Genomic DNA, 57671 nt, shown 5'->3' on the forward strand with positions numbered 1-57671 from the left:
TACTGAAGAAGCAATGACAGAGTTCTTTGACAAAGTTATAGAAGCAGCGGAGAGGGGGTTTTCTGAGGAGTATACTTTTGAAGCATTGCTTGAGGAGAGAACGGGCCTTGACGTTGAGGATTATGATTTCCAGGTAGCGGGTTGCGGTGTAGGGAATGACATCCGTTTAGAAAACTACAAAGCTGTCAATGGAGAACAAATTGTTTTAGTGGCTGTTGATAATCGAGCAAGAGCAGAGTTACGAATTAACCGCTTCAAAATTTTCGCGAGTAACGACGATTACAATGAATTTCTAGATGAGTGTAGGAATTTAAATGGTCAACGATTGCAATGGAATGATGGGAATTATGCTCTAAACATTTACCAACACATGGATAAACCAAATAATGATTGGTAATTTTCTAAAAGAGCATGTTTAGAAGTATATAATTAGTTACTATCAGTGCTAGTAATAAAGCAAAAGTCATTCACTATATCAATTGAATCAAACCAGGATTCATATACTGCTAAAAGCTAGCACCTAATCTTCGGTAAATCGACCCACCGTGTCGTATATTGCGGCGTTAACATCTGACGCCGCATTGACCACTTCTGAGATATCCCTTGTACCGCTAAAAATACAGTCTCACTCCCAAATCGATTGTTTAATGTGTCATACACATTCATAAGCTTAGGATTATTCGGAGTCAGGTTAAACAGATCGGGCTGCTCATTCTGCCCGTCAACTTAGTCAATCAGCCCAACACCAATTTTATAAAACCTCACCTCCTGTTGAAATAACTGCTCAGCCAGTCGAGAGGCTGCTTGTGTTAGCTGGTTCACATCAGCAGTAGGGTAGGCGAATCGGTGAACCGCTCTACGTGACACAGGAAGCGAGTCAAACGGAGAGCTGTTAGCGAAACAAAGCATTACTCGACACAAGGACTTTTGCTTTCGAGCCTTAAAGAAAGCAATATTTGCATGCTTGCACAACGCTTGCTGCAACGACTCAAAGTCAGTAATTCTCTGTCCTGCACTTGTAGTGGCTTGTTTTCCGTCAATTTAAAGTGAAGATAATTGTTGTTCGAGAAAGGCTTGAAGTTCCGCCTCAAACGCCTGAGCAAACAACAGTTGATCTCCCATTTTTCAAAGTTCATTCAACGGGTTCACTGGTTTATGAAGCTATGTAACGTTATTATGCTTGTCTATACAGTGCAACATGTTTATTTGTCTGGCGAGATCAATCAACAGGCTACACTACATTCCTTTCGATATACTAGAAATCACTTTAGCTCCTTTCCCCTTTGGAGGTTTATGAAAGATAGAAGTAAGTGCCGATATAAGTTTATCGAGATCGTTACGCAGAGGGATCTATGTTGATGGATGATTTAAGCTCTAATGAATCTTATATTGCCCATCCAGATATCGAGCATGGGCACCACCAAAGCGTTTATGTTCACTTAAAAGCGGTTAGCGAATTAGCTGGCAGGCTTGCTGCAAAAATAGGTTTTGCCGAGCAAGGGAAACTGATTGGCTTAATGCATGACTTTGGTAAATACAGTAATGCATTCCAAGATTACATGCGTCTGATTATTGCAGAGCAAACAGGCTATAACCCAGATAATGACGAGGGTAGCTCTGAAAGTTCAACGAGCAGAAGCTTAAAAGGTAAAATTGACCACTCGAGTGCAGGCGCACAGTGGATTTTCAACTCACTTTTCCCTCATTACTTGAAGTTAAAACAACAAGACCAAGCACTTGCCCCTTACGGTTTAGCAATTACTCAAGCTCTAAGCATGTGTATTGCCTCGCATCATAGTGGATTGATTGACAGTTTGTCAGAAAATGAAAATGTTTTTGCAAACAGGATTAAAAAGCATGATGAACTAACCCATCAAAAAGAATGCACTAAAAACGCTGATCCTGATTTATTTTCACAAGCGCAGTCACTCGCAAGTTTTCAGTTTATCTCAGAAAGTAGTCAAAACCTGAAAAGTATGTTCGATAGGGTTGTCCTTTCAGCCATTGAACATGATTACTACCTTGGCATGTTTACTAAAATGCTGTTCAGTTGTTTGATAGATGCCGACCGAATTGACAGCGCCGACTTTGAGCAGCCAAGTAACAAACCTGAGCGTTTTAAGCAACCTGATTGGGCTTTTGCTTGCGATAAAATTGAAAGCTTCATCTCACGATTTGAGCAAGTCAATCCCATCGACCATATTCGCGCTGAAATATCAGACAACTGTTTTAATCGCGCACAAGGCGAAACGGGCATTTACAGTTTGACTGTCCCAACGGGTGGCGGAAAAACTTACGCTAGTCTCCGTTTTGCGCTGCATCACGCTAAAAAACATAACCTTGATAGGATCATCTATATCATTCCGTTTACCTCAATCATTGAGCAAAATGCCAATGCCATTCGTGAAGTTTTGGAGCAAATAAACACAGATGATTGGGTATTAGAGCATCATTCAAGCTTAGAGCCAGAGCAACAAACGTGGCGTTCAAAACTGGCATGCGGAAATTGGGATAAGCCCATCGTGCTCACAACTATGGTACAGTTTCTTGAAAGTATGTTTGCAAGTGGCACGCGTGGATCAAGGCGTTTACATCAACTCAGCAATGCGATACTGGTGTTTGATGAAATCCAAACGCTCCCTATTCGTTGTGTCCATTTATTCAATAACACCGTCAACTATTTAGCGCGGTTGTGTAACACCACGGCGGTAATGTGTACCGCGACTCAGCCTTTACTCAATCAGTTACCCGAACAAATAAAGCAGTTTGGCGAATTGCAATTACCACTAGAAAATGAACTAACCCCAAATATTGAAAAGCTTTATCAACAGCTAGAACGAGTGAGAATAAAGAACGTTACCAAAAAAGAGGGTTGGAATGAGGCTGAAATCACTGAACTAGTACAACAGCAATTATCAGCAGTACAAAGTTGTTTAGTGATTGTAAATACTAAATCGTGGGCAAAAAACTTATTCCAAGCGTTACAAAGCCAAGTTACTGATGAGACTAAGATCTTTCATTTAAGTATCGGTATGTGTTCGGCGCATCGTAAACAAATTCTAGATGAAGTTAGAGCACGGTTATCAGGCGGGCTGGCCACTTTATGTATCAGTACTCAGCTTATTGAAGCAGGTGTTGATGTTGATTTTGGCTGCGTTATACGTTTTGTAGCTGGCCTTGACTCAATCGCCCAAGCGGCAGGGCGTTGTAACCGAAATGGTAAGCAACATAAAGGCCATGTGTTTGTGCTTAACCCTGCCGAAGAAAATGTCGGCATGCTACACGATATTAAAACAGGCATTGCTGCTTCAAACCGAATCTTCACCGAGTTTGCTGAAGAAGATTTGCTTAAACCGCAAGCAATGAGCCAGTATTTTCAATACTACTTTTATGATCGCCATAAAGAGATGACTTATCCCGCTAAGCAAGATCAAAGCTTGCTTAACTTGCTAAGTAGTAATCAAAGAAATATCAATAAAACACCGTTTGCATTGAGACAGTCTTTCATGACCGCCGCGAAACAGTTTAAAGCCATTGATGCCCCTGTTCATTCCGTGATCGTGCCATTTAATGAAGAAGCGCAAAGAATAATCACGCAGTTATGTGCGCTTGATAAGCGCTTTGATGCTGCAAGTTACCGCGGCTTATTAAAAGCTGCACAAAAGTACAGTGTGAATATTTTCCCGAATGTATGGCAAAAACTCACCGATCAGCAGGCGGTGTACCCAATAGCGCAAGACGAAGCTGTGTTTTATTTAAGTGAAGAATTTTACAGCCAAGATTTTGGCTTGAGCTTAGAAGTAACAAATGCTCAGCAAGATTTAATTTTTTAAATGCAACCATGTTTTTAACAAGGAGAGCCATGTGAAAAACAGTATTAGTTTTAGATTATGGGGCAGGTATGCGTTATTTACCGACCCCATAACGAAAGTGGGAGGTGAAAAGTGTACTTATCACATTCCTACTTACGAGGCGATTAAAGGGATTTTAAAATCCATCTACTGGAAACCAACGCTTGTTTGGCATGTTGATAGAGTCAGGGTAATGAAACCACTGCGTACCCAAACGAAGGGAACAAAGCCGTTGAACTGGGGTGGTGGTAATACTTTGGCGTATTACACCTTTTTGCATGACGTTGAGTACCAAATCGAAGCCCATTTTGAGTGGAATGAACATCGACCTGAATTAGCGAAAGACCGTGTTGACGGTAAGCATTTTGCCATTGCTAAACGCATTTTGGAAAAAGGCGGACGACAAGACATCTTTCTAGGTACCCGCGATTGCCAAGGTTATGTTGAACCTTGTCTCTTTGGGGAGGGCGAAGGGGCTTACGATGATATTGATGAGCTAGGTTTTGGCTTAATGTTCCATAGTTTTGGTTACCCTGATGAAACAGGTAACAACGAACTGATTAGCCGATTCTGGCATGGGGTAATGAAAAACGGTGTTATTGAATATCCTCATATAACAGCATGCCCAGTAACGCGTCACGTGAGAAAAATGGACGCAAAAAGCTTTGAACTTGAACAAAATCTGCAGGGTGTTGAGCAAACGGAGAGTGTCTTATGACTTGGCTAACGACGCTCTATAAAACCTACGATGAGCTTGAAAAGCTCAATGATATGCTGCCATTTGAACAACAAGTGATGCCAATTTGTCATACCATTCAAAATGCCCACATACATATTGTGATAAACAATCAAGGTGAGTTTGTTCGTGCTGAAGTTCTCGAAAAGGCGCAAGTGGTCTTACCTGCAACGGAACAATCCGCAGGACGCAGCAGCGGCTTATGTGCACATGCATTGGCAGATAAAATCCAATACGTTGCGAAAGATTACGCTGATTTCGGTGGTATTAAAAAGTCTGGGTTTGAGTTGTATCAAGCGCAATTAAAAGCTTGGTGTGACTCAGTGCATAGCCACCCAGCAGTGCATGCTGTCTACCAATACATAGAGAAAGGCACTGTGGTTGCAGACTTGGTCGCCGAAAATGTGCTACATGAACAAGATGGCTACCTGCTGACTAAGTGGCAAGATGAAGGTGAAGCTCCTGCGTTATTAAAAATCCTGCCGAAAGAAAAAGGGATGTTTGACCAAGGTTCAGCTTTAGTTTGTTGGAGTGTAGAAACACCTGGTGAACCACAATCAAAAACTTGGCTTGACCCAAGTATCCAGCAAAGCTGGATTGCTTTTGATAGCCAAAATGGTGATAGCACAGCCATGTGTTACGCCACTGGTGAAGACAAACTTGTTGCGACTAACCACCCAGCCAAAATACGGCACAGTGGTGATAAAGCCAAGTTAATCTCTGCCAACGATAAAAGTGGTTATACCTTCCGAGGTCGTTTTTTATCCAATGAAGAAGCTTGCAACATTAGCTTTGAAGTGACACAAAAAGCGCACAATGCACTGCGTTGTTTGTTAACTAAGCAAAGTGTTTTTAGAAATGGCGATCAAGTTTATTTAGCTTGGGCAGTATCAGGCAAAGAGGTCCCTAAACCTACCGAACTGGACTTAACTGACTTAGCCAGTTTCTTAGCGGAGGCCGACAGTGTTGATCACACACAGGACCTAGGTCGAGCATACGCCAATCAGTTAAAGCGTTACTTTAATGGTATAAAAACGAGAAACCAGTTGGCTGACAACGAACAAATTGCACTGCTAGGGCTAGATTCCGCGACGCCTGGGCGAATGGGTATTTTGTATTACCGTGAAACCATCGCGAAAGAGTTTTTAGCGCGATTAGAGCAGTGGCAACTCGAGCTTGGTTGGCAGCAGAGAGTCAAAATAAACGAACAGTGGCAATGGGTTTATAGTGCCCCGAGCTTATTCCGAGTGCTTGATGGTGTATACGGTGATGTACTTAAATCTGCTGACACCTTAAAGAAAAACCTTATTACCCGTTTATATCCCTGCATCGTTGAAGGGAAACCGATTCCGCAAGACATCATGCAAAGTGCGTTTCACCGTGCAATTAACCGTGTTGCCTATAAATCCGATCAAACTTGGCTTTGGTTACAAAATTTAGGCATTGCCTGCTCACTGATCAGAGGGTTTTACACTCGGACAACACATTCAACTATTCAAAAGGAATACCCAATGGCATTACAACAAGATAATGCCAGTCGCGACTATTTGTTTGGTCGTTTACTGGCGGTGGCAAACAAGGTTGAAAAAGTTGCACTCTCAAGCAGCGAAGCAAATCGTTTAACCACGGCAGAGCGTTTCATGACGCAATTTGTTAATAGACCTGCATCAACGTGGCTAAACATCAGTAATGCCTTAGTACCTTATCAGCAAAGGCTGTTTAATAACTACCAAGGGTATGACAACGCAACTAAAGCACTGTTTAGTCAAATACACGATATGTTTAATCCTGCTGACTTTACCTCAAACCAAAAACTCACCCCTGAATTTTTGCTTGGCTTTCACAACCAAATGATGTGGCTAGAAACCCATAAAGTAGAGAAAGGTCAATGGGTTAAGAAAGTGAATGACGAACAAGTCCAAGAAAACTTAGAAGAAACAGTTTAAGAAAAGGAACATCACTATGACTTTACAAAATAAAATCGACTTTGCATTAATTTTTAACGTATTAAACGCTAACCCAAATGGTGATCCACTCAATGGTAATCGCCCACGCACCGATTATGATGGTTTTGGTGAAATTACCGATGTTTGTTTAAAGCGTAAAATTCGTGACCGTCTACAAGAGGCGGGAGAAAGCATTTTTGTTCAATCGGATGAAAAGAAAACCGATGGTATGACAAGCTTGCGCAACCGAGCTGAATCTGACGAGGTTGGTTTAGGAAAAGAGGCATTCAACAGTAAAAAAACAGCGCCAGATCAAGCCGCAAAATTGTGCTGTCAAAAATGGCTAGATGTGCGTGCATTTGGTCAAGTGTTTGCGTTTAAAGGGACAGGCTCAGATGGTGTATCTATTCCAATCCGTGGGCCTGTAACGATTCAAAGCGCATTTAGTATTGAGCCAGTGAGTATTACTAGTACACAAATTACCAAGAGTGTGAGTGGTGAAGGTGATGGTACCAAAAAGTCATCAGATACCATGGGTATGAAGCACCGTGTAGACAAAGCCACCTATGTTGCTTTTGGTGCAATGACACCTCAATTGGCAGAGAAAACAGGCTTCAGTGACGAAGATGCAGAAAAAATTAAAGCTGTATTAGTAAAGTTGTTTGAGGGTGATGCATCATCAGCGCGTCCTGAAGGTTCTATGAGTATTTCACACCTCGTATGGTGGAAACATGACTCTAAGTCTGGTCAGTATTCTTCAGCTAAAGTGCATCAAACGTTGAGAGCGCACATTGAACAAGGCTTACCACTTGAAACTACGGCGTTGAAAGATTCACTGGTAACCGCTTTACAAGGACTAGAACCAGAAGTGATCGAGGGTTTCTAATCTAATGATTGACGTTCGCCTAATCAACATCTCCGCTCTACAGCACTTTGCTTTTTGTCAGCGCCAATGTGCGCTGATCCACCTAGAGCAAGTGTGGCAAGAAAATTACCTAACGACACACGGGCGGCAGTTACATGATCGAGTTGATAACGGCGAGCCAGAAACCCGTAAAGGGGTGCGTTTTGAACGTGGCGTAGTGGTGACTGCGCCACAATTAGGCATAACAGGCAAATTAGACTTATTAGAGCACCATAGATTAAGCAACCAATTCGTCCCCGTTGAATATAAACGAGGTAAACCAAAAGCCAGCGATATCGACAAAGTACAGCTTTGTGCTCAAGCGTTATGTATTGAAGAAATGTTATCCGTTGAAGTCGCAAATGGCGCACTTTGGTATTGGCAAACGCGCAAACGCATTGAGGTCAAATTCGATAACCAACTGAGAACGCAAACAAAAGCTTTAATAACGCAAGTACAACAGCTGTTTGTAAACGCAAAAACGCCTCCGCCAACGAAAGGTAAACACTGTAAGGCATGTTCTCTGATTGAAATATGTCAGCCAGATTTAACCAATAATGATGGTTCAAGCGGTTATGTAGCGGCATTGTTTAAAACGGAGGCGGAATGAAAAAACTTCAAAACTCACTTTATATCACTAAAGATGGAGTCTATTTGCATAAGCAACGCGAAACCTTACTAATTGAACAAAAAGTGGATGGCGAAAAGCAAAAACTGATGCAGCTTCCCATACATTCGATTGGCAGTATATTTTGTTTTGGCAATATTATGGTTTCGCCGCAGTTACTTGGCTTTTGTGGTGAAAACGGTACTCATCTTGCCTTCTTTGATATGCATGGTCGTTTTCTAGCCAATGTTGTTGGTAAACAAACGGGCAATGTATTGCTGCGTAGGCAGCAGTTTAGTGTTAGTGAGCAGGCTGCAAACGAACTTGCCAAGTATATTGTCGCCGCAAAAATACGATCATCTCGTATGTTGCTTTTACGTTTTAGACGTAATCACAACAGCACACCACAGTTAGAAAAAGCCATTGAGCGTTTAAAGCAAATTATTGAGCAACTGAAAGGCGTGACCGCCTACGACACAGTTTTAGGGTTAGAGGGAGAGGCCGCATCGCATTATTTCTCCGCGTTTGCTGACATGTTTAAAGGCAACGAAAGCAAACTGCTGTTTGATAAGCGCACTCGAAGGCCGCCTAAAGATCCAGTTAATGCGGTTATTTCATTACTGTACTCTGTGTTAGGCCAAGAGATCAGTGGCGCATTACAAGGTGTAGGGTTAGATCCACAAGTCGGTTTTTTACACAAAGAAAGGCCTGGTAGAAATAGCCTCGCCCTCGATCTTTTAGAAGAGTTTAGAGCTTACATTGTCGATAGCATCGCCTTAAAGCTCTTTAACAATAACACTCTCACCACGAAGGACTTTGAGACAGATTGTCTCGGTGGTGTAACCATAAAAGACGACGCGCGTAAGCTAGTTTTTCATGCTTATCAAGTTAAAAAACAAGAAGAAGTGATACACCCTTTTTTGCAAGAAAAGGTGCAAATCGGTTTATTACCGCATGTTCAAGCCATGCTGTTAGCACGTCATTTACGTGGTGATTTAGCCCATTATCCGCCATTTGTGATCAAAAAATAAGGAGAGTGAGCAATGATGGTATTGGTCACATACGATGTATCCTTTGCCAGTGAAGATGGTCAAAAACGCCTCAGGCAATTAGCAAAAGTGTGTTTAGATTATGGTGTAAGAGTGCAATATTCTGTATTTGAATGCGAAATAGATGCAGCGCAATGGCTGCGCTTTAAAAATGAGCTGTTGTCAATTTACGACCCTGAAGTAGACAGTTTGCGTTTTTATAAGCTCGGCAAAAACTGGCAAAACAAAGTAGAGCACCATGGTGCTAAAGTCGCCATAGATATATTCAGAGATACCCTTATTTTATAGTCGCTAGGCTCAAGTTCTCAGTAAAATACTGGGGATCTAGCGATTGCATAAGTTCTTTAAAAATATAGGAAATACTTATTTGTATAAATGCACACAATACAGTTTTGTACTACCGCGCAAAGTTAGCGGTAAATAATGGAGTGTGTTAGTTTATACGTGCCTTTAACAATAGGCAGTCGCGCCTCCCGCAGGCGCGTGGATTGAAACTGATCCATGGTCTTTCCTCTTTGCTATCAATTTTGTCGCGCCTCCCGCAGGCGCGTGGATTGAAACCCACACCCCGACTTGGGCGCTTTCCGCCTCCTCGTCGCGCCTCCCGCAGGCGCGTGGATTGAAACAAGCAGCAAGAGCAAGCGCTTTACTTTATTTGTGAGTCGCGCCTCCCGCAGGCGCGTGGATTGAAACAATGAACCGACGTTCGACAAGCGTGGCGATTAAGTCGCGCCTCCCGCAGGCGCGTGGATTGAAACCTAAAAAACAAATCAAACCACCCCAATTGAGCAGTCGCGCCTCCCGCAGGCGCGTGGATTGAAACTTGCCAATCCCGACAATGAGCTTAGTGACATTGGTCGCGCCTCCCGCAGGCGCGTGGATTGAAACGAAACACGTCAAAAGTGTTTTCTCGTGCTGGTGAGTCGCGCCTCCCGCAGGCGCGTGGATTGAAACAGGGAAGGTTTTATAGAGCTCAATAGCCACGGGGTCGCGCCTCCCGCAGGCGCGTGGATTGAAACTAGTAGAGGTGTAACCAATGAAGTATTGGACTAGTCGCGCCTCCCGCAGGCGCGTGGATTGAAACAGGGAATCCAGCGCGCGCACGTCGCTGATCCCCTGTCGCGCCTCCCGCAGGCGCGTGGATTGAAACGGTTACGCAACGCTGGAATGAACATTGAAGTTAAGGTCGCGCCTCCCGCAGGCGCGTGGATTGAAACTTTGTTAAACATAAAACACCTCTCTGTGATTTGGTCGCGCCTCCCGCAGGCGCGTGGATTGAAACATTCCAGCGTTGCGCAACCGAAGAATCAGCATGGTCGCGCCTCCCGCAGGCGCGTGGATTGAAACACGACCAAAGAAGCATCAATACAACCCTTTGCGAGTCGCGCCTCCCGCAGGCGCGTGGATTGAAACGCGGTTAAGTCAGAACCGCCGACAACACTGGCAGTCGCGCCTCCCGCAGGCGCGTGGATTGAAACCTCTCTGTTTGTGAGCGTTTATTGTACTACTCAGTCGCGCCTCCCGCAGGCGCGTGGATTGAAACTAATGAGCGGAAAGCGGCAGGTGGACATTCTAACGTCGCGCCTCCCGCAGGCGCGTGGATTGAAACTTATTAACGAAGTTGTAACTGGCACGGCCCCTGGTCGCGCCTCCCGCAGGCGCGTGGATTGAAACAGTCTCATAATGGCTTTCTGAGTGGCATCCTGAGTCGCGCCTCCCGCAGGCGCGTGGATTGAAACTAGCGCTTTTATGTTGATGAACTTAAAACCCATGTCGCGCCTCCCGCAGGCGCGTGGATTGAAACCAACACCGCAAGCCCCTTGTTATATAAGGCTTGGTCGCGCCTCCCGCAGGCGCGTGGATTGAAACAATATGAACGGGCTGGTTTTGATTTGATGTTGGGTCGCGCCTCCCGCAGGCGCGTGGATTGAAACTTCAACTCATGGACTCATGCGAAGATGGTCAAGAGTCGCGCCTCCCGCAGGCGCGTGGATTGAAACTAGCTATTAGCTCAAACCTGCCATCAGCAGAGAAGTCGCGCCTCCCGCAGGCGCGTGGATTGAAACTCTAACGTGGTTGGTGACCCAACGACGGATACTGGTCGCGCCTCCCGCAGGCGCGTGGATTGAAACAGCTTGGACTTGTTAGCTATTACTTCTATCTCGGTCGCGCCTCCCGCAGGCGCGTGGATTGAAACTTTAACATCTCAACGCGCTTAGGTTCTGTAATAGTCGCGCCTCCCGCAGGCGCGTGGATTGAAACTTAACTTTGCACTTGCCGATCTTAAACATTCTGCGTCGCGCCTCCCGCAGGCGCGTGGATTGAAACACTCAAAGACTCTGCTTGCCCTTGTGCTTTAGCTGTCGCGCCTCCTGCTTCATTTTGCACGAGTTATGCTATATCTCTTAGCATAATCATAGTGACAGATTTTGGCGATTACTCACCAGCGTAATGCCAAATTGGAAAGAAGTGAAAAGCCGTTTAGACGGCATGGCGGAGTTGTATTTGAGTGATTAAAAAAGCCAGTGCGGATGCACTGGCAAAATCGATGGGGTAGAGGAAGTGCATTATTATAATGATGAACTTTGGTTTAAGCGGCAAAGCCACTCTTGTAATGAAAAACAATTTAAAATAATACTTTCATCGACAGATAAATCATCATTGAGATAAATCTTTAACTGATTATCTTCGTAATGTGTTTTCATGAAGTTCGATTTATTCATTGTAAACATGACATCAAGAATGTCATCAAAACTCTCAACTTGATGAAGAAAGCGATTTGATAAACTCCCAAATAAAAGACGTCTATCTTCTGAGTACTTATGTGATAAACATACAAATTTATGGGCTTGGGCGAAGACAACAAATAAATCGATTGGGTCTTGAAACAGAACTGTTCGATATTGATGTTTTAATGTACTGAAGTTTAAAATAACAAGAGCGCTAGTTTCAGCAGAGTTAAGCTGTGATGGCTGATTCTTAGATATAGTAAAACTCATAAATTACTCCATAATAAACTAAACCTCCCCAGACAAGATTTAATGATTCATTTATTATAGATTAATTTAAATGCGTAAAATTGGGGTTTAAATTACACAATTACAAAGCTAATCCCTTAATCAGTGATTGTCAAATGTTTTTCAATCGAATGTATGAAGTCTACTTTTTAGCAATTTAATCTTCATCGTATAGTTCTTCGTAATCGATAAGGTGCATGTTCCGATCAATCCATTTTAAATCTTCAAAAGCAAAAAATTTCTTAGCTAGGCGAATGGTGTAATAAGGTTCGGTCGTATTGGCAAGTATTATCTCATGACAATGAGGAATATGGACAAACTCAATGCTACCAAACCTAGTCTTATAAAGCCCCGATTTTCCTGTTGTACCAAGAATTAAAACCATTGGAATTTGAGAGATAACGCTCCACCGTGAGAGGGCATCTTCGAAAGAGATGTAACACAGTTCGTCTTCTCGTAGTGACAAAGCTAGTTTGTCAAAGAAATCAGGCGGCAATGTCGAACGCAAGTAGACAAATCGCTCAAAATCAATGCTGACGATGTAGTCGTGTTTTGCGATGATCTGCTCAATATCATCATTTTTAAAGATTGAGCAGATCTCTTCCTGTTTATAGATGAACTTCTGAGTACGGCGGTACTGCATTTCGAAAATCATTTTCATGAATAAGATGTTTAAATTTTCTTAAAACAAAGTTCATGATTACATAAGAGTATGTTCTTGATCAAGTGAAGTTTCATAATAATCATGTCGTTTGAGTATAGATGGATATGCATTTGAATTTAACGATATTATATATTTTCTATATTTTCCGTTGGTTTTAGAGTCAGCTTCAGTGTCAAAGCCAAGTTTAGAAAGAAAGTTGTTTATTGCTCTAGTGTAATAACCGTCAGAATGAAAATCTGAAGTAATTGGTTTCAACATTGTTTTCATAGCATTCAGTTCTTTACATAGTTTATGATTACTTTTTAATATGTTATTAATCATTTCATAAGCATCATAATAACTAGACTTTGGAATCGAATAGCTCTTATCAAGATGCTCAATAGAAATACCTAAGCATTTAAAAAGAACATCCATCAAATTGTAAAGAGGCTTGTCTGTTGTTTTAGCTTGGCTCCACTCTGTGTATTTTTGTAAATGTTCCAATAACGAAGCTTTGTTTCTAGAAAATGAGATTGCATCGTAACTTAAGTACTCAATTTGAATATTCAATCTTTCTGAAATAAGTCTCTTTTCTGAAGCGCTCAGTTGCATATTGTTTGCTTGGCCTGATTGAATGACTTCATTAGCTTCATCCAGATCAGTGATATGTTCAGGCGCGTTATAAATAGATTCGTTAACTGAGATTTTATAAACTTCATCAAGCTGTTTTTGTAGCAGAGATTCATTGTAGCGTTGTTTCTCATAGTATGCTTCAGCGTTAACTTGAAAGCCTAATGCTTTCGCGGTGTACTGTAATGATACAGGCATATTATGACGCGTATGTGTCGAGAGATGATGGATAACATGCTGCATGTGTTCAAAAGTAAATGAACAATTGATTGGTTTACCAGAAGAATGTATGTTTTTGTACACATATGGGATAACGTTGTCGGCATCAATGCCAAAACAAATTTCCTTTGCTTGCCGAAATCTTCTCCCCATCTGGATTAGATCCTTGGGAGTGAGTATGCTATGTGAGATAACCAAAACCTTATCTGTGTAATTGGTTTCGAAGCTCACTGCTGAATCGATGTAAGGCGAATATAAAATTTTCTTGTACAAGAAACATGAAACGTTTGGGTTTCCTAGAAATTTACGCACAGCATCAAAATTACAAGTATCACGAGTAACTACGAGGTAGCCAGCTTCGAGTGCTTTTTCAGGGCAGCCTTTGCCTGATGATTTAAGGCCTAAAGAAAACAAATATTGATATAAAGCTTCTTTCTTATCGAAAGCAATCACCTGATATGTGTTATCTTGGTTTCTGATAGTATTTAGTATGGTATCTCTATTGGCGAGCGTGATATTGATGTCGGAGTACTTTCCACCTGCGACTTTATAGAACTGATAGTCTTGAATTCCTGTAGACTTAACAATTTCAGCAGTGATGCAGTTAGTGCAGTCAGCATCCATCATGATAACTTGCTTAGCGTAGGTGATGACCGTCTTTACGGCGTTAAATGATTTTGCTTTTAGTAGATCATTTTCATAATGATTACCGTCAAGTGATACAACCCCTTTTTCACACTCATCGAAGATGACTAAATCGCAGCCGAGTACAGACTGGAGCATGTAGGGAAGTGAGTTTGTGGTTGAAACGATGATTTGTGCTTCTTCAAGCGTTCTTAAAGTCCTGGTCTTATGACTTGCCTGTTTCGCATTGGGTAACAGCATTGAGATTTTATAATTAATCGTATTATTGATTTCATTTTTATGAGAAATGATGGCTACTTTTAAATTCGGATCCTTTTTCAGAAGATCGCGAAGATAATTATCAATGACATGCTTTGTTTTACCAATACCAGTTTCAGCAGAGACCACAGTAACTCGGTTTAACGATAAGTCGATGTGGTTTAAATAGGAAACCGTCTTTGCTTCTGAAAAGTTCATGGACAGAGTGATTGCTTCACTCTCTTTCAGCCTGACAGAGCGTAAACGCTGATTGATATCATCGTCCCTGAGTTCAAAAAATTTTGAAGCAAAAGACTTCACAAAATCAATAGATGCGGAAGAAATTTGCACCGCCTGTCTGAGCAGCTTGAATGCATGTTCTATTAACTCATCACTGTTGATGTCTAGCTTACACGCCTGAGACGTTAAGTAGACTTCTTGAAATATAGGGGGCATATCGATCAAAGCTATAGGGTGGCCTGAGATGATTAATTCCTTTTTAAATCGGATAGCTGTGGTTATGGCATCGATGATTTCGTGTAAATCAGTCGATGCGTAAATACAGATTGAACTCACACAACGGTTATAGACATGGTTATTTTTGAGTACATCACTCGGAGATCGCATCGCTAAGTCATCACGTGCTTCGGTGTTTTTTATAACATCCTTTTCATTCTTAGTAATGTGAAGTTTAATGTTGTTGTTTTTTAAAGATGTAGCCGTGCTGATATTTTTATAAAAATATTCCATGATTTTATTCTCGGTTAATTAGTTTTTTAAAATTCTAATTAATAAATGTAAATAAGATCAATCAATTTTTTAATTTTTTTATGATGTGTATTTATGCATTATATTTCAATGATTTAATTATTGTTGGTTTTCTATTTTAATTTAAATATTCAGTGATATTAAAATTAAAATAGAAAGGTGAAATGAGTTTTTATCCAGTTAATGATATTTTTTAGATAATATTAGCCTCTTGTATAGAGAACTATTCACGTTTTAACTGAGAGTGTTGAAATTTAAAAGTATGACTTGCTTTATCATATGATCGCATAACAATGTGTCCATATCTGTATTGTATATATAATAAATTAATGTAGATATGGACACGTAACCTCTATTACTAAGCATAAGCACCGCATTAATAAAACATTGATTTATGCATGCGCCAGCATGCTAACCTGATTAGGTGGTTCATTTTGAATGAAAATTAACCTTTGAATGGGGATCTACCGTTGTGTCCAGTTCTCAATTGTATATATAATCATATGTGGAGAAGTGGACACTCAAAATTAAGTATAAAATCTAAATGCTAACTGAGAGACTCGCTCTTTGAGCGAGAGCGTCAATATGTGGTTATATGAGCATATCATCAAATAAATGAATCGAGATATTTTCAGAAGAGTTTATAATTGAAAGTGCCTTGATAAGGAGCCTGTAATTTAAATTGTGATTTATACACTATACCCGTGATCATTGAAGATGCTTGATTTTCGATAGAATCAGGATCATGCTACGAACCATGAAAATTACACTGACTCCTCAACAGAAACTGCAACTCGAACAAATGCACGACATTGAACGTGATAGTCGAGTTTGCGACCGTATTAAGGCTGTTTTGCTGGCTTCTGAAGGCTGGAGTCAGACTATGATTTCACAAGCTCTTCGTATTCATGAATCGACCGTTGCTCGTCACCTCAGCGACTACGTTCTTTCTGAAAAACTTAAGCCTGAAAATGGCGGAAGCCAAAGCAAGCTTTCTGCTACTCAAACCATGCACCTAATCGAGCATTTGACTGAGAAAACCTATTCTCATACGCATCAAATTGTCACTTACGTTAAAGAGACATTTGGACTGGATTACACGGTTTCTGGTATGAATAAATGGCTTCACCACAATGGTTTTAGCTACAAGCAACCGAAAGGCGTACCACACAAGTTTGATGAAGCACAACAGCAAGCATTTATAGAGGCTTATGAAGCGTTAAAGGCAAGCTGTGGCAAGGATGAATCGATAGTCTTTATCGACGCAGTTCACCCAACACTATCAACAAAAATATCTCATGACTGGATACGAACTGGTCAGGATAAAGTGATTGAAACAACGGGTAATCGTAGCCGATTGAACATTATTGGCGCACTGAACTTGTCGGATATTGGAGCAACCATTGTTCACGACTATGAGAGCATTAACAGTGAATCGATTGTTCGCTTTTTCTGTGAGTTAAGAAAGAGTTATCCCTTAGCCCATAAGCTTCATATCATCTTGGATGGTGCGGGATATCACCGCAGTGACTTAGTCAAAGATGCGGCGTTTGTCCTGAATATTGAACTGCATTATCTTCCACCTTACAGTCCAAACCTCAACCCAATCGAGCGGCTATGGAAAGTAATGAATGAGAAGTCGAGGAACAACGTTTACTTCAAAAGAAAACGGGACTTCAAGGCGGCAATAGACCAATTTTTTGCAGTGACTCTTCCAGAGATCGCAGGCTCTTTGACATCTCGAATTAATGATAATTTTCAGGTTCTCAAGCCAGCATCTTCAAGTTGATTCGGTATACATTATTGAAGTTTCAGCTTTGTTAATTAATTCAGTTTACCTTAATCACATAAGCTGACCATGTGATTAAGGAGTGATTTACTTTAACTTTCTGCCAGCTTGCAACGGTAATATTAGTATTAAATTAGGTCGCCAACAACGTCATCAATTTTAAAGTCTTTCTTTGATAAACTAGTTCCGTGTTCCTTATTATAGTTTTGTATTGCTGCCGCCAATTCACGAGATGGTTTTCCTTGTGATCTTTCTTCAAAAACTTGATCGCCTATTTGAAATCTAGCAGATGGTGCTTTTTTGCGTTGAGTAGCCAAGTTTGGCTTTGAGCCACTTAATGCCTTTTTTTTATTTGCTAATTCGTCTGGAATTTCAACATTAACAAGACGTAAAGCTTGTATCGCTGCTTCTACATTCTTCAACTCTTGCTCATTGCTAAGTTCTTCAATAATGTAGCTTATTCTATCTCGGAGCGTCTCTAGCTCACTTAGAGTTAGATCTAAGCTTCTGATATTATTGCGACTATTAAATATTTCTATTGCTGCTTGTTGCTTTTCTGTAAGTGTCATTGTTTTGTTCTCATAGGTTGTTACGTTCATAGAATGTCAATTTTAAAACAGTTTTAAAAAGTGCGAAAGCAATTAATAATTAAATATTATAAACTTTGTTTATATTTCATTTTATATATTTACAATCTCATTTTAATGTGGTTTAGTAATGTCAATCTAAACAACAATGCAGGAATTTAAATGCTTTTAACTAATCGCCGTAAGTACGTATATGAAAATCCCAATTTAAATGTTTCGAGCAAACAGTATAAAAAAGATTTAAAAAGTTTTGATAACTATGAGATCTCAGACGAGGAAGCTAAGCTAAAAGCAAATAAATTGACCGTCGAAGAACAGAATAGCACACTCAAACTTAGAAGATCTCATTTTGATAAAAGATTTAATGAACATTGTTATACTAGAAAAGATCGTTCAGAGAGCAAAGCTTCTACAATTGATTTTACAAGCGTAGTTAAGAAGGAAAATCGAGTTCCTGGGCTGTATGGTTGTAATCGTTGGAAACCGAAAGAAATCGCACATGTGAAAGAAACTGAATCTTTTTGCTTTTTTTAAAAATGGGGAAGCCTAATGGCAAAGCAGCATCACTGTGAAAATCTTCCATCAGACGTTCAAGTGTACTACACAGATCACTACACGACGAACAAGCAATGGTTTTTGTTTATTTCTGAATCTGCATCAGAAATGGATTTGGAACTGAGTCATGAACTTAATGAAGTCGGGGAGTTGCTTTGGCAAACTGCCTTTAACATCATTCATTGCCCGTATTGTGGTATCAAATTAGAAAACGTAGATAATGGCAGCCCCCACTTTCATAAAGCCATTAATTATAAACTTATCTAGAAGCGTTACATTTGTATTTGTCATGCTGCAAGGCATGACTAAATTTTGGCTGATTATGTTACATCTCTATTTAAAACTAATCGACAAAGGTGCAATGTTGAGAGCTGAGTACAAAGACTAGTCAACAACATTAAGCTTATCGAGGAGAGGCAATTATTGGGAAAATGTGCCGACGGATAGCTTCTTTAGAAGCTTGGAAGCGGAATGGGTGCCAACAGTACGCTCGTAGCTTTACAGAGGCTCAATATGAGACCATCCGCTACTTATAGCCAGCTCAGGCCGCATCAGTATAACGCTGGACTGTCACCCAATGAGTCAGACCGATTGTATTGGAAAAACTCTAAAACCGTGGCCAATTTTAGTTGACCACTACACTTCGTTACATTGTCAGACTCGCTACTTTATTCAGAGTCCTAGGTTCATCTGGTGATACAGATGGTTCACTCGTTGAGCGGTGAACAGCGCTTCATACGACTTCACGTCGCACACCCCATAACGTGTCAGACAAGTCGTTCAGCTCCCTAGAGGTTCAGAGGCAGTTGACCAAATTTTAGTAATGAGAGAAAGTAGTATTTACGTGTACTTTGCTTCTACATGTCGTAAATTTCGATGCAAATTAACAAAGGTGATCTCGATGGTTAAGCTATTGGCTTATTGCGGAACTATGGCTTTAGGAGAGGGTGCTAAAAAATGTTGTCAGTTTTGAAGATTATAAAAGTAAATGAAGTTATATTGATCTATTAGATGTTACTAGCTAAATGTAAGTGGTATTTTTAACCTGTTGAAATTAAAAAGCTTTGACGCATTTATTAATTGGCATTGGATGTGCGCTCAATAAAGTAGAAATTAGAAAGAGTAATATGTTTTGGATAATAAAGAATTAATTATTTCAGTCAAAAGCGTCTTAGCACGCCTTCAGTCTTTTGGTGTTAGCAGAGAAGATTTACGCAATTTATTAGTGCTTCTATTTCTTTTGAGATGGTTGCGTGATGAGATGAGTAGTTTTGCGGATTACAATAGTGAAAGAAATAGTTTAGATTTTACCTATAGGTTGAATGAATTATTTTCTTCAAACATTAAATCTCATGAAATTGAGCAACATGTTCATGAAAGCCTAAATCTGCTTAGATATTCTGTAAAATTTGAAGGGTTAAGTGAACTCGATTTTTCGTCAAAGAATCATTTATTCAAAGACAAAAGAGTTGTTATGGAGGCCCTCTATTGGTTTAGCCAATGGGGAGGACTTCGTTTAGACCGTAGAAAAGATATTTCACAATTGTTTGAGGTGATTTTACAAGAAACTAGAACACCTCAAACAACACAATTTTCCTCAAGTAAGTTACTTTCGCAACTGATAGTGGCTATCGCTGCCCCTAAAAGCGGGGAAACCATTTTAGATCCATGCGTGGGTGAAGGAAGCTTTTTAATAGCGGCTCATAACGCAATTGAAGCCTCAGATACAGACTTTTTGTCAAAAACATCATTTACTGGATATGACTTATCAGAAGATGCCATTCTCATTGCGATGGTGCGATTCTTTTTGTCAGGAACGTTTAACTTTCATTTGACCAAAAGAAGTGCTTTGTATGATAACTATAAACGAGATCAGCATCTTAAATACGATGTTGTATTAGCTCAGCCACCAGTGGGTATTAAGAGAGAAGATTACCGTCAATTATCTTATGAGAAGCAGTTTCCTGTTATCACTAACGACGTTGTTGGAATGTTTATTCAGCAGGCTGTATTTTCATTGAAGCCCAGTGGTAGGGCTATAATTGCAATACCTGAAGGATTGCTATTCGGTAAAAGTAGATCGCAAATAGAATTAAGAAGATATTTGATTGAAAACGGATATATAGAAGCTGTTGTCAGAATACCACCAAAGACATTAATTGAAGACTCTGGAATCCGTGGAGCTTTACTGTTCCTAAGTAATAGTAAGAAGCGAATTCGAAAAATAAGGTTTGCTGATCTGGCTACGTACTTTCAGTATGTAAATAGTAAACCATCTCAATTGTTACCTAAAGTTCTACTGCATGAAATTTTAGAAAGATTGTTCTGCGAAGAATTACCTGAGGAAATTCCTTTGCTATCGGGAGTTATAGAAGGAACTCGGGGAACAGGAGCACCAACATGTGCTTTTTGGGATATATCTGTCGAAGAAATTACAAGTAACAATTGGGATTTAACCCCAGTTCGTAAGCAAGATGATGCTTTGACTCATTTATTAAATGACTTTAGAACTTTGATTGGTAATGAGGTTAAAGTAGAAAACTTATCTAAAGTCGCACAAATAAGTACTGGCAAAACGGTAAGAAGCAGTGAACAAATTGATTTAAAAAATCAATATGGCTATATCCGTATTCGAGATATTGACGATTTTAAAATTCAAAAAATCACAACTTGGGTACAAGAGGATTTTGCTCGTGCGTACGCTGACAATCAATTATACAAAGGTAATATTTTAATATCTAAAACTGGCACCATTGGAAAACTTGCGCTAGTTGATGATAAAATCGAGGGATCTTTTGCAGGAAGTAATTTTTACGTTTTACGAATAAACTCAGCAAAAGTTTCATCTGAATACTTGCTTTATTATTTGTCCACTTCATTTTGTCAAGATTGGCTTGATAGCCGAACAAGAGGGACTGTTCAGCAACATATAAACACAGATGTAATAAAAACATTACCAATTCTGCTACCATCAATGGAAATGCAAAAGCGTGCTGTAGCGCAGTATAAACAGCATGGCACAGATGTAATTACATTTTTAAAAGAGAACAGTCAGCAGTCAGATGATAAGGCTATTGAAAATCTAATCGAAGTAATGGAAGGGGAAGTCCCTAAGTTAATTGGCAATGATGCTAGCATTGAGAAATCTACCTACCTGTTAAGTGAGTTCTCGTCAAAAGCGTTGAGCATTGAAGGTGTAATTGATGAACTGAATTCACGAAAAAAAGACTGGTTTTCAAGTGTCTTAAATATATTGCGCATTTTAAAGGACATTAACAAAATCCCTCCTGGTCCTGTCTTGTTAAATATATTTCAAGATCTCGATGACCAAATTATTAAATTACTCGAGACAACGGCTGGTAATTACAATCAGGAAGAAAGGTTACTTCGAATATTTGGTAATATAGGTGGTCGAGTGCGCAGGTGCATCGACAAGATATTAGCCAATATCAGCATTATTGTCTCTTCATCATTGGGTGAGTTGGAAAAGAATTCCAATGTTGAATTTTCTATTTCATTAGACAACCAAAGCTTTCTGCCTTTGAAGAATATAGAGGTAGAGACATCCCCTAACTTGGGCTGTGGTAAAACTTATTATCTAGCCGACCATACTTCGATGGACGTTTCACTCTCATTTAAAACCCCTGATGCTGATACGGTTAACTTTACCGTAATGTGGCGAGCTGAAACGCTTGCAGGAAAACAGGTAAGTGGAAGCTCTGAGCTTGCCATAAAATTGATGCAACTTACTGAAGAATTTAAGAGTTTTGATACTGCTAGTAATCCATATGTAACTGGTAGCCCGCTTGAGCCTGAGAATGGCGCATTAGTCTTTTACGGTAGAGAAACATTTATTCAACAGGTGGTCCGTCAAATTGAAGGTAATGGAAACGTTATTTTATTAGAGGGCAATCGAAGATCTGGTAAGACGTCAATTTTAAAACATTTAGAGGGTAGTAAAACTATACCAAATTGGTTGGTTGTATATTCAAGTCTACAGGGAGCAGAAGGTGCATCAGATAAAGTTGGTGTTCCTACTGTAGAAGTTTTTCGAGAAATGGCGCGGTCAATCGCTTTCGCTATTACAAAAACGGGCATTGATGTTCCGTTGCCAGATGGAAAAATAATCTTAGCAGGAAAGCCCGCACTCGGAATTGCAAGATCATGTAAAGCTGGTATCAGTGAAGATTCCCCATTTATTGATTTCAGAGATTATTTAGAAGTTTTACTTTCTGTGTTAGAAGAAAAGCAGCTTGGTATTGTTTTAATGCTGGATGAGTTCGATAAGCTTCAAGAAGGCATCGATAATGGAGTTACTTCTCCTCAACTCCCTGAAAATATTAGGTATCTAATTCAAAACTACTCAAGATTCTCGGCGATTCTAACTGGTTCACGAAGATTGAAGAGACTTAGGGAAGAGTATTGGTCAGCATTATATGGTCTTGGCACGAACCTAACAGTAAGGGCTTTGGATAAGTCTAGCGCTGAAAAAGTTGTAGTGGAGCCAGTCAAAGAATACGTTGCTTACTCTGGTGAAGCGGTAGAATTGATTTTGGGTTTAACCGCGAGACAACCTTATTTAATTCAAAAAATATGCAATCGTATTTTTGATTATGCTGTTAGGAATGCTGCACACTCAATTAAAACATATGATGTAAACCTTATTACAGATGAGCTAATTGTAGCAGATGAACACTTTGCTAGTTTGTGGGATTACGCACGTCTTGGGCCAGCTAACGGTAGATATAGAAGGCAAGCTTTGTTATGTGTATTATCTAGTAATTTTGATAACAAACCATTGTGCACGTTTGGGATGCTACAAGAATATTTATTACAAAACGGCATTAATGTAAAAGACGATGAGTTAGAAGCTGATATTGCTTACTTAAGAGAATTAGAACTAGTTAATTTTTGTGGAGAAGATGGAACTGGTTATTACACGATTGAAGTGCCGTTAATGGCTAAATGGATTAGTTATCACCAAGATAGCGAAGTAGTATTAAAAAGTTCGCTTAATGAAGAGGGATATTATAATGATAAATAGAAAATTTCCAGTCACAGGTAATGAATCTACATTGATTGGTCGTTTAAATATTCTTGATGAAATATTAACGGCAATTAATAAACCAGTACCAGATCACATTCAAGTTGTTGGTCCTAGATATTCAGGAAAAACAGTTATATTGGAAAGGCTAAAGGAAATTGTTATATCTGAAGGTAAGAGGGAGTATTCGTGTGTGCTCCTATGGGATCTTGGTCATAGTACACCAAAAAACGATTCCGAGTTCTTGAGTCAATTTGCTGCCAACTTATCTGATGCTATTAAGGATAAATATTCTGAGTATTCTGAGTACTTAAATGAATCGATTGATACTTTTAAGCAAGACATAGCTGAGGTATTACGGGAATTAAATGATAAGACAAAAATCCTAGTTATTTTTGATGGTTTTGATAAAGCACTATCTAGTGACAAATTAACAAGGAATTTGTGGGATCAATTACGTGAATTAGCACAGAATAGGTCATTGACTTTAATAACGGCTAGTCGAAAAACACTTAGAGAGTTGATCAGGAACCCAGATGCCCAAACGAGTGATTTTTGGAATATATTCTTATCGACACCAATACGTGTTAATTGCTTTGATGAGAATGAGATATCAGACATATTAATCAATTACTGTCAAGTTGAGTTTGATAAGGGGGCGTTAACTGAATTACATAATGCTACAAATGGGACCCCAGTTGTATTGTTAGAGGTATTGAATTATTTGTTACATGGACATGATGGAAAAAAGATTACTAATGCATCGGTTCAAGAAGCTGTATCAGGTTCATTTGAATCAATTCAAAACTTTATAGATGATCTTTGGCATGATTGTTCACCAGCTACACAAGACACTATTAGGTTATTAGCCGAAGAGTCGGAGATTCAAGGTGTTTGTCAATCCGATAAAACGAGCATTGTGGAGAAAGGTTTTGCAAGAGCTAGTGGTAATAAATTGAATAAGCCAAGTCGTATATTACAGACTTATTTAGGTGGCTTAGCAAATGAAAAAGGAGCGATAGACCGTCTTTTCAGTAATGAAGTAGCATTTTCACAGAATTTTAATCATGTTTTATTTAAGCGATTTTCACAAATATCTATCATTGATCATGACTTAAATAGGTATTTACAAAGATGTATGGAAGATTTACCGAACCACCCAAGTGTTTGTTTAAGTGGTATTAGGGGTATTTTAGATAAATGCTTTGACATAATCTGGAATGCTGAATTTGGAGGAAAGGTCGTCCCTGATGGTCATTTCGATACTTGGAATTACCATAAAGAACATGAAAGTTTAAATGAGTTTAAAACTAGTTTTCCACAAGGAGCTAAGCGACTAAAACTATTAAGAGCTTTAACTACGCCTGAGCGTTCAAACCCTCTTGCAAAAGTAGTTTCCAAATCAACCTATGTAGCAATAAATGCTCTCTATCCATTTGGTGACTTCGGACAACATCAAGAAGGTGAAAATATAAGCCTTCAAATGGTGTATTCTTCTATTTTTTTGGCGGTTGAACTAGTCGCGTCTTTGCAAAATGATTTAGCCAATAGCAAAGATGGATTTTAGTTTTCGGATGATCAGAATGGTATATCGCTGTTACTTTAACAGCGGCTGCTGGATTGCTTCAACATCAATATGTTCATAATAGCGTTTGTCATGAGCTAAATAAGTATCATCGTTAAGTGAATATCCATTTTTGATAGTTTTATCTGGTGTTACTAATGTAAAACATATACCAAAGAATGTGGTTGCAATGTTTGGGGTTGCAACCCAGAAAAAGAGAGTTGCCGCTATTGTTTCTAACAAAGCCAAGTACTTGGAGAAATTACTCGCTGCGTTTCTAATTTTCCGTTTCAGGCGGCGTTAACCCGTACAAATTTTAATCCGAAACTGACGAGTTAGAGCAAATGGCCTATCACATTCTGTCCATAGGTGTGCCAGCGCCGATCACGGCAAACAAACCTTTGCCCTAAACCTTGTTGTCGATTGGTTTACAGCGTTTTGCTGGTAAATCATTATGCTATACATTATCTAATGCCATCATGTGTTGAGAAGAGAAGAATGAGCAAAATACGACTATCAGAAAAAGAACTTATTGAGGGAATGACTTCTTCAACCGTACACGCTGATGAACTTGCAAATGTAACACCAGTAGAATTAAGCCTAGAGCAAAGTGATTCTCTTACAGAAGAAGAGAAAATGAAGCTAGTTTGCTATCGGTTTTTGGATATCAAAGAAGATGACTTGATGGAAGGCGATGAGTTTTTCACGGAGTTAGATTCGGGCAAGTATGATGAAGCTTAGCTTGCAGATATCATAATGTCTGAAATCTAACTACCTTTGAGCAAATTGGTTTAATTTTTTCACGCCATTGTCCTAACACCTCTAGCTGACGTGTTTTTGCCCCCAAGTGAGTTTGTGAAGCGCTCTTTTTAACATAGAGCGCTCCTGTTAATTTTTGGGATTATGTCTGCTTTAAAATTTCCAAACGTGATCGTATGCGAGACGAGCAAGCTCTGTTGTTCGCTGATCTATAAGCTGAGCTGTCCAATCATCAGTGTCTAAGTTGTCTTGAGAAAAACTCTTTGTAAGATCAAAATTACTCTGTTGATATAACGCAATTTTGTCACTAAATGGCTTAGTGTCTGCCTTATTGTTTAATGCTGAGCCTAGTGGTAAAAGGTTTCCTATTTTACCAACCTTAACGTGATTCGTTTTTTGAGACATGATGTGTTCAAGTGTCATATCCAAAGGTACAACTTCAACGCTACCTCGTTCATGGCGCTCTAACATAAAGAAAATGTATTGAATTAGTTTTTTATCAGCGACACTTGTTTTTGTGAATTTGAGTTCAGTGAATTTTCTAATGAATAAGTCTCTACTAGGTACTTTTGCTCTTAGCTTAGTCTTTAACTCTTCAAGTACAGTTGAAGCCGCTCCTCGAGTATCTGCATTCAAAACTTGGCGAGCATAAGAGGAGTAAATATTCTCTACACCTGAGGGCCTTTGTGAGCAAATAGCGTTAAATGAGAAGTGAAAGAACTCAAGAACTTGTAACATTTCGATGAGCTTAGATTGACGAATTTTTCTCTTTGCAAAAGCTTCAAACATGGACAGAATTAGTGGTCTACAAATCGAAACATTAAAAATCTTCAGTGAATTTAATGAATAAAAAATATGTTTAGAAGTGTTTTCTCGCCAATCATCAAAGCGAGGGTCGAGTATTTTGGCATAGATGCCAACACTCCCTTGTAAGTTTTCTAGGAAATCTTCTGCGGTAAAGTCGCCAGAAATTAATTTATCTTTAAAGTTTTTGTACAGCGAACTTTCACTGGAAACAGGGTAATGAGCATTCCACCAATGCCTCACATAATTCACCATTTTAAAGTTCTTATTTCTATCGGAAATTTCACTGTTAATGCTGTTCCAACCTGTTTGTGCAAAATCTATTGGATGATTCTTACGTAGTTCACTAAACAGTTTATTCTTGATTAAGTCTGCTGCATCTAAATCCATACCACGGGCATTTAGAATTTCAAAAATGATATATGCATCATCTTTATTGGCAACCACAACTTTGATAACCTTAATGTGACGAGTCAACTGAACTGCTATTGCTTTCAAGCAGCGGATGGCATCCGCTCGTTCAGCACTTGCAGTGCCAAGCAAATCTTTCGTTAATTTGTCCGCTTTTAGTTTGTCATCAAAAAAACTCCATGCATCTGCTAGCAAGTTATCTTCACGGTTACTTGCTTCACATTGGTGTTTTTCAAAGTTTTGAATTGCGAGTTTGTAAAAGTTGCTTTCAGACTTACGTTCAAGTTTGAAATACTTAGGAGCCTCGGTCTCTTCTAAAGTTGGGTCTTCTTCTTCACTAATCAGAGCACCTTCGATGTAGTTATCAAAGACACCTTTAGCATATGCGATATCATCAAGTTTCTTAAGAGCTTCACAAATAGCGCAGATTAGAGTGGTGATAACGGTAATACGTTGCTGCCCATCAACTATTTGTTGCTCAAACCCGTCCTCATCACCTGCTAGAACGATAGCTCCAATGAAATATTCACTAAACTCAAAACGAGAAGACGCTACATTGAAGGTGATATTGGAGACAAGGTCGTACCAAAACTCTTCAAGAAGTTCTTCTTGCCAAGAAAATTCCCTCTGATTTCTAGGAACTATATACTGCTTACGTAAAGAGAATAGATTATCTACCGTTACAGGAGTGGCTCTAAAGTCCATGCTAACCTCATTATTATCAATTTATTACATACTACTTCGAAATGAAACTGTATGCACCAGACTCTCATCAGGTTTTTGATATATAGAACAAAAGTAATTGATCTGAACCAGCAGAACTGGACACTTCACTGAGCGACTTCCCGATAGCAAAAGTTATCCGAGTTTTTCTATTTTACGTAATTACTCTAAGAAGGTTTTGTCCATCTTCGAGCTAGCTGGTTGTAGCTAGATCAGATTTGTCCATCTAGACTCATTTTTTCAAAGACCGCTATCCCCTGATTGGCTAGAGCTTTATTTTGACAAGCATCCGAAGAGCGTTGCTGACAATGGAATCTATGATATGAGCAGGAAAGTCGTTGGGTAGCTGGTTAACTACTTGGTCAATAGCATTCGGAAAGGAGTCAATAAATTCGTGAAGTATCTCTTGCATTCGAATTGTGCAGAAACCAACGGTTTCTGCTGTTGCAATAAAGTGACGCGGATAGATTTTTTCTAAATGCCACTTATTGCCACTTGAAGTGGATTTGAGAGACATTGCTAATTTTAATTTACGTGTGTTAATACCTCTACCACTTGATGAGGGGAAGGCAGACATAATGTCGTAGAATGGTGTTAATCGATACGTACTGTCCGCTTCGATAAAAATCGAAAAGTTCTTTGCATGCCCGTCGGTTGCACCGATCAACCATTGAAATACTTGAAAGCGCATAAAATTGTCGCAGTCCTTGTCTGCGCATCTAGAACCACTCAGTAGTTGCATGATTTCTTTAATACCAACGCCACCATCACTCTGATATTTCAATCGTGAGGGCAGCGAGAATACTTGGCACATGTCTTCTTGAGCCAATCGAATAAGTGTGTTTTCATCTTGCGACCAGTGTCTATCGAAACGTTCAATAATTAGAGCTTTCATTCCTTCAACTTCTAAGATCTCAATCTTTGGAACTTGGAAGCCCATTGCTTCTGCAAGTTTTATACAGAAATACTCATTTTCAACGCTCCTCGTCATATCAAGTGTTGCCGCTGGCTGCTGAATAAAGCCGATCGGAAATTTGAGAATGTAAGTGCTTGGGTAATCCAAACTGGGTAAAAACCAATCATTTTTGATTTTAACTAGTGCAGTTTTCTCTTGCGCCCCAGATATTGTGATGCGGAAGTCGTGTTTATTGGACATGCCAAGAGGGAACTGATACTCATGAGCCGTAACTATATTGTGTAAATTACGAACTGAAAGTGGTTCCAGTTGCGTTGAAGAAAGACCATTATGCACTTCATTTTTTGGCAGTAATGAAAGTGAGCCAACGCAATCGAGCCCGATTACATGTAATAAGTCAAACACGTCAGTTGAGTCGGTGTTATAGCGATGTTGTATATTCTTACGCGCCGAAGAAAGGTCAGGTAGTAGATTGTCAAAGTAGTTTAATACAGGAGTACCGATGTACGGCTGACTTTGAAGTGGGAGAGATAGCGAAATTGGGTAGGCGTTCTGCTGTTCTAACCATTTCTCATCGTAGCAAAATTGCAGTTTGCCATCAGTAAGCTTGGTTAAATGGGCAACTTTGGTGCTGTTGATGTATGCAAGTAACGTAGTCATCTGTTTCTTCTGAAGGAAAAAGGAGATGGAGAGGTGTTACCTAAATCATACAATTAGTTGACAAAAAAGCTAGAGCCAATGTTACAACACAGTGAAACTGACTATTGAAGGAGAGGGTTAGCTATACAGTAGCCAGCAATATTATTACTGGCTATCAATTTTGTTAACAGTAATTACATCTTTGCGTGGCAGTAAGTACGATACCCACCAATCAAATTACGTGCTTTAAAACCTTTGTTGACTAGTTGACGATAAGCGACGTTACCGCGTAACCCAACTTGGCAGTAAATAACAATTTCTTTATCTTTTGGTAGTTCGTTCATACGATGACGTAATTGATCGACAGGAATATTGATTGCACCTTCAAGGTATCCTACCGACTCAAGTTCACCTTGATTACGTACATCAAGAAGGACTTGATCTTCAGATAAATTATCAATTTCATCATAATGAATCACAGTTGCGTCACCTTTGATGATGTTGTTTGCGACAAACGCAGCTTGGTTGATCACATCTTTTGCACTGCCGTAAGGTGGCGCGTAAGTCAATTCTAAGTGTTGGAGTTGCTCTACCGTCATACCTGCGCGTTGAGCAACCGCCATCACGTCGATGCGTTTATCAATACCGTCTTTACCGACTGCTTGAGCACCGTAAATTTTGCCAGACTTAGGATCGAACAACATTTTGAATGAAACAATTTCAGCGCCAGGGTAGTAACTCGCGTGGCTTGCGGTGTGGACGTAAACTTTTTCGTATTCAATGCCTGCGCGTTTAAGCTGTTTCTCATTTTTACCAGTGGAAGCCACAGCAAGATCGAAGATCTTACAAATCGCCGTACCTTGTGTACCTTGATAAGTCTCGTTCCGACCTAACATGTTATCGGCCGCCATACGACCTTGACGGTTTGCAGGGCCAGCAAGAGGTACTAAGGTTCGGCCACCAGTCACAAAATCTTTTTCTTCAACAGCGTCACCCACTGCGTAGATGCTTGGATCGCTCGTTTGCATGTATTCATTAGTATAGATACCACCAAGTGCCCCAATGTCTAATTCTGCTTCTTTTGCTAATTTAATTTCTGGGCGAACACCAATAGCCATGATTAAGATATCAGTGGTTAATGTTTCACCGTTGTTGAGGGTAAGATTCAGTTCACCCTCAATATGTTGTTTATTTTCATTCTCACCAGAACTAAAGCTCGCGATATGTTCATTCGGTACATACTCAATAGCTTGAAGGGCAACTCCCAATTTTAGGTCAATGCCTTTTTGACGAATTTCAGCATGAGCAAAGCCCGCCATTTCTTTATCAACAGGTGTCATCACTTGATCTGCCATCTCGATGAGAGTGGTTTTAATGCCAAGCTGGTGGAAGGCTTCCATCATTTCTAGACCAATGAATCCACCACCAACAACAGTCGCGTGTTCGGGCTTGTTCATCTGAATCGTTTGAATGATACGATCCATGTCTGGAATGTTACGCAATGAATGAGTAAGTGGGTTATCAATGCCTTTGATTGGCGGAACAATTGGGCCTGCACCTGGGCTAAGTAACAGGAAGTCATAGTTTTCTTCATACTCACTACTATCAATCAGGTTCTTAACAGTAACGAGTTTGTTGTGGCGGTCGATAGATATGACTTCATTCATTACACGAACGTCAACATTAAATCGAGCTAAAAAGCTTTCTGGTGTTTGTAGTAATAATTTACTGCGATCTTTGATATCGCCGCCTATGTGATAGGGCAATCCGCAGTTTGCGAACGAGACGAAGCTTCCTCGCTCAAACATTATGATTTGGGCATCTTCACTAAGCCTTCTGGCTCTTGCTGCTGCTGAAGCTCCGCCAGCGACACCACCGACGATTAAAATTTTAGTCATATCTTAATATTCTCTACTCTGTAAATTATTACTAAAGTGAATTTAGGTTGGAAAACCGTTAGTTGCTAGCTGTGACCACAACTATCAAATTACAAAATGTCGTCAATCATACAGTTGACTAACGAAACGAAAGGGCCTCTTTCAAACATAATGATTTGTGCATCTTCACTAAGACGTCTTGCACGAGCTGCTGCTGATGCGCCACCTGCAACACCGCCAATAATTACGATTTTGGTCATGCTGATCTCCATAAAATCAATGATATAGATAAATTAAAAAGGAAAAATCAAAAAATGTAGTCAATTATCTATTTCACTAAGGATGCATAAGGGCCGTGCTCGAACATGATGATTTCAGCATCTTGACTTAGACGACGGGCACGGGCAGTTGCTGATGCGCCACCAGCAACACCACCAGTAATCACAATTTTAGTCATAACTCACTCCAAAAAAATTAATCAAAAGCTTGGCTTAGGGATATATCCCCTTAACTTAGGCCAAGCTTCTTCAAGAAAAATACAGCAGGACAAATCCCTGTAAAAGCGCTTTGGATAAGGTTTACACCGACAAATACGGTTAACCAAACAAAGTTGGGATGTACAAACATCGTGAGAATTACCGAAAGCAATATCATACTGCCCGCCAATACTCGTACGCCATTTTCAATAGTCATATTGTTACCCTCCGTTGGAAATTGAAATCACTATAATCCTGTAAATTAGAAAAGTCTAATGTTAATTTGTCTAAATTCACATTAACTAAATAAGCATTGACTAAATTACATTTATTAGTATTATCTAATTTAAATGTATCGCGGAGGAATAATGATGGATGCTACATCGATCAATATTGAGCAAATGAAAACCAATGCTATCGAAGTGTCTGAGCTGCTAAAAACGTTAGCTCACCCAGAACGTTTGATGGTGCTTTGCCAGTTAATAAATGGTGAGGTAGGGGTTGGGCTGCTGCAACAAAGTTCAGCGTTGAGCCAGTCGGCGTTTTCTCAGCATCTAACCGTAATGCGTAAGCACGGCATTATTCAAGCAAGAAAAGAGTCACAACAGGTGTTCTATTCGTTGTCTGATTCGCGCATTGCTCAGCTTATCCAAAGCTTACAAACCGTATTTTGTAATTAGTGAGAATAGAGGAAAAATAATGGCTTTTAGCATTCCTTGGGAATCGTTGTTTGGTGGTGTTTTACTAGGGATATCAGCCACATTAATGTTGCTATTTAATGGCAAGATAGCAGGAATTAGTGGTGTTTTAACTGGGTTGATGACGCCCAAAACGCGTGACTTTGCATGGCGTTTATTGTTTGCGCTTGGCATGGTTTCAGGTGGTGTGTTGGGTGTGCTTTTCTTCAGTGCAGAAGTACCTCAAACCTTTACGATTGGTAGTGGCATGCTGGTATTGGCAGGGTTACTGGTTGGTATTGGTACACGCTTAGGGAACGGTTGCACAAGTGGGCACGGGATTTGTGGTATCGGCCGCTTATCTCCTCGTTCTATTGTTGCTACTTGTGTTTTCATGGTGGTTGCAGCCATGACTGTGTTTGTGCGTCTTCATCTTAGTTAAGTGAGTGTAAAAATGAACAATCTGTTGTTTCGATTAACGTCTTTAGTGGCGGGCCTGTTATTTGGTTTAGGTATGGTGTTATCTGGCATGGCAGACCCAGCAAAAGTCGTCGGTTTTCTAGATATCACTGGCGCATGGGATCCAAGTTTAATGTTTGTTATGGGCGGAGCGCTTGCAGTTTTTATGCCAATGTACTTATTGGTCATTAAACCAAGACAGAAACCAGTCAATGCTGAACAATTCTGTTTATCGAATAACCGTAATATCGATGCAAAGTTAGTATCTGGCGCGGCAATCTTTGGTATTGGTTGGGGATTGGCTGGTATTTGTCCGGGACCAGCGCTGTCAAGTTTAGCATTAGGAAATAGTGGCGTTTGGATTTTCTTCGCTTCGATGATGGTTGGACTAGGCGCTACTAATTTATTGATCTGTATTAACAATAGTAAAAAACGTCAAACACAAACTGCCTAGTGTATCTAAACTGGTATAGGCAGATGAAATCGTAATGATAAGTGAGGGGGAAAGATGAAAAGGCTATCTTGGAGTGTATTAATTGCCTTAGTCAGTAGTAGTTACGGGATCAGCGCCTATGCTAGTGCGTTATACACAGTAAAAAGTGAACGACTACCGCAACGAGTTGAACTTGACGGTGTTGTTCAGCCTGTGAATAAGGGCACAGTGGCAGCGCAAACGTCTGGCCGTGTTGTTGGTCTATATGTTGACGTAAACGACTATGTTAAAAGCGGTGAGGTTCTGCTTGAAATCAGTGCGGTTCAGCAATCGGCATCTTTAGATGCATCTCAAGCTCAGTTAGCCAGCGCTGAAGCACAAAACCGAGAAGCCCAAGCTCAGGTTAAACGTTATCGTTTACTCTTTCCTAAAGGCGCGATCTCTCAAGACCAAATGGATGGTGCTGAAGCGAAAGCGCGCAGCAGCGCTGCCGCTGTGAAAGCGGCAAAAGCTGCCGTATCACAAGCGAAAGAATCACTAGGCTACACCAATATTACGGCACCTTATGACGGTGTTGTGACTCAACGCCATGTTGAGTTAGGTGAAACGGTTTCGCCAGGAATGGCACTGATTAGCGGTTTTTCATTGGATAAATTGCGAGTAGAAACCGAGATCCCACAACGTTATCAACCTAATGTGACGACCATTGACCAATTTCAAGTCATCGCGCCTAGTGGCGAAAAAATCACACCAACAGAATTTAGCCTGTTTAGCTACGCAGATCCTCAATCTCACACCTTCAAAATTCGCTTAGATTTACCACAAACAGGGCAATTCAACTCTGCAGAAACTCTTATGCCAGGAATGTGGGTCAAAACTGAATTTAACTACGGTCAACGTGATGTCATGCTTGTGCCGAATTCGGCAGTTTTGCGCCGAGCTGAACTTAGCGCGGTGTATCGCATGGTGGATGAACAACGTATTTTGAACCCTGTACGTTTAGGACAAACCTATGGTGAATATGTCGAAGTGTTGTCTGGCTTGGAACAAGGTGACACGGTTGTAAGTCGTGCGTTTACACAAGTGGGTGAGTGATATGGATAATCGTTTAGGCATTTCAGGTCGAATAGCAAAAGCATTCCAGAATTCAGCAATGACCCCTTTGTTAGCTTTGGTTGGGTTGTTGATGGGTGTATTCGCTGTGATGGTGACCCCTAAAGAGGAAGAGCCGCAAATAGATGTCACCTTTGCCGATGTTTATATCCCTTTCCCCGGCGCTTCACCTGCGGAAGTTGAAAGTTTAGTCACCAATCCTGCTGAACAGATCATTTCTGAAATTCAAGGAATTGATAAGATCTATTCTTTTTCTCAACCTGATGGCGCAATGATTGTGGCCATCTTTGAGGTTGGAGTACCACGCAACGAAGCTGTAGTGCGTATTTATAATAAGCTCTATTCAAATAAAGATTGGATGCCAGCCGGTGTCGGCGTCGGTGAACCAATCATTAAACCCAAAGGCATTGAAGATGTGCCGATTGTCAGCATCACCTTATCAGACAAGTCAGGGCTTTATGATAGTCAACAACTAACGCAAGTAGCTCATGGTTTAGAAACGGAGCTTAAGCGGATTGATGGCACACGTGATATCTACACTGTTGGACGCCAACCTACGATTGTCGATGTTCGATTAGATCCCGTCAAAATGAATAGCTTTGGTATCACGTTAGATCAACTTAATCAGCATTTACCTGCGGCGAATGCCAGTTCAACTATGCTGAAGTTGACACATGACAATCAGCAGTTTCCGATTCAGGTAGGTCAGTTTTTAACTCGAGTAGAAGAAGTAAAACAACTGGTTGTTGGGCTACATAACAATACGCCATTCTATTTATCTGATGTCGCTACAGTAAACTTAGGCGTTGATACCCCAACACAACATGTTTGGACCAGTGATAAGCAAGGCATTTATCCTGCGGTCACACTAGCCATTGCTAAAAAAGGGGGCGAAAATGCGGTGCGAGTCGCTCAAGTTGTTGAGGCGCGTGTTGCTGAATTAGAGAATCAATTGATACCTAAAGGTATCAATGTCGAAATTACCCGTGATTATGGCCAGACAGCTGCTGACAAAAGTAATACCTTAATAGCCAAATTAATTTTTGCTACCACTGCGGTTGTGATTTTAGTTGTGCTTGCGATGGGCTGGCGTGAAGCGATAGTGGTTGGTATTGCAATTATTGTTACGTTGATGATCACACTTTTTGCCTCATGGGCGTGGGGCTTTACACTCAATCGCGTTTCACTTTTTGCGTTGATCTTTTCGATTGGCATTTTGGTTGACGATGCTATTGTCGTGGTTGAAAACATCCATCGACATATGGCGCTGGGCAAAAATAAATTGTCGGAGCTTATCCCGGTTGCTGTTGATGAAGTCGGTGGACCGACGATTTTAGCGACGCTAACAGTGATTGCCGCTCTATTGCCGATGGCTTTTGTTTCGGGGCTAATGGGACCGTATATGAGCCCTATTCCGATCAATGCATCGATGGGGATGTTGATATCTCTGGCGGTGGCGTTTGTGCTTTCACCATGGCTTGCAGGGAAATTTCTTAAATCAGCGCCACATCATCCAGAAGGCAAAGCCGCGAGCGGTATTTTCCATCGCATCATGAACCCCTTTGTAACCTCATCGTCACAGAGGCGTAATCGTTGGTTGTTGCTGTTGGGGGTGTTTGCCCTTATTACTGGGTCAATCTTGCTACCAGTGACGAAAGCCGTCATCTTAAAAATGCTGCCTTTTGATAATAAATCTGAGTTCCAAGTTGTACTTGATATGCCAGAAGGTGCTTCACTTGAAAAAACGCAACGTGTGTTGTTTGAATTAGGTGCGGTGCTTAATAATGTTCCAGAAGTGAGTGGCTACCAAATTTATGCAGGTACGGCGGCTCCGATTAACTTTAATGGTCTTGTACGTCACTATTTTATGCGTAACCAAGCCAACCAAGGGGACATTCAAGTTAACTTACTTGGGCGTAAAGAGCGAGATAAAGACAGTCACAGCATTGCAAGTGAAGTTCGCCCATTACTTAATGAGGTTGCTCAGCGATTTGGCGGTAAGGTAAAGGTCGTCGAAGTACCACCCGGGCCACCCGTTTGGTCGCCTATCTTAGCGGAAGTATATGGACCAACACCTGAAATCAGAGCACAAGCTGCGCGACAATTAAGAGATATTTTCCGTTCAACACCAGATATTGTTGATGTCGATATGTACTTGCCTGAAATTCATCAAAAATGGCAAGTGGTGATTGATCGCAGCAAAGCTTCTCACTACCAAGTACCTTATGCGTCGATTGTTGATGCATTGGCAACAGCAGTCGGTGGAAAGCCAGTCACTTACTTGCACAGCGAGCACAGTAAATATCCGATTCCCGTTCAAATTCAAGCGACTGAAACGGCAAAAGTTCGCTTAGAGCAAGTGCTGAATATGAAAGTGGGGAGTTTGACGGGCAGTGCGTACCCATTATCGGATTTGGTAGAAGTGCGTCAAACGCAAATGGATGACTATATTGTGCATAAAAACCTGCTACCGATGGTGATGGTTGTTGCTGATATGACGGGTGAAATTGATAGTCCACTATATGGCATGTTTGAAATGGCACTTAATATGGATGAGTTGGGGCTACCGGTTGAGCAGTACTATATTCATCAACCCACGGGTTTAAATGGTGTGGAAATATTCTGGGATGGTGAATGGACCATCACTTATGAAACCTTCCGCGACATGGGTATTGCCTACGGCATGGGAATGATTTTGATCTACTTATTGGTGGTTGCTCAATTTAAATCTTATCTTGTGCCTTTGATTATTATGGCTCCAATTCCACTCACTATTATTGGTGTGATGCCAGGGCATGCCATTTTAGGCGCTCAGTTTACCGCCACGTCCATGATTGGGATGATCGCACTGGCGGGGATCATCGTGCGCAATTCGATTTTGCTGGTGGATTTTATCAACCAACAGGTTGAAGCCGGAATGGAATTTTCGGAAGCGGTAATTCAATCGGCCGCGGTGCGAGCAAAGCCGATTATGTTGACAGCGTTAGCGGCAATGATCGGTGCGGTATTCATTCTGGATGATCCCATTTTTAATGGTCTAGCTATCAGCCTTATCTTTGGCATATTTGTATCGACGGTACTGACCTTGCTGGTGATTCCTGTTCTGTACTATGTGGTGATGAAGAAACGTTTTTGCCACCATTAGCATGAAATGCGCAATCTAGTCGTTGGCCGCCTTATTTAATAATGAGGCGGCCTTTTTAGTTTAATAATCGATCACACTGGTTATTGGACAATGGTCACTCAAGCGGTATTTGAGGACTTGCTCACCTGGGTAGGTGATCTGTTGAGTTTGTGATGTTTCTAATGCGCGACTGACAATCACATGATCAATCAGAGAACGAAACTGATGAGTTTGTTGTGGGTTTTGGTTAGAGCGTACCTTACAAATCGCGGCTGTATGTTGACTAGCCAGTAGTGGGGATTGAGCTGTCCCTTCGGTTATTACCTGCCATAACCAGTCGTTGGAGTAGGCCAAGTTATGATTGAAATCGCCGAGGATGGCATAGGCTTGATTCAACCGCTCTTTTTCTAATAGCCATTGATTGAGCACTAGGCCTTGTGTTTTCAAGGTTGTGCAGTTGGCTGAGTTCGCTCGGTATTTTCCGCTACAACCTGCTTTGAGGTGTACCGATAGCAAATGAATCTGTCGTGGAGTGTTTGGATAAAGAACCACATAGCTCGCAAAGCGAAGCTTATGCTTGTTGTTGGGCGTGAGGTTGAGATCGTCAGGATCAGAAAAAGGAATGCCTTGGCGTATAGCAAAACCTGTGTATTGATTCTGGTCGTTAAACTGATAATGGCGGTTGTCTTTGCTTGAGCGATCAGAGATAAGCACATCATATTCCATCCCTACCACGCGCTGTATTGCTTCTTGGCTATCGACTTCCTGAAATGCCAGCACATCGGGTGCAACATGTTGAAAATGGTGGTTTAGAGCCGATAAATCTTGTTCAGTTCGTTGTGACTCGGTAATTTTTGCCGACGGTGTCAGCGACAACCACTCTATATTCCATGTCGCTAATTTGAGATTTTGTGCCCATCCACAAAAAGAGATCGTAAAAAGTATTCCTGCCGTTAAAACACGTCGAATTTTTGATTTTTTCATACGAATATTTTGCCTGCCTCATCTAAGCCTTTAGCCTAGCAGGTTTTGTGAAAATTCAAGAAAAAAATCACCCAAAATTGCAATTTTCATCGTTTCTTTTCTAAGTGAGAAGTAACACTCTAAGATCGAATTGATCTTGTACGATGCTCGTTATTTGTTGATCTAAATCAATACGCTGGAGTAGTCGTTCTCGTTAAATACGCCACAACATATTGTGTCAGTCGGATAATAAACTGCTCTATATAGTGTATTTGTGGATAAGTCTGTGGGTATGCTCGGGGTAAGGAGAAATGGTGAAACCTATCGTAATCAAACGTGACGGATCGAGAGCCCCGTTCAACCGTGATCGCATTCAATCTGCTGTTGAAAGTGCTGCTGAGCATGTCGACCAAGAGATCGCTATTTATGCGTTAAATGTTGCTCTGGCGGTTGAAATAAAGCTGAAAGATTACGATGAAGTCCATATCGCTGAAATTCAAACTCTGGTAGAGAACGAGCTAATGCAAGGTCCTTATAAAGCATTAGCTCGTTCATACATTGAATACCGTCATGACCGTGATATCGCACGTGAAAAACAGAGTGCTTTAACACAAGAAATCGAAGGTTTGATTGAAGAAAGCAACGCAGATTTGCTCAATGAAAATGCCAACAAAGACGGTAAAGTGATCCCTACACAGCGTGATTTATTAGCGGGTATTGTGGCTAAGCACTATGCAAAAACGCGCATTTTACCTCGCGATATTGTGCAGGCTCATGACGAAGGTGATATTCATTATCACGACCTTGACTACGCTCCATTTTTCCCGATGTTCAACTGCATGCTGATCGATTTGAAAGGGATGCTAACCCACGGCTTTAAAATGGGTAATGCAGAAATTGACACCCCAAAATCGATTTCGACGGCAACGGCGGTGACTGCGCAAATTATTGCTCAAGTGGCAAGTCACATTTATGGTGGCACGACCATCAACCGTATTGATGAAGTGCTTGAACCGTATGTGATCACCAGTTACGAAAAACATTTAGAAATCGCCAAAGAGTGGGATATCCATAATCCTGAAGATTTTGCTATTTCACGTACTGAAAAAGAGTGTTACGACGCATTCCAATCCCTTGAGTACGAAGTCAATACACTACATACCGCGAATGGGCAAACACCGTTTGTTACTTTCGGTTTTGGTTTAGGGACGAGCTGGGCATCAAAACTGATCCAGCAATCGATTCTTAAAAATCGCATTGCGGGTTTAGGCAAAAATCGCAAAACCGCAGTGTTCCCTAAATTGGTCTTTGCTATCAAAGACGGCTTAAACCACAAAGCGGAAGATCCAAATTACGACATCAAACAATTAGCTCTAGAGTGCGCGACTAAGCGTATGTACCCAGATATTTTAAACTACGATAAAGTGGTTGAGGTGACAGGTTCATTCAAAACCCCAATGGGTTGTCGCAGTTTCTTGAATACTTACGAAGAAAATGGTGAGTTACTCCACGAAGGGCGCAACAACTTAGGCGTGGTTAGCATGAACTTACCACGTATCGCCTTAAAAGCGGGTGGCGATGTGACCAAATTCTACGTATTGTTGGATGAAAAACTAAAACTTGCTCGTCGTGCACTCGAAACGCGTATTAGCCGTCTTGAAAAAGTGAAAGCACGAGTTGCGCCAATCCTATATATGGAAGGGGCGTGTGGTGTGCGCTTGAAAGCTGATGATTCTATTGCGGATATTTTCAAAAATGGTCGCGCTTCAATCTCACTAGGTTATATCGGTGTTCATGAAACTATCACCGCATTGTTTGGTCAGCAGAAGCATGTGTATGACGATAGTGAATTGCGCGAGCAGGCGTTAAATATCATTAAACACTTAAAAGATGCCGTGGAGTTGTGGACTGAAGAAACCGGTTATGCATTTAGCTTGTACGGCACGCCTAGTGAAAACCTTTGTAGCCGTTTCTGCCGTATTGATGCTAAAGAGTTTGGTGTTATTGAAGGGGTCACAGACAAAGGCTATTACACCAACAGCTTCCACTTAGATGTTCAGAAGAAAGTAAACCCGTACGATAAAATTGACTTTGAGATGCCTTACCCAGACATTTCTAGTGGTGGATTTATCTGTTATGGCGAGTTTCCAAACATGCAGAGAAACGTGGAAGCGTTGGAAAATGTGTGGGATTACAGCTATAGCCGCGTGCCTTATTACGGTACAAACACGCCTATCGATGAATGCTATGAATGTGGTTATACTGGTGAGTTTGAATGTACAAGCAAAGGTTTCACTTGCCCTAAATGTGGTAACCATGATTCCTCTAAAGTATCGGTGACTCGTCGAGTGTGCGGTTACTTGGGTAGCCCAGATGCACGCCCATTTAACTTCGGTAAGCAAGAAGAAGTTAAACGACGCGTGAAGCATCTGTAATACTGGGTCAGTGAGATTTCAATGCATTATCATCAATATCACCCGATTGACGTAGTCAATGGCCCAGGGACACGCTGCACGCTGTTTGTCTCTGGGTGTGAGCATCAATGTAAGGGGTGTTATAACCAAGGAACGTGGTCTTTGCGATCTGGTCATGCTTATTGTGCGGCATTAGAAGATCAAATCATTGCTGATCTCAACGATACTCGCATTAAACGTCGCGGGTTGTCATTGTCTGGCGGAGACCCACTGCATCCACAAAATGTCGCTTCCATATTACACTTGGTTAAGCGAGTTAAAGCTGAATGTCAGGGTAAAGATATCTGGCTATGGACCGGCTACACGTTAAATGAACTCAGTAATGAACAGCAGCAAGTCATTGAATATATTGATGTATTAGTCGATGGTAAATTTGAACAAGATAAAGCCGATCCAAGCTTGGAATGGCGTGGTAGTTCCAATCAAATAATCCATCAATTTAGACTGTAAAAATTCTGTATCTAGTGTTAACGTGAAGGTCATTGCTTGAATTTCAAAGGGTTGTGACTTTCATGTTTTCACACTTACCAACACCAACACTTGATCCAATACTTTCATTATCCGTTGCATATCGTAACGATCCTCGCGCTGAAAAGGTTGACCTAGGCATTGGCGTTTACCGCAATAGCCAAGGTGAAACGCCAATCATGCGCTCAATCGCTAAAGCGCAAGACATTGTTGTCGCTACACAAACCACCAAAGCTTATGTTGGACTTGCTGGCTGCGAAGAGTTTAACCAAAGCATGGTTAATTTGCTGCTTTCAGGAACATCAGCGATGGATCGCGTAGCTGCAATTCAAACTCCTGGTGCCAGTGGTGCGCTGAGAATGCTTGGCGATCTCATGCGTATTGCTCAACCTGAAACTACAATATGGATCACCGATCCTAGCTATGTGAACCACAAACCTGTAATGGAAGCCGCTGGCCTGAAAGTGAGATACTATGCTTACTTCAGCCGTGATACTAAACAAGTAGATACCGCACGTATGCTTGAAGATTTAGCACAAGCAGGGCCAAAAGATGTGGTGCTTTTACATGGTTGTTGCCATAACCCAACAGGTGCTGATATCGATTTTGCTGCATGGCAAGAAATTACTAAGCTTGCGCAAAAGAACGGATTTATTCCGTTTGTTGATATTGCATACCAAGGTTTTGGCGATGGTTTAGAAGAAGATGCTCAAGGTCTTCGCTATATGGCTGATAACATAGAAGAAATGTTGATTACTACGTCATGTTCGAAAAACTTTGGCCTGTATCGTGAACGGACGGGAGCGGCCATTGTTGTGGGTAAAAATGCGCAAGATGTGGCGAATGCAAAAGGCAAACTTCTGACGCTAGCGCGTTCCACGTACACCATGCCACCTGACCATGGCGCTGCATTGGTGAAAACGATTTTGCAAAATCAAGAGTTAACTGCAATTTGGAAGCAAGAGTTAAGTGAAATGCAGCAGCGTTTGTTAAACCTGCGTAAAACCTTGTGTAATCAATTGAGAAATCAACATAATACTTCACAATTCGACTTTATCGAAAGTCACAAGGGCATGTTTACTGTGCTAGGCTTTACTGTAGACCAGATGACTCAGCTACGTGAGCAATATGGTATTTATGGAGTGGGGGATGGTCGAATTAATATTGCAGGTCTATCTGAAAAACACATTCCTTATGTAGCAGAAGCGATAGTAAACATCTCTTAAATTTTTATCAGTTTGATTAGGTGAATGAATGAAACAGCAATGGAAAGTTATTGTTCCTTTAATGCTCAGTGGCAGTTTAATGGCGTGTAGTACTACTAGCCAAATACCCGTTGAACCGGAGCAAAAACCTAAAGTTGAACAACCCAAACCAGAAACTGAACAGCAAACGAAACCGGCTGAAAAGCCGGTCGAAAAACCAGCGATTGTCCTCAAGGCGAAAAAAACGTCAGATGGCAAGTTGATTCTGGGTGAAAAAGAGTGGGTATATGTCCCCGGTTTAAACGAAAATTTCAGAGCGCGTGTTGATACAGGGGCGACGACTTCTTCAATCAGTGCGGTTGATGTTGTTAACTTTGAGCGCGACGGGAAAGATTGGGTTAAGTTCAGAATTGAGCATGATAATGTTAAAAGTGACGAGATCAGCTTACCAGTTGAGCGTTGGGTGAATATTCGTCAATCTAGTGCTGAAGGTACACAACAGCGTGCCGTAGTAGTGGCATGGATAGAAATCGGTGATCTTAAAGAGAGAACGGAATTTACGTTGGCTGACCGCACTCACTTAACATTTCCGTTGTTATTGGGGCGCAGCTTCTTTAAAGATGTTGCCGTTGTTGATGTAAGCCGTAAATACGTCCAGGACAAGCATAAGTAACTGTCTTATTAATGTATTAAATAGACCAGCACTCTGTTGCTGGTTTTTTATTACGTAATGAAAGTGAGTTACAGACATAAAAAAGCCAGTGAAAGGAGCAATTCACTGGCAAGTTAGTCGAGGGGGACTAAGAAAAAAGAAGTGAGCAGCATGCTGCTCACAGGTTTAAATTTTATTGTTTTTAAGCGGTTGCCGCCGACTTATCATCCGCTTTAGCACGGTTTTTCAAGAAAGCGTAACCAAAGCCTGTCACTGCTGTACCTGCTGCAATGGCAACTAGGTACATCAATACTGGTGTGATTGCATTTGGGATTAGTAGCACAAACAGACCGCCATGTGGAGCCATCAATTTAGCACCGAATAGCATAGACAGTGCACCTGTTAATGCCCCACCCGCCATACATGCAGGGATGACTCGCATTGGGTCCTTAGCTGCAAATGGGATAGCACCTTCAGAGATAAAGCATAAGCCAAGAACAAATGATGCTTTACCCGCTTCACGTTCACCCGCTTCAAATTTATCTTTCGCTAGGAATGTCGCTAAACCCATGCCTAATGCTGGTACCATACCTGCGGCCATGATGGCAGCCATAGGGGCGTAAGTTTGTGAAGCTAGTAGACCAACACCAAAAGTGTAAGCCGCTTTGTTGATTGGGCCACCGAGGTCGAAACACATCATTGCACCAAGAATAACACCGAGTAAGACCGCGTTAGCAGAACCCATGTTGTTCAGGAACTCTGTCATTGCTGTCATGATACCAGCTACAGGACCACCGACGATGTAAATCATTACCAAGCCAGTAATCAAAGTCGCAATAAATGGAATGATTAGAATTGGTTTCAATGCTTCCATTGATTGAGGTAATGAGACTTTATCAGCAATAAATTTGGCTGAGTAACCGGCAATGAAACCGGCCGCAATACCGCCAAGGAAACCTGCGCCAGTAGAGCTTGCCAACATACCGCCAATCAAACCAGGAGCAAGGCCAGGGCGGTCTGCAATAGAAAACGCAATGAAACCCGCAAGCACAGGGATCATCAAAGCAAAGGCAGAACCACCACCAATAGTCATTAACGCGGCGGCTAATGTGCCTTCTTCTTTAAACGCTTCTATACCGAAAACAAAGGATAGCGCGATGATCAAACCACCTGCGACCACGACTGGAAGCATGTGTGAAACACCAGTCATCAAGTGTTTGTAAACACCTTTTTTCTCTTCAGTTTGGTTACTATTGGCTGATGAAGAGTGCGTGTAAGTAGCCGCTTGATTAAAGGCATTAGTAATTTCTTGCTCGGTTTTCTTCAGTGCAAGGCTGGTGCTGGTTTTGTACAATTTTTTGCCATTAAAGCGTTCAAGTGGTACTTCAATGTCTGCTGCAATGATAACCAGATCAGCATCAGCAATTTCTTCGGTTGTTAATTGATTTTTTGCACCGACTGAACCGCGGGTTTCAACCTTAATTTGGTGGCCAAGGCGCTTACCGTGTTCTTCCAAAGCCTCTGCAGCCATAAATGTATGAGCGACACCTGTTGGGCAAGCCGTAATTGCAACAATCTTTTTAATGGCATTGGCTGCAGTATTTGTCGCAACAGGAGCCGATAAAGTGGTAGCAGTTTGCGCGGTTAGTTCAGTCGCTTCGTTTACCGCTTTGTTCAAAAAAGCACTAGGATCTGAGGTACAAGCGGAAATCTCACTTTGATACACTTTTTTGCCGATGAAGCGAGTAGTATCTAGCGGTGTGTTTGCCGCAATAATAACGACGTCTGCGTTAGTAATGTCACTATCGGAGAGCGTATTACCTTGAATGACACTTGAATGACATTCAACGTTAGCAGTCCAATTAAGGGATTTTGCTGCTTGTTCAAGTAATCCGGCAGCGATAATGCTGTTTGCGACGCCACTAGGGCATGCAGTGATAATGGCAATATTCATAGTTACGACCTTCTGTCCTTATGAGTTAGCACTTTGACTAACGGGTTGTAATTGGATTTGTTGTTGTAGGGTTTCTAATTGTTCAGGGTTTGACATACCAACGCCCACTTGAGTGACAGCAAGTGCAGAAAGTGCTGTAGCGAATGTGAGTAGCTGAGTTTTTTCCATGTTTTGCATGTGTCCCCAGCAAAGTCCGGCGACGAGTGTATCTCCCGCACCCACAGTGCTGACTACTTGCATGCGGGGTGGTTTCGCATGTAGCCATTGGTTTTGATTGAGCCACATCACACCATTAGCGCCCATGGAAACCACAATATTGTCGATACCTTTCTCAGCGAGTTGCGCGGCAGCCTGTTGACATTGTTCTGGTGAGTGAAGATCTTGTCCGACAAATTGAGACAACTCTTCATCATTCGGTTTGATAAGCCAAGGATGTGCATCTAGGCCAGCTTTGAGGGCGTCACGGCTGCTATCAAACAGCACTTTTTTACCCATAGAGTGCAGTTTTTCAATCCATGATGCACAAAGCGCAGGTGAGATGCCTTGTGGTAAACTACCCGCTAACACAAAGAAATCATGATCCTCGGCAAGTCTTAGTAGTGTTCGTTCAAACTGTTCAATCGCAACTGGCGTGACAGCAACACCAGGGAAATTGATATCACTCACTTCACCGGAGGCTTCTACCAATTTAACGTTGATCCGAGTTGAACCATTAACACGAACAAACTCATCTTGTGCGCCTATTTCTTCAAATAACTGACAGAACATTTCTTGATTATCACTGCCAAGAAAGCCCGTGACGGTCACTTGAGCACCTAAATCACTCAGTACTTTTGCAACGTTTACGCCTTTACCTGCGGCATGAAGTGAACCTTGCTCAACCAAGCTAACAGAGCCGATATTGAGTGTGTTAAGGCTACCCGTTAAATCAAGTGCTGGGTTGAGGGTGATAGTGACAACTTTATTGGTCATAATTATGTCCTCAACCTTCGCCTAAGCCAGAAGCAATCGCTTTACCGATGGATTCTAAAGCCAGAGCCGCGTCTGGACCTTCTGCTGAGAATTGAAGTTGATGGCCATGCTTAACACCAAGCGCAATCACTTTCATCAAACTTTTTGCGTTCACAACTTTACCGTCACCATCAAGATTGGAGACCTTAATTGCCGACTCAAATTTTTTCGCTTCTGCAACCAACATTGCACCGGGGCGAGCATGCAGACCGTGAGCATTCTTAATTTTGAATACCGCTACGTTTCCAGAGTTGCTTTCTTCAGCAGTGGCTGTTTCTTCATTGTTGAAGAACGCTAAAAGTTGCTCAGTCGTTGCATTGAGTAAAGTATCTTGCTGTTGTTGGAAGATCAGTTGTGAAATTTTACTCAGTATATTTTGGTGAGCACTGTTACATGCCGCAAGTGCAATCAATGCTTTAACTGGAATTTGGTTGTATTCGCAAGCATTAGCTGTGGAGACAAAAGCCATCGCCGTACGCTTCACGGACTTATCACTGCTGACTAGCCATAAACCTTTGCCTAAATGTGTCGGTTCTTTAGTCACCAGTTCCGCAACAAAGTCATTTTCAGCGCAACCGGTGTTGCGCAGCAAGCCACCAGCAACCGCGCTCAGTTGCACCATATCACTGGCAGGGAAAAGTAGTTGAATAAGAGATGCATCAAAATCAGTCTCAAATTGAACTTCACCATTAAGTAAAGCGATAACGTCGTTTTCGGTTCTTGCTTGCTTTAGTTTTTCTTCCACGCCATCGGCTGAAAGCACTTTGGTAAGTTGTTTAAGAATACCTAAATGTTCGTCTGATTTTGCTGCGATACCGATAGCAACATAAACCGTATTACCATCTCCCCAATCAACACCTGAAGGAAAATGATGAACAGCCACACCCGTCTGTTTAACCAATGAACGTGTGTCAGTCGTTCCGTGTGGAATAGCGATACCATTGCCAAGGAACGTAGAATTCTGTGCTTCTCGGTTGAGCATTCCTTCAACATAGCCAGAATCGACCAGTCCTTTTTCAGCAAGATCGGCAGCGATAGCTCGAATCGCATCTTGTTTATTGGCTTGCGATTGGCTCAATTTAATATTATTTGAGGTGAGTTGCAGCATGTTGGCCCCTTGTTGCCTTGCGGCTTATTCGTTATCACTAATAGAAATAAAATCAGTAATAGTTTAATAATCGTATTATATCAAGCTGAATCGATTCAGCTTTCAGTCCAAAAAAATTCAGCAAACGCATTTATTATCAAAAAATGGTGTTGTTGGTTGAAATGAGCACTAAATGTCGTGTTGTTTATCATTTCTTGGTTTTGCTGAATCCTTTCAGCTTTAATACTGAATCGATTCAGCGTATAATTCAACCTCATCAGAGATCGAATGATTATTTCTATGATCAGACGCACATAATAAGAGTAGTTGATATGACACTAGATGAAATAGCCAAGTTGGCTGGTGTTTCTAAAACCACGGCCAGTTATGTAATTAATGGCAAAGCTCAGAAGTATCGAATTAGTGAAAAAACACAGCAAAAAGTGATGGACGTGGTCAATGCTCATAACTATCGCCCAGATCATGCTGCCTCTGCATTAAGAGCTGGCAATAGCCGATCGTTTGGGTTGATTATTCCTGATCTCGAAAACACCAGTTACGCTCGTTTAGCTAAATTGCTTGAGCAAAACTCTCGCCAGGCGGGCTACCAAATTTTGATCGCCTGTTCTGATGATGACGTTCAAACTGAAATGTCGGTCGCGGATGCCTTAGTTTCTCGTCGAATTGAGGCGCTTTTTGTTGCTAGCGCAATTCCTAATGCTAGTGATTTTTATCAAAAATTACAAAATGCAGGTACGCCAGTCATTGCAATTGACCGTCCGTTAGATGATGAATTTTTTGCTTGTGTTATCAGCGAAGATTTTAGCGCTGCTTATGAATTGACCCATTCTTTACTTAACCAAGAGATAAAAACCGTAGGACTGGTTGGCGCATTGCCAGAACTTAATATTTCTCAAGAACGTCAATTAGGCTTTGAGTCGGCGCTACGTAGTCAAAATATTGCAAGTATTGTGGGTTATGGCGAACACTTTAACCGTGAAGAAGGTAAAAAAGTGGTATTGAATTGGTTAGAGAATGATCAAATGCCAGATGCCATTGTTGCGACCTCTTATACGTTGTTAGAGGGAATCCTCGATGTCTTACTTGATCAACCTCAATTGGTCAATAAAGTTAAGTTGTCCACTTTCGGTGACAACCGATTACTTGATTTTCTGCCGTTCAAAATTAACTCATTGCCACAGCAATTTGAGCTAATTGCAGACAGCGCATTAGCCCTTGCATTAAACGCTTCAGCAAAACGTTATCAAGCGGGCATTGAATTAATACCTCGAAAATTGAAGGTGCGATCTGCGTAACGACAAACAATGTCTCTAGCGGACAAGTTTTGAGAGCTGCTAGATCGCATTTCTTTGCTAATCGGGTATCATAGAGCGACGCGTATCACTGTATTTTAGGGTTGGAATGAAGTTTCTTCACACCTCTGACTGGCATCTCGGCCGACAATTCCACAATGTTTCTCTATTAGATGATCAACGAGACGTACTCAACCAACTGATTGAGTATTTACAAGATAACCCTGTCGATGCTTTGGTCGTGGCGGGGGATATCTATGATCGTTCCGTGCCGCCAACCTCTGCCATTGAATTGTTAGATGACGTAGTGACGCGTGTATGCCATGACTTAAGCATTCCAATGATTCTCATCCCTGGCAACCATGACGGTGCGAAACGGCTTGGTTTTGCGGCCAAACAGATGCAGCATTCCGGCCTGCACATCATCAGTAATTTTGAGCAGATGATGCACCCTGTGGTGTTGCGAACACCATTGTCAGGCGAAGTCGCTTTTTACGGAATACCGTATAACGACCCCGAATCGGTTCGTCACCATTTTTCAGTGTCAGTGGCTGATCACAACGAAGCCCATCAATATCTTGCTACACAAATCACCGAACAATGGGACACAACACAACGCCATGTTTTGATCAGTCATTGCTTCGTCGACGGAGCAATCGAGTCTGAATCTGAACGTCCTTTATCAATTGGTGGTTCGGATCGCGTCAGCCATGAACATTTCACGCCATTTGATTATGTTGCTCTTGGACATTTACATCAGCCACAGAAAAAAGGTGAAGAGTACATTCGTTATTCTGGCTCGTTGATGAAATACAGTTTTTCCGAGCAACACCAAAAGAAAGGTGCAACACTGGTTGAATTGGATAGCAACGGTTTTGTAAGTGCAACCCACGTCCCGCTGAGTGCTCCTCATAGTATGCGAATTATTGAAGGCGAACTGGATGAGGTGATTGAACAGGGTAAGACCGATCCAAACAGCCATGATTATGTATTGGTTCGTTTAACGGATAAACACGCGATACTTGACCCTATGGAGAAACTTCGTAAGTCATACCCCAATGTATTGCATCTTGAAAAACCGGGTATGCTGATTGGTGTGGATCAGGAGATGGGGCGTGCTCGTCTTGCACGTGGTGAAGTTGATATGTTTCGAGATTTCTTTTTAGAAGCGAAACAAGAGGCATTGACACCTGCTCAAGAACAAGCTGTGGTTGAGGTTATCCAAGCGTTAAAACCAGGAGTTGAACGGTAATGCGTCCATTGAAGTTGACTTTGCAGGCTTTCGGCCCTTTTGCTAAACAAGAAATCGTTGATTTTACCGTTTTGGGAGCATCTCCATTATTTCTGATCAATGGGCCTACCGGGGCAGGAAAGAGCTCGTTGCTGGACGCTATTTGCTATGCGTTATACGGCGAAACGACGGGCAGTGAACGTACGGGTGACCAGATGCGTTGTGACTATGCTGACCCTCATACTTTTACCGAAATTATTTATCGCTTTGAATTAGGTGGTCGAATTTTCCAAGTGGTGCGTTCTCCTGACCAAGAGGTGCCCAAAAAGCGCGGTGAAGGTACAACGAAAAAAGCACATGCTGCCTCGTTATACGAACTGGTTGATGATGAGCTAAAACTGCTGGCCAATCGCCCGAATCCGGTGGCTAAAGCAATGGTCGATCTGATTGGCTTGGATGTTAAACAGTTTCGACAAGTGATGGTTATTCCACAAGGAAAATTTCGCGAACTATTGACGGCAAATTCTAAAGAACGTGAGCAAATTTTCGGTCAATTATTCCAAACCCATATTTACAGCCAAATTGAGCGTGCGCTTTTTGATAAAGCAGCAGGTATTCGTAAAGAGAAAGAAGAATTTGATAACCAAATCAAAGGTGCTCTGGACGTTGCTAATGTGGATAGCGAACAGCAACTGCAAGAGAGTATTGAATCGCTCAAGCCTGAATTAGAAAGCGCTCAGCTGGCCTACCAAAACAGTCAAAAAGCACTTGAGGCCGTCAGAGCCGAGCAAAAAAGTGCTCAAGCTTTAGCACAACAATTTCAGGTGCAGCACTCATTGCTAGAGCAGCAAGCGGTTCATCTTTCGCAAACAGAGGAGATAGATAGGTTACGATTGCAGCGCCAAAATGCGTTGAAAGCGACTCACCTAGACTCGCTCTACAACACTTTTCTTGCTTCTCAGCGCCAATTGGAAGAAGCCAATGGTGTATTGATCGAAAAAGAAAAAGCGTTTTCAGCGGCAAAGCAGTATTTGCTTGAAGCGAAAACAGAGCAACAACGTGTCACCGAACAACTAAAAGTCATCCCAAGTCTGACAAAGAAAATATACGACTTGAATGTGATCAAAACAAAGCTAATTGAACGCGATAGTCATCAGCAAGCATTACAGAGAGCGCTGCGCGATGTTGATATTGCGACCCAAAATAAGCATAACCTGCAAGCTGCGCTCACTCAGTTTGAGCAACAAATAGTTGATAAACGCAAAGAGCTAGAGCATGTTGGTCAACAATTGGCAGAGTTAAGCACCAAGCGTTTAGAGCTTAGCAATATCAATGTATTGATTGATGTTCACCACAAAATAGAACAAACAACACAAAAGCTGAGTGCTGAAAATGCGCAGCTAAAGCAAATCTTGTTACAAGTTGAGCAAGCGCAACAAGTGACACGACAAGCGAAAAGGCATGCCGATAGGCTGGAGATGATTTGGCATACTAATCAAGCTGCGGAATTGGCTCGTAATCTAGAACAAGGAGATGCTTGTCCTGTGTGTGGCAGTTGCGAGCATCCTCATCTCGCCAGCTTTTCCGAAGATACGGTGACTAAAGATCAAGTTCAACAAGCAAGAGAAGCTCAACAACAGCAACTGATTAATGAGCAAGCAATCCTTAAACGTCAGCAGCACAGTGAAACGCAAGTGGCTTTGCTAGAGCAGCAGCAGCAAGGATTTGTGGCACAATTAACGGTGAAGGAACAAAGTTTAGAGCAATTGTTGCAATATCAGAACCAATTACAGCAGCAAATTATTCAACTTGAGCAGCTCAATCCAGACCAATTAGCACAGCACATCAATGCGCTCGAGCAGCAACAGATAAAAGCGAAACAGAATTTTGATGAACAACAGCAGAAAGTGGAAGGCGCTAAGATCGCGGTAGCGAAAGAGCAAACTGAAGTCGATAGCTGTAACCAAAGCATTCCTCAACAATACCTTGATAAGTCATATTTAGATGGTGTTGTGTTGCAGTCCGAGCTGGAATTAGAAAATCTACACCGCTTAGATGTTGAAACTAAAGAAAATTACACTCAAGCTAGCGCACAATTTTCTGGTACGGAGTCGGCGCAGAGTAGTGCTGCTGAACAACGACAAAAATGCCAACAATCACTGAATAAGGCTCAGTCGGAGTGGCTGCTCGCTCTTGAGGACAGCAGTTTTGATCATGAAGCACATTACTTACAAGCTCGTTTAGCACCTGTGCAGCTTGAGCAACTTGATCGTCGAATCAAACAATTTGATGATGCGAGTGCAACGTTCAAAGGGCAACTACAAGCCTTAGCCAATGAGTTGCGAGATAAAAACCTGCCTAATGTAGAAGATTATACCTCGGTTGTTGAGCAAGCTGTGCAACAGCAGCAAATAGCATTCAACACGTTAGCTGAATTACGTTCAAAAATGGACAGTTACCAAGGTGTCAAAGAAAGAATCGCTATTTTGTATACGAAAAATGAGGCACTAGAAAAAGAGTACCAAGTGTTTGGCACATTGAGCGATATCGCCAATGGCAAAACGGGTGCTAAAGTTAGTTTGCATCGTTTCGTACTTGGTGTGTTGTTAGACGATGTGCTTATCCAAGCATCAATGAGGCTGCAGATAATGAGTAAAGGACGTTATCTATTAAAACGCAAAGAAGAACGCGCCAAAGGTAATGCAGGTTCTGGGCTCGATTTAATGGTCGAAGATGGCTATACAGGAAAATGGCGTGATGTTGCCACGTTATCAGGAGGTGAATCATTTATGGCTGCACTCTGTTTAGCGCTTGGCTTATCTGATGTTGTTCAGTCGTACAGTGGTGGTATCAAACTGGATACGTTATTTATCGATGAAGGTTTTGGTAGTTTGGATCCCGAATCGTTGGATCTAGCGATCCAAACACTCGTCGATTTACAACAAGGCGGTCGCACGATAGGTATTATTTCTCATGTTAGCGAATTAAAAGAGCAAATTGCGCTGCGCATCGATGTTGATGTGACAAGAAACACAGGTAGCTCGATAAAACTTGTTGCATAATGTGTGTGGTATTAACTATCTTGATACAAGATAGTGCTAAATAGAGATCGTTAAACCACGTGTCACTTATCCATAGGCTAGATAGATAGGGAGACACAAATGATGATTTTGAAAATAGACAGGCCAACTTGGTAAGGTTATATGGAAGTTGTTAAAAAAATATACCAATATGCTGAACCTAATTTGACCCTCGTTGGTTGGATGGGGTTTGTTGGCTTCCCAATTTATTATTTCGTTTGGACCTATTTATTCCCGCAACCTTACGAAAGTATTCTTCTGCGTGGTGTTTGTTCGATCTTATTTGCAAGTATTGCTTTTCGAAATGTATTTCCCAAGCATATTCAACGTTATGCGCCTTATCATTACTTGTTCGTTATAGGTTTTTGTCTGCCATTCTTTTTTGGCTATATGATGTTAATGAATGATTGGTCGACCATTTGGGCAATGTCGTTTATGGCCTCAATCTTTTTGCATATTTTGTTAGTACATGAAACTAAAGTGATGCTAATACAAGCCGTTATTGCCTTAGTGTGCGCTTATTTTACCGTGTATAAAATAATGCTAGTTCAACCAACTGTGATCGTTGAATGGCCTTACATTCCTATCTTCTTATTCACTTACGTATTTGGCAATTTATTCTACTTCCGCAATCAAATCGAGCATGAAGCGAAAGTTTCCATTGCTAAATCATTTGGTGCTGGGATTGCCCATGAAATGAGAAACCCTCTCAGTGCGTTAAAAACCTCAATGGAAGTGCTAAGTTCTGTTTTGCCTAATTCGAATGAATCAAAAAAGGAAGTGTATCCGTTACCAGCTAAAGATCTGACTCTTATCAGAGAGCTATTGAATGATGCAGATGAAGTGATTCGTTCTGGCAATGATACGATCGATTTGTTGTTGACTTCGATAGATCAAAATAGAGTTTCAACATCTACTTTTAAAAAGATCTCTGCACAAATTGTGGTAGAAGAAGCATTACACAGTTTTTCTTATAAAAAAGCTGAAGATAAACAATCGGTCACTCTTGAAGTGATTGATGATTTTGAATTTTTTGGCAGTAGTACGCTTTTAAAGTACACCCTATATAATTTGTTAAAAAATGCATTTTATTATCAGAGTGGTGATTCATTTAGCATCCATATCACTTTAAAAAATCAAGGTGATCAGCATACTATTTTATTCAAAGATAATGGGATCGGTATTGAAGAACACTTGTTAGAAGATATTTTTAAAGACTTCTATACTTTTGGTAAAAATGGCAGTTATGGATTAGGCTTGCCATTTTGTCGTAAAGTAATGAAAGCTTTTGGAGGTAGTATTAGTTGTCGCTCGATATTAGGGGTGTGGACTGAGTTTACCTTAACCTTCCCACGTTATACTTCAGAAAAAGTTGCACATATTAAATTAGATCTCATGAAGTCTAAGACGTTATTGTATATTGGAAGAACCAGCATGGTGAACCGATATTTGAGTGAAAAATCATTTTATCTTGGGTTTCGTTTGAATAATATTGAGCCAGATGACGCCTTGGAAAAAGAGGAATTCGAGTTTGAGTTTGATTTAATCATCGTAGATTTGGAAATACTCAACGAGTCTCCAGAGTACCTGACAAAACTAGAGTCAAAGTTGCACTTCACAGAAGCGAAAATTTGTTATTTGTACGATCAAAATCAAGACTATGCTTTAAATATGGATCGCCATTTGACTATTTACCCCGTTGAAAAGCACAAGTTATTACTGGGTGGTGCTGCAATCATTGATCAGTTGATGTTTGAAAGCTCAGAGTTAATGATGGACAAAAATCAGATACCAGCTAAGCGGTATGATTATGAAAAACGCATACTACTTGTCGACGATAATCATTCTTTGCGCAGCTTCACCGCTTTATTACTAGAAAAGCAAGGATTTGAAGTATTGCAAGCCAGTGACGGTAAAAATGCAATGGCTATGCTTGAGAGTAATCCTATAGATTTAATCTTTATGGATATAGAAATGCCAATTATGGATGGTATTGAAGCTACCTCATTGATTCGTTCTGGATCTACGCCATATAAAAATATCCCTATTATCGGATATACAGGGGATACTAGCCCAGCAACACTTGATAAAATTCGCACGTCAGGTATGAATGATCATATATTAAAGCCTGCAGATAAAGATCTATTACTTAGCAAATTAGGGCGATGGATATAATAACCCCAAGAGCATTCTTGGGGTTAGATTTGTTGAAACTAGTTTATTTCTTAATTATGGATTTATTTGAAATGAAAGTTATTTTCATCCTTTGCCAATGCACAAAGGGCCAATATCCTATCTATTTGCGTGTCGGTTATATCACTATTTAGTGATAATCGAATAATATTCTTATTCTTTGATGTTGCTGGACGACAAAATACAGCACCAAATATTCCATTGTTCTCTAAATAATCTCTGACTTTTTCAGTATTTCTTTCATCTCCAGTTTCGAGTGCAATGATTTGCGATTGACTCCTGATTTTTAAGCCAATTTCATTTAATCCTGAACGAAGTTTTTGCGCGCAACGATGTAAATGCTCTCTTTTAGAGTCGGCAGTTTTAATTATTTCTAATGTCGCATGTAATGCTTCGAGTTCGTAAGGTAATATTGTCGAGCTAAAAATAGCAGGGTAACCGACAAATGGTATGCACAGGTTAACGTTATTATTTGCCCAAATTGCTCCCGCTCGATAGGCAAAAGTTTTAGCAAGGCTAGCGGTAATAAAATCAACCTCCTTCGTTAACCCAAGTTGACTGACAAGTCCTGAACCTTGTTCTCCATGAGTACCTAGCGAATGTGACTCGTCAACCAAGATGGCACAATCGTTTTGCTTAGCGATTGCAACTAACTCTTCTAATGGTGCAATAGTACCAATGGTACTGTATATGGAGTCCACGACGATAAGTCCAGGGCCATGACGAGCAACCAATTTCGCCAAGTGTTCACAGTTGTTATGCATAAAAGGGTAAATGTTAGCATTCGCGTAACGAGCACCTTCCCACATCGACATATGTGCGAAGAAATCAATATAGACATTACTTTGTGGTGCACATATGGCTTGTAATAATCCGATATTAGCATTCCAACCTGACTGAGATAACAAGCAACTATCAAATCCAATAAATTGGGCAAATAGAGTTTCTAGAGAAGGTTTAGTCTCTTCATCTTGAAGAAAAATAGCAGACATAAAAATGCTATCATGTGTTTTATCAATTGCATTCTTTAACCGTGCTTTGATTAATGGGTGATCAGCAAGGCTTAAATAGTCGTTACTCTGCAATACAATATCATCTTTAACAGGACGTTTGCCCAGGACAAGATGTTTGCCATTATTATTGTTATTTACCAAATCATTGATAAAATAATCAATTCTAGACTGGATAAATGTGGGTAGGTCGCATTTCCACTTTTTTGTATTCATTGTTATATCCTTTGTATGATTTTAAATTTAATGCCAGCTGACAAAGGATATATTGACTTTGGTTTTTAATTTGTCACTATCGAATGTTTATTATTTTGTTTGTTATTACAATATAAGATATAGTGTCTTTTATATCGTGCTTAATTAATTAGGCTTATCAAGCCTTGAACTAATATATTCATATGAATTTATTAATTCAAGGTTGTTATTTTTTAGGCTGAATTTCGGGCCAGTACATTTTAATATAGCCAATGGATACCCATAACACCAAAATGCTAGCAATACTTAATTCAAATAATCCAAATCTGTGTAGCCAATACCACTGAGGATACTCAGCTTGGAAAAAAGTGGTTAGGCGATGCATGGCAATTGCACTGATTACTGATGGAAATGTTAATGCCGCAATCGATGGTTGGAATTTCAGTCTTAACAACCGAATATAGCAAAGATAAATAAGTAGGGTCATTGTGATGGCAATACCAGCAAGTGCTCCGGTTAATATTGGGTCTGGTGCAGGAAAATTAACTAAATAGGTTGCAAGCGTAAGATTGATTGGGGCCGCCATTATGGCGAGCGTTGGTCGTGCCCGTTTAGGCAGCATTCCTGCGAATACAAGGCGATAAAGTATAAGCGGTAGCATAAAAAAATAGATAGCAATACAGACGATTACCAATGTTTCGGAGAATAAAGTATGCCCAAACTGAGTGCCAGCTAAAGAACTACTGATTACCCCAACGGGGTAAAGAAACCAACTTGGGACAATATTGGATATTTTGAAGTTAACTATCTGAAAACTAAAAAATAGTATCATCATTGTCAAATGAAGCAGCAGGGCAGAGAACCAAATAGGATAGGCAATGAGTGGGGATATCAGAGCTAGGTAGTCACACAGAATAAGTAATGTCATACTCATTGGGGCCATCAAGCTGCCGGATAGCGGGTGGCGGATATCCGTAATGAAGGTTCTAAAACTACTAAAATATTTGACTAATACAGGCAGTAAAAGCAATGCCCCAATAGCTGCCAAGTATGGACGAATGCTTATGCCAATTTGTGGAATGTACAATGCCCATGCTTGCCCAAGGCTGACCACGCCCAAAGCAAGGGCGGCTTGTGAAGGTGGGGTGTTTTGTACCTGGACTAACCTTTTCCAATTCAACGATAAACTCCATATCTTAATTTGTTCTAAAACGACCCATGTTTTAGACGACAACAAACTAAGACATTATTAAGTTTATCGTTAAGTTGTGCAACATAACGCGACTGTTTTGTAACGTTAGTAACGCTTTGGTTGCAAATGACTTTCTATCCTTAAAGTCGGTTATCACTCTTTTGGTGGCAGATCTTGCTGCTGTAATTTCGCGTTTTTCAATGTTCGGTGCAGTAACTGGCTATAGATTGGTTGTCCACCGAGCATTTGCGCAAAAATTACAGCTCCAAGACTGGTGATGATTAACGGTAAAATTAAGTAGTAATTGTTGGTCATTTCTATCACTAGCAAAATACCTGTGATTGGCGCACGGACTGTGGCTGCAAACAACGCTCCCATACCGGCAATGGCGAACATACCTGGGTCTATAGACAGTTCAGGCAGTAGACCTTGGGCAATCAA

At 41.0% G+C, this 57671-nt stretch carries 45 protein-coding genes, 2 pseudogenes and 1 CRISPR repeat array (2 of these 48 cut by a window edge); of the genes and pseudogenes, 28 read left to right on the forward strand and 19 right to left on the reverse strand.

From position 1 onward, the window contains the following. Positions 1-397, forward strand: the final stretch of a protein-coding gene (locus tag EYW48_RS08905) for a hypothetical protein (protein WP_208892287.1). The gene continues 431 nt to the left of window position 1, outside the view; the window shows 397 of its 828 coding nt (coding positions 432-828); its start codon lies off the left edge, out of view; it ends in the stop codon at positions 395-397. 116 nt (positions 398-513) lie between these two features. Here the strand turns inward: EYW48_RS08905 and EYW48_RS08910 are convergent. Then, positions 514-1032: pseudogene (locus EYW48_RS08910) on the reverse strand (DUF4113 domain-containing protein); the annotation flags it as partial. Between the two features lie 326 nt (positions 1033-1358). Between EYW48_RS08910 and cas3 the strand changes: the two are divergent. Genes cas3 through cas2 form a run of 7 tightly spaced genes read left to right on the forward strand, consistent with a single transcriptional unit; the run spans position 1359 to position 9381 of the window. Continuing rightward, a complete protein-coding gene (gene cas3, locus EYW48_RS08915) occupies positions 1359-3833 on the forward strand; it encodes a CRISPR-associated helicase Cas3' (protein ID WP_277432277.1) in 2475 nt (824 codons plus the stop codon). Positions 3834-3864: 31 nt separating this feature from the next. After that, positions 3865-4569 (forward strand): type I-C CRISPR-associated protein Cas5c, encoded by a 705-nt coding sequence (gene cas5c, locus EYW48_RS08920; RefSeq protein WP_277432278.1) that lies wholly within the window; start codon positions 3865-3867, stop codon positions 4567-4569. Further along, positions 4566-6533: a type I-C CRISPR-associated protein Cas8c/Csd1 gene (cas8c, locus tag EYW48_RS08925; RefSeq protein ID WP_277432279.1), complete on the forward strand. Its 1968-nt coding sequence runs from the start codon at positions 4566-4568 to the stop codon at positions 6531-6533. Before cas5c ends, cas8c begins: the two co-directional genes overlap by 4 nt. Before the next feature lie 16 nt (positions 6534-6549). Then, the gene (gene cas7c / locus EYW48_RS08930; RefSeq protein WP_094144965.1) at positions 6550-7419 is read left to right on the forward strand and encodes a type I-C CRISPR-associated protein Cas7/Csd2; all 870 of its coding nucleotides are present in this window, start codon (positions 6550-6552) and stop codon (positions 7417-7419) included. Between the two features lie 4 nt (positions 7420-7423). Continuing rightward, positions 7424-8047, forward strand: coding sequence for a CRISPR-associated protein Cas4 (gene cas4, locus EYW48_RS08935; RefSeq protein WP_094123350.1), 624 nt, complete (start codon positions 7424-7426; stop codon positions 8045-8047). Further along, positions 8044-9075, forward strand: a complete 1032-nt coding sequence (gene cas1c / locus EYW48_RS08940; protein ID WP_094123349.1) for a type I-C CRISPR-associated endonuclease Cas1c — start codon at positions 8044-8046, stop codon at positions 9073-9075. Before cas4 ends, cas1c begins: the two co-directional genes overlap by 4 nt. Before the next feature lie 12 nt (positions 9076-9087). After that, the gene (gene cas2, locus EYW48_RS08945) at positions 9088-9381 is read left to right on the forward strand and encodes a CRISPR-associated endonuclease Cas2 (RefSeq protein ID WP_094123348.1); all 294 of its coding nucleotides are present in this window, start codon (positions 9088-9090) and stop codon (positions 9379-9381) included. Between the two features lie 175 nt (positions 9382-9556). After that, positions 9557-11487: a CRISPR direct-repeat array (repeat unit 32 nt; unit sequence GTCGCGCCTCCCGCAGGCGCGTGGATTGAAAC). Positions 11488-11663: 176 nt separating this feature from the next. Here cas2 and EYW48_RS08950 read toward each other — a convergent pair. From EYW48_RS08950 to EYW48_RS08960, 3 genes are all read right to left on the reverse strand, one after another. Then, positions 11664-12092: a hypothetical protein gene (locus tag EYW48_RS08950; RefSeq protein ID WP_277432280.1), complete on the reverse strand. Its 429-nt coding sequence runs from the start codon at positions 12090-12092 to the stop codon at positions 11664-11666. Between the two features lie 175 nt (positions 12093-12267). Then, on the reverse strand, positions 12268-12771 hold the full coding sequence (locus tag EYW48_RS08955; protein WP_208892282.1) for a hypothetical protein: 504 nt from the start codon (positions 12769-12771) through the stop codon (positions 12268-12270). Positions 12772-12810: 39 nt separating this feature from the next. Beyond that, on the reverse strand, positions 12811-15234 hold the full coding sequence (locus EYW48_RS08960; RefSeq protein ID WP_277432281.1) for a DEAD/DEAH box helicase family protein: 2424 nt from the start codon (positions 15232-15234) through the stop codon (positions 12811-12813). A 775-nt stretch (positions 15235-16009) separates the two neighbouring features. Between EYW48_RS08960 and EYW48_RS08965 the strand changes: the two genes are divergently transcribed. Then, complete coding sequence (locus tag EYW48_RS08965) at positions 16010-17041, forward strand: IS630 family transposase (RefSeq protein ID WP_277432302.1); 1032 nt, start codon at positions 16010-16012, stop codon at positions 17039-17041. 128 nt (positions 17042-17169) lie between these two features. Here EYW48_RS08965 and EYW48_RS08970 read toward each other — a convergent pair whose 3' ends face one another. Beyond that, positions 17170-17610, reverse strand: a complete 441-nt coding sequence (locus EYW48_RS08970) for a hypothetical protein (RefSeq protein WP_277432282.1) — start codon at positions 17608-17610, stop codon at positions 17170-17172. Positions 17611-17790: 180 nt separating this feature from the next. Between EYW48_RS08970 and EYW48_RS08975 the strand changes: the two genes are divergently transcribed. The 5 genes and pseudogenes from EYW48_RS08975 (at position 17791) to EYW48_RS08995 (ending at position 24794) form a co-directional block, all read left to right on the forward strand. Beyond that, entirely contained in the window at positions 17791-18162 is a 372-nt protein-coding gene (locus EYW48_RS08975; protein WP_277432283.1) for a hypothetical protein, read from the forward strand. A gap of 15 nt (positions 18163-18177) precedes the next feature. Next, positions 18178-18450, forward strand: coding sequence for a hypothetical protein (locus tag EYW48_RS08980; protein ID WP_277432284.1), 273 nt, complete (start codon positions 18178-18180; stop codon positions 18448-18450). Positions 18451-18583: 133 nt separating this feature from the next. Further along, a pseudogene (locus EYW48_RS08985) lies at positions 18584-18816 on the forward strand (IS3 family transposase); the annotation flags it as partial. 499 nt (positions 18817-19315) lie between these two features. Next, positions 19316-23227 carry an N-6 DNA methylase gene (locus EYW48_RS08990; RefSeq protein WP_277432285.1) on the forward strand — a complete coding sequence of 1304 codons (3912 nt, stop codon included), beginning with the start codon at positions 19316-19318 and terminating at the stop codon, positions 23225-23227. Beyond that, on the forward strand, positions 23217-24794 hold the full coding sequence (locus EYW48_RS08995) for an ATP-binding protein (protein ID WP_277432286.1): 1578 nt from the start codon (positions 23217-23219) through the stop codon (positions 24792-24794). The genes EYW48_RS08990 and EYW48_RS08995 overlap by 11 nt, the downstream gene beginning before the upstream one ends. Positions 24795-24824: 30 nt before the next feature. On the opposite strand, the gene EYW48_RS09000 is transcribed toward EYW48_RS08995, so the two are convergent. Beyond that, positions 24825-25034 (reverse strand): hypothetical protein, encoded by a 210-nt coding sequence (locus EYW48_RS09000; protein WP_277432287.1) that lies wholly within the window; start codon positions 25032-25034, stop codon positions 24825-24827. 255 nt (positions 25035-25289) lie between these two features. Between EYW48_RS09000 and EYW48_RS09005 the strand changes: the two genes are divergently transcribed. Next, on the forward strand, positions 25290-25532 hold the full coding sequence (locus EYW48_RS09005) for a hypothetical protein (protein ID WP_040122826.1): 243 nt from the start codon (positions 25290-25292) through the stop codon (positions 25530-25532). A gap of 171 nt (positions 25533-25703) precedes the next feature. On the opposite strand, the gene EYW48_RS09010 is transcribed toward EYW48_RS09005, so the two are convergent. The 6 genes from EYW48_RS09010 to EYW48_RS09035 form a co-directional block, all read right to left on the reverse strand. After that, complete coding sequence (locus EYW48_RS09010) at positions 25704-27470, reverse strand: DUF262 domain-containing HNH endonuclease family protein (RefSeq protein WP_277432288.1); 1767 nt, start codon at positions 27468-27470, stop codon at positions 25704-25706. Positions 27471-27753: 283 nt separating this feature from the next. Then, a complete protein-coding gene (locus EYW48_RS09015; RefSeq protein ID WP_277432289.1) occupies positions 27754-29064 on the reverse strand; it encodes a type II toxin-antitoxin system HipA family toxin in 1311 nt (436 codons plus the stop codon). Between the two features lie 173 nt (positions 29065-29237). Then, entirely contained in the window at positions 29238-30941 is a 1704-nt protein-coding gene (locus tag EYW48_RS09020) for an FAD-dependent oxidoreductase (RefSeq protein ID WP_277432290.1), read from the reverse strand. An 89-nt stretch (positions 30942-31030) separates the two neighbouring features. Beyond that, positions 31031-31180: a pyridine nucleotide-disulfide oxidoreductase gene (locus EYW48_RS09025; protein WP_277432291.1), complete on the reverse strand. Its 150-nt coding sequence runs from the start codon at positions 31178-31180 to the stop codon at positions 31031-31033. Positions 31181-31248: 68 nt separating this feature from the next. Then, the gene (locus EYW48_RS09030; protein ID WP_168524575.1) at positions 31249-31377 is read right to left on the reverse strand and encodes a pyridine nucleotide-disulfide oxidoreductase; all 129 of its coding nucleotides are present in this window, start codon (positions 31375-31377) and stop codon (positions 31249-31251) included. A 50-nt stretch (positions 31378-31427) separates the two neighbouring features. Beyond that, a complete protein-coding gene (locus EYW48_RS09035) occupies positions 31428-31613 on the reverse strand; it encodes a DUF2892 domain-containing protein (RefSeq protein ID WP_053310630.1) in 186 nt (61 codons plus the stop codon). Between the two features lie 151 nt (positions 31614-31764). On the opposite strand from EYW48_RS09035, the gene EYW48_RS09040 reads away from it, so the two are divergent. The 5 genes from EYW48_RS09040 to EYW48_RS09060 are packed head-to-tail and all read left to right on the forward strand — an operon-like array spanning position 31765 to position 37223. Further along, positions 31765-32076, forward strand: coding sequence for a metalloregulator ArsR/SmtB family transcription factor (locus EYW48_RS09040; RefSeq protein ID WP_172532835.1), 312 nt, complete (start codon positions 31765-31767; stop codon positions 32074-32076). Between the two features lie 19 nt (positions 32077-32095). Continuing rightward, positions 32096-32515, forward strand: coding sequence for a YeeE/YedE family protein (locus EYW48_RS09045; RefSeq protein WP_168524576.1), 420 nt, complete (start codon positions 32096-32098; stop codon positions 32513-32515). Positions 32516-32527: 12 nt separating this feature from the next. Further along, positions 32528-32986: a YeeE/YedE family protein gene (locus EYW48_RS09050; RefSeq protein ID WP_053310633.1), complete on the forward strand. Its 459-nt coding sequence runs from the start codon at positions 32528-32530 to the stop codon at positions 32984-32986. 54 nt (positions 32987-33040) lie between these two features. Next, entirely contained in the window at positions 33041-34060 is a 1020-nt protein-coding gene (locus EYW48_RS09055) for an efflux RND transporter periplasmic adaptor subunit (RefSeq protein WP_053310634.1), read from the forward strand. 1 nt (position 34061) lies between these two features. Next, complete coding sequence (locus EYW48_RS09060) at positions 34062-37223, forward strand: efflux RND transporter permease subunit (RefSeq protein WP_277432292.1); 3162 nt, start codon at positions 34062-34064, stop codon at positions 37221-37223. A 60-nt stretch (positions 37224-37283) separates the two neighbouring features. Here the strand turns inward: EYW48_RS09060 and EYW48_RS09065 are convergent, their stop codons facing one another. Then, complete coding sequence (locus EYW48_RS09065) at positions 37284-38186, reverse strand: endonuclease/exonuclease/phosphatase family protein (protein WP_277432293.1); 903 nt, start codon at positions 38184-38186, stop codon at positions 37284-37286. A 293-nt stretch (positions 38187-38479) separates the two neighbouring features. Here EYW48_RS09065 and nrdD point away from each other — a divergent pair, with 293 nt between their 5' ends. The 4 genes from nrdD to EYW48_RS09085 all read left to right on the forward strand — a co-directional run bounded on the left by nrdD (position 38480) and on the right by EYW48_RS09085 (position 42985). Continuing rightward, positions 38480-40600: an anaerobic ribonucleoside-triphosphate reductase gene (nrdD, locus tag EYW48_RS09070; RefSeq protein ID WP_171980501.1), complete on the forward strand. Its 2121-nt coding sequence runs from the start codon at positions 38480-38482 to the stop codon at positions 40598-40600. Between the two features lie 21 nt (positions 40601-40621). Then, positions 40622-41089, forward strand: coding sequence for an anaerobic ribonucleoside-triphosphate reductase-activating protein (gene nrdG / locus EYW48_RS09075; protein ID WP_168524578.1), 468 nt, complete (start codon positions 40622-40624; stop codon positions 41087-41089). A gap of 62 nt (positions 41090-41151) precedes the next feature. After that, positions 41152-42333: an amino acid aminotransferase gene (locus EYW48_RS09080; RefSeq protein ID WP_053310638.1), complete on the forward strand. Its 1182-nt coding sequence runs from the start codon at positions 41152-41154 to the stop codon at positions 42331-42333. Positions 42334-42361: 28 nt separating this feature from the next. Continuing rightward, positions 42362-42985 carry an ATP-dependent zinc protease gene (locus EYW48_RS09085; protein WP_053310639.1) on the forward strand — a complete coding sequence of 208 codons (624 nt, stop codon included), beginning with the start codon at positions 42362-42364 and terminating at the stop codon, positions 42983-42985. Between the two features lie 181 nt (positions 42986-43166). On the opposite strand, the gene fruA is transcribed toward EYW48_RS09085, so the two are convergent. From fruA to fruB, 3 genes are read right to left on the reverse strand one after another with little or no spacing between them, the layout of a single operon-like run. Next, on the reverse strand, positions 43167-44918 hold the full coding sequence (gene fruA, locus EYW48_RS09090) for a PTS fructose transporter subunit IIBC (RefSeq protein ID WP_274681872.1): 1752 nt from the start codon (positions 44916-44918) through the stop codon (positions 43167-43169). 18 nt (positions 44919-44936) lie between these two features. Continuing rightward, a complete protein-coding gene (pfkB, locus tag EYW48_RS09095) occupies positions 44937-45890 on the reverse strand; it encodes a 1-phosphofructokinase (protein ID WP_171980490.1) in 954 nt (317 codons plus the stop codon). 10 nt (positions 45891-45900) lie between these two features. Continuing rightward, entirely contained in the window at positions 45901-47037 is a 1137-nt protein-coding gene (gene fruB, locus EYW48_RS09100; RefSeq protein WP_171980491.1) for a fused PTS fructose transporter subunit IIA/HPr protein, read from the reverse strand. A 161-nt stretch (positions 47038-47198) separates the two neighbouring features. On the opposite strand from fruB, the gene cra reads away from it, so the two are divergent. From cra to EYW48_RS09120, 4 genes are all read left to right on the forward strand, one after another. Further along, positions 47199-48332, forward strand: coding sequence for a catabolite repressor/activator (gene cra / locus EYW48_RS09105; protein WP_274677113.1), 1134 nt, complete (start codon positions 47199-47201; stop codon positions 48330-48332). 106 nt (positions 48333-48438) lie between these two features. Continuing rightward, positions 48439-49581: an exonuclease SbcCD subunit D gene (locus EYW48_RS09110; RefSeq protein ID WP_277432294.1), complete on the forward strand. Its 1143-nt coding sequence runs from the start codon at positions 48439-48441 to the stop codon at positions 49579-49581. After that, positions 49581-52622: an SMC family ATPase gene (locus EYW48_RS09115; protein ID WP_277432295.1), complete on the forward strand. Its 3042-nt coding sequence runs from the start codon at positions 49581-49583 to the stop codon at positions 52620-52622. The genes EYW48_RS09110 and EYW48_RS09115 overlap by 1 nt, the downstream gene beginning before the upstream one ends. Positions 52623-52763: 141 nt before the next feature. Continuing rightward, the gene (locus EYW48_RS09120; protein WP_277432296.1) at positions 52764-54815 is read left to right on the forward strand and encodes a hybrid sensor histidine kinase/response regulator; all 2052 of its coding nucleotides are present in this window, start codon (positions 52764-52766) and stop codon (positions 54813-54815) included. Positions 54816-54877: 62 nt separating this feature from the next. Here EYW48_RS09120 and cqsA read toward each other — a convergent pair whose 3' ends face one another. From cqsA to clcA, 3 genes are all read right to left on the reverse strand, one after another. Further along, positions 54878-56065, reverse strand: a complete 1188-nt coding sequence (cqsA, locus tag EYW48_RS09125; protein ID WP_346780433.1) for an alpha-hydroxyketone-type quorum-sensing autoinducer synthase — start codon at positions 56063-56065, stop codon at positions 54878-54880. 199 nt (positions 56066-56264) lie between these two features. Then, positions 56265-57218 carry a TDT family transporter gene (locus EYW48_RS09130; protein ID WP_171980496.1) on the reverse strand — a complete coding sequence of 318 codons (954 nt, stop codon included), beginning with the start codon at positions 57216-57218 and terminating at the stop codon, positions 56265-56267. A 165-nt stretch (positions 57219-57383) separates the two neighbouring features. Then, positions 57384-57671: the final stretch of a H(+)/Cl(-) exchange transporter ClcA gene (gene clcA, locus EYW48_RS09135; protein WP_274675649.1), read on the reverse strand. Its footprint extends 1110 nt past the window's final position; only the last 288 of its 1398 coding nucleotides appear in the window; its start codon lies beyond the right edge, outside the window; the stop codon is at positions 57384-57386.

Origin of the sequence: Vibrio sp. 1180_3 (assembly GCF_029478545.1) — a bacterium.
GTDB lineage: Bacteria > Pseudomonadota > Gammaproteobacteria > Enterobacterales > Vibrionaceae > Vibrio > Vibrio aestuarianus.

Coding starts and splice junctions, on each gene's coding strand:
- cas3 (WP_277432277.1), top strand. CDS start 1,359: ATGGATGATTTAAGCTCTAATGAATCTTATATTGCCCATCCAGATATC.
- cas8c (WP_277432279.1), top strand. CDS start 4,566: ATGACTTGGCTAACGACGCTCTATAAAACCTACGATGAGCTTGAAAAG.
- cas7c (WP_094144965.1), top strand. CDS start 6,550: ATGACTTTACAAAATAAAATCGACTTTGCATTAATTTTTAACGTATTA.
- cas4 (WP_094123350.1), top strand. CDS start 7,424: ATGATTGACGTTCGCCTAATCAACATCTCCGCTCTACAGCACTTTGCT.
- cas1c (WP_094123349.1), top strand. CDS start 8,044: ATGAAAAAACTTCAAAACTCACTTTATATCACTAAAGATGGAGTCTAT.
- cas2 (WP_094123348.1), top strand. CDS start 9,088: ATGATGGTATTGGTCACATACGATGTATCCTTTGCCAGTGAAGATGGT.
- EYW48_RS08950 (WP_277432280.1), bottom strand. CDS start 12,092: ATGAGTTTTACTATATCTAAGAATCAGCCATCACAGCTTAACTCTGCT.
- EYW48_RS08955 (WP_208892282.1), bottom strand. CDS start 12,771: ATGAAAATGATTTTCGAAATGCAGTACCGCCGTACTCAGAAGTTCATC.
- EYW48_RS08960 (WP_277432281.1), bottom strand. CDS start 15,234: ATGGAATATTTTTATAAAAATATCAGCACGGCTACATCTTTAAAAAAC.
- EYW48_RS08965 (WP_277432302.1), top strand. CDS start 16,010: ATGAAAATTACACTGACTCCTCAACAGAAACTGCAACTCGAACAAATG.
- EYW48_RS08970 (WP_277432282.1), bottom strand. CDS start 17,610: ATGACACTTACAGAAAAGCAACAAGCAGCAATAGAAATATTTAATAGT.
- EYW48_RS08975 (WP_277432283.1), top strand. CDS start 17,791: ATGCTTTTAACTAATCGCCGTAAGTACGTATATGAAAATCCCAATTTA.
- EYW48_RS08980 (WP_277432284.1), top strand. CDS start 18,178: ATGGCAAAGCAGCATCACTGTGAAAATCTTCCATCAGACGTTCAAGTG.
- EYW48_RS08995 (WP_277432286.1), top strand. CDS start 23,217: ATGATAAATAGAAAATTTCCAGTCACAGGTAATGAATCTACATTGATT.
- EYW48_RS09005 (WP_040122826.1), top strand. CDS start 25,290: ATGAGCAAAATACGACTATCAGAAAAAGAACTTATTGAGGGAATGACT.
- EYW48_RS09010 (WP_277432288.1), bottom strand. CDS start 27,470: ATGGACTTTAGAGCCACTCCTGTAACGGTAGATAATCTATTCTCTTTA.
- EYW48_RS09015 (WP_277432289.1), bottom strand. CDS start 29,064: ATGACTACGTTACTTGCATACATCAACAGCACCAAAGTTGCCCATTTA.
- EYW48_RS09020 (WP_277432290.1), bottom strand. CDS start 30,941: ATGACTAAAATTTTAATCGTCGGTGGTGTCGCTGGCGGAGCTTCAGCA.
- EYW48_RS09025 (WP_277432291.1), bottom strand. CDS start 31,180: ATGACCAAAATCGTAATTATTGGCGGTGTTGCAGGTGGCGCATCAGCA.
- EYW48_RS09030 (WP_168524575.1), bottom strand. CDS start 31,377: ATGACTAAAATTGTGATTACTGGTGGTGTTGCTGGTGGCGCATCAGCA.
- EYW48_RS09035 (WP_053310630.1), bottom strand. CDS start 31,613: ATGACTATTGAAAATGGCGTACGAGTATTGGCGGGCAGTATGATATTG.
- EYW48_RS09040 (WP_172532835.1), top strand. CDS start 31,765: ATGATGGATGCTACATCGATCAATATTGAGCAAATGAAAACCAATGCT.
- EYW48_RS09045 (WP_168524576.1), top strand. CDS start 32,096: ATGGCTTTTAGCATTCCTTGGGAATCGTTGTTTGGTGGTGTTTTACTA.
- EYW48_RS09050 (WP_053310633.1), top strand. CDS start 32,528: ATGAACAATCTGTTGTTTCGATTAACGTCTTTAGTGGCGGGCCTGTTA.
- EYW48_RS09055 (WP_053310634.1), top strand. CDS start 33,041: ATGAAAAGGCTATCTTGGAGTGTATTAATTGCCTTAGTCAGTAGTAGT.
- EYW48_RS09060 (WP_277432292.1), top strand. CDS start 34,062: ATGGATAATCGTTTAGGCATTTCAGGTCGAATAGCAAAAGCATTCCAG.
- EYW48_RS09065 (WP_277432293.1), bottom strand. CDS start 38,186: ATGAAAAAATCAAAAATTCGACGTGTTTTAACGGCAGGAATACTTTTT.
- nrdG (WP_168524578.1), top strand. CDS start 40,622: ATGCATTATCATCAATATCACCCGATTGACGTAGTCAATGGCCCAGGG.
- EYW48_RS09080 (WP_053310638.1), top strand. CDS start 41,152: ATGTTTTCACACTTACCAACACCAACACTTGATCCAATACTTTCATTA.
- EYW48_RS09085 (WP_053310639.1), top strand. CDS start 42,362: ATGAAACAGCAATGGAAAGTTATTGTTCCTTTAATGCTCAGTGGCAGT.
- fruA (WP_274681872.1), bottom strand. CDS start 44,918: ATGAATATTGCCATTATCACTGCATGCCCTAGTGGCGTCGCAAACAGC.
- pfkB (WP_171980490.1), bottom strand. CDS start 45,890: ATGACCAATAAAGTTGTCACTATCACCCTCAACCCAGCACTTGATTTA.
- fruB (WP_171980491.1), bottom strand. CDS start 47,037: ATGCTGCAACTCACCTCAAATAATATTAAATTGAGCCAATCGCAAGCC.
- cra (WP_274677113.1), top strand. CDS start 47,199: ATGAGCACTAAATGTCGTGTTGTTTATCATTTCTTGGTTTTGCTGAAT.
- EYW48_RS09110 (WP_277432294.1), top strand. CDS start 48,439: ATGAAGTTTCTTCACACCTCTGACTGGCATCTCGGCCGACAATTCCAC.
- EYW48_RS09115 (WP_277432295.1), top strand. CDS start 49,581: ATGCGTCCATTGAAGTTGACTTTGCAGGCTTTCGGCCCTTTTGCTAAA.
- EYW48_RS09120 (WP_277432296.1), top strand. CDS start 52,764: ATGGAAGTTGTTAAAAAAATATACCAATATGCTGAACCTAATTTGACC.